57 protein-coding genes and 4 tRNA genes (2 of these 61 only partly in view) are annotated in these 55,159 nt (G+C 57.5%); 27 read left to right on the forward strand and 34 right to left on the reverse strand.

Features of this window, described 5'->3' with window-relative positions; translation table 11 throughout:
- Window positions 1-151 carry the final stretch of a DUF6476 family protein gene (locus ACR0I7_RS06140; RefSeq protein WP_480509343.1) on the forward strand. 152 nt of this gene lie to the left of the window's left edge, so 151 of the gene's 303 nt are visible here — the last part of the coding sequence; the start codon falls outside the window, past its left edge; its stop codon occupies window positions 149-151.
- A 9-nt stretch (window positions 152-160) separates the two neighbouring features.
- Here ACR0I7_RS06140 and ACR0I7_RS06145 read toward each other — a convergent pair whose 3' ends face one another.
- The 7 genes from ACR0I7_RS06145 to ACR0I7_RS06175 form a co-directional block, all read right to left on the reverse strand.
- Window positions 161-1,123, reverse strand: coding sequence for a hypothetical protein (locus ACR0I7_RS06145; RefSeq protein WP_480509344.1), 963 nt, complete (start codon window positions 1,121-1,123; stop codon window positions 161-163).
- A 57-nt stretch (window positions 1,124-1,180) separates the two neighbouring features.
- Window positions 1,181-2,173, reverse strand: coding sequence for a glycosyltransferase family 2 protein (locus ACR0I7_RS06150; protein WP_480509345.1), 993 nt, complete (start codon window positions 2,171-2,173; stop codon window positions 1,181-1,183).
- Window positions 2,174-2,345: 172 nt separating this feature from the next.
- Window positions 2,346-4,343 (reverse strand): tetratricopeptide repeat protein, encoded by a 1,998-nt coding sequence (locus tag ACR0I7_RS06155; RefSeq protein WP_480509346.1) that lies wholly within the window; start codon window positions 4,341-4,343, stop codon window positions 2,346-2,348.
- Window positions 4,340-5,281 (reverse strand): hypothetical protein, encoded by a 942-nt coding sequence (locus tag ACR0I7_RS06160; RefSeq protein WP_480509347.1) that lies wholly within the window; start codon window positions 5,279-5,281, stop codon window positions 4,340-4,342. The genes ACR0I7_RS06155 and ACR0I7_RS06160 overlap by 4 nt, the downstream gene beginning before the upstream one ends.
- A gap of 5 nt (window positions 5,282-5,286) precedes the next feature.
- Window positions 5,287-6,270 carry a glycosyltransferase family 2 protein gene (locus ACR0I7_RS06165; RefSeq protein ID WP_480509348.1) on the reverse strand — a complete coding sequence of 328 codons (984 nt, stop codon included), beginning with the start codon at window positions 6,268-6,270 and terminating at the stop codon, window positions 5,287-5,289.
- A gap of 231 nt (window positions 6,271-6,501) precedes the next feature.
- Window positions 6,502-6,578, reverse strand: a tRNA-His gene (locus ACR0I7_RS06170).
- Window positions 6,579-6,625: 47 nt separating this feature from the next.
- Entirely contained in the window at window positions 6,626-7,108 is a 483-nt protein-coding gene (locus ACR0I7_RS06175; RefSeq protein WP_480509349.1) for a GNAT family N-acetyltransferase, read from the reverse strand.
- 78 nt (window positions 7,109-7,186) lie between these two features.
- Between ACR0I7_RS06175 and ACR0I7_RS06180 the strand changes: the two genes are divergently transcribed.
- Entirely contained in the window at window positions 7,187-7,375 is a 189-nt protein-coding gene (locus tag ACR0I7_RS06180) for a DUF6324 family protein (RefSeq protein WP_480509350.1), read from the forward strand.
- A gap of 4 nt (window positions 7,376-7,379) precedes the next feature.
- Here the strand turns inward: ACR0I7_RS06180 and ACR0I7_RS06185 are convergent, their stop codons facing one another.
- Window positions 7,380-7,811: an MmcB family DNA repair protein gene (locus ACR0I7_RS06185; RefSeq protein WP_480509728.1), complete on the reverse strand. Its 432-nt coding sequence runs from the start codon at window positions 7,809-7,811 to the stop codon at window positions 7,380-7,382.
- Window positions 7,812-7,924: 113 nt separating this feature from the next.
- Between ACR0I7_RS06185 and ACR0I7_RS06190 the strand changes: the two genes are divergently transcribed.
- Both ACR0I7_RS06190 and ACR0I7_RS06195 read left to right on the forward strand, forming a co-directional pair.
- On the forward strand, window positions 7,925-8,248 hold the full coding sequence (locus ACR0I7_RS06190; RefSeq protein ID WP_480509351.1) for an ArsR/SmtB family transcription factor: 324 nt from the start codon (window positions 7,925-7,927) through the stop codon (window positions 8,246-8,248).
- Entirely contained in the window at window positions 8,241-8,666 is a 426-nt protein-coding gene (locus ACR0I7_RS06195) for an SRPBCC family protein (RefSeq protein WP_480509352.1), read from the forward strand. The genes ACR0I7_RS06190 and ACR0I7_RS06195 overlap by 8 nt, the downstream gene beginning before the upstream one ends.
- A gap of 225 nt (window positions 8,667-8,891) precedes the next feature.
- Here ACR0I7_RS06195 and ACR0I7_RS06200 read toward each other — a convergent pair whose 3' ends face one another.
- From ACR0I7_RS06200 to ACR0I7_RS06220, 5 genes are all read right to left on the reverse strand, one after another.
- The gene (locus ACR0I7_RS06200) at window positions 8,892-9,197 is read right to left on the reverse strand and encodes a hypothetical protein (protein WP_480509353.1); all 306 of its coding nucleotides are present in this window, start codon (window positions 9,195-9,197) and stop codon (window positions 8,892-8,894) included.
- A 59-nt stretch (window positions 9,198-9,256) separates the two neighbouring features.
- Window positions 9,257-9,739, reverse strand: a complete 483-nt coding sequence (gene nusB, locus ACR0I7_RS06205; RefSeq protein ID WP_480509354.1) for a transcription antitermination factor NusB — start codon at window positions 9,737-9,739, stop codon at window positions 9,257-9,259.
- Entirely contained in the window at window positions 9,736-10,287 is a 552-nt protein-coding gene (locus ACR0I7_RS06210) for a 6,7-dimethyl-8-ribityllumazine synthase (protein ID WP_480509355.1), read from the reverse strand. The genes nusB and ACR0I7_RS06210 overlap by 4 nt, the downstream gene beginning before the upstream one ends.
- A gap of 2 nt (window positions 10,288-10,289) precedes the next feature.
- Window positions 10,290-11,411, reverse strand: a complete 1,122-nt coding sequence (ribB, locus tag ACR0I7_RS06215) for a 3,4-dihydroxy-2-butanone-4-phosphate synthase (protein ID WP_480509356.1) — start codon at window positions 11,409-11,411, stop codon at window positions 10,290-10,292.
- Window positions 11,412-11,526: 115 nt separating this feature from the next.
- On the reverse strand, window positions 11,527-12,114 hold the full coding sequence (locus ACR0I7_RS06220) for a riboflavin synthase (protein WP_480509357.1): 588 nt from the start codon (window positions 12,112-12,114) through the stop codon (window positions 11,527-11,529).
- Between the two features lie 148 nt (window positions 12,115-12,262).
- On the opposite strand from ACR0I7_RS06220, the gene ACR0I7_RS06225 reads away from it, so the two are divergent.
- The 3 genes from ACR0I7_RS06225 to ACR0I7_RS06235 all read left to right on the forward strand — a co-directional run bounded on the left by ACR0I7_RS06225 (window position 12,263) and on the right by ACR0I7_RS06235 (window position 16,789).
- The gene (locus ACR0I7_RS06225) at window positions 12,263-13,561 is read left to right on the forward strand and encodes a capsule biosynthesis protein (protein WP_480509358.1); all 1,299 of its coding nucleotides are present in this window, start codon (window positions 12,263-12,265) and stop codon (window positions 13,559-13,561) included.
- A 105-nt stretch (window positions 13,562-13,666) separates the two neighbouring features.
- Entirely contained in the window at window positions 13,667-14,785 is a 1,119-nt protein-coding gene (locus ACR0I7_RS06230; protein WP_480509359.1) for a polysaccharide biosynthesis/export family protein, read from the forward strand.
- A gap of 3 nt (window positions 14,786-14,788) precedes the next feature.
- Window positions 14,789-16,789 carry a capsular polysaccharide biosynthesis protein gene (locus tag ACR0I7_RS06235; RefSeq protein WP_480509360.1) on the forward strand — a complete coding sequence of 667 codons (2,001 nt, stop codon included), beginning with the start codon at window positions 14,789-14,791 and terminating at the stop codon, window positions 16,787-16,789.
- Window position 16,790: 1 nt separating this feature from the next.
- On the opposite strand, the gene ribD is transcribed toward ACR0I7_RS06235, so the two are convergent.
- The 6 genes from ribD to ACR0I7_RS06265 form a co-directional block, all read right to left on the reverse strand.
- Entirely contained in the window at window positions 16,791-17,891 is a 1,101-nt protein-coding gene (gene ribD / locus ACR0I7_RS06240) for a bifunctional diaminohydroxyphosphoribosylaminopyrimidine deaminase/5-amino-6-(5-phosphoribosylamino)uracil reductase RibD (RefSeq protein ID WP_480509361.1), read from the reverse strand.
- The gene (gene nrdR, locus ACR0I7_RS06245) at window positions 17,888-18,358 is read right to left on the reverse strand and encodes a transcriptional regulator NrdR (protein ID WP_298381205.1); all 471 of its coding nucleotides are present in this window, start codon (window positions 18,356-18,358) and stop codon (window positions 17,888-17,890) included. Before nrdR ends, ribD begins: the two co-directional genes overlap by 4 nt.
- 121 nt (window positions 18,359-18,479) lie before the next feature.
- Window positions 18,480-18,893, reverse strand: coding sequence for a secondary thiamine-phosphate synthase enzyme YjbQ (locus tag ACR0I7_RS06250; protein WP_480509362.1), 414 nt, complete (start codon window positions 18,891-18,893; stop codon window positions 18,480-18,482).
- Window positions 18,894-18,912: 19 nt separating this feature from the next.
- Window positions 18,913-19,317: a hypothetical protein gene (locus tag ACR0I7_RS06255; RefSeq protein ID WP_480509363.1), complete on the reverse strand. Its 405-nt coding sequence runs from the start codon at window positions 19,315-19,317 to the stop codon at window positions 18,913-18,915.
- Window positions 19,318-19,400: 83 nt separating this feature from the next.
- On the reverse strand, window positions 19,401-19,943 hold the full coding sequence (locus ACR0I7_RS06260) for a DUF4166 domain-containing protein (protein ID WP_480509364.1): 543 nt from the start codon (window positions 19,941-19,943) through the stop codon (window positions 19,401-19,403).
- Window positions 19,944-20,378, reverse strand: coding sequence for a thiol-disulfide oxidoreductase DCC family protein (locus ACR0I7_RS06265; RefSeq protein WP_480509365.1), 435 nt, complete (start codon window positions 20,376-20,378; stop codon window positions 19,944-19,946).
- A 449-nt stretch (window positions 20,379-20,827) separates the two neighbouring features.
- Between ACR0I7_RS06265 and ACR0I7_RS06270 the strand changes: the two genes are divergently transcribed.
- On the forward strand, window positions 20,828-21,169 hold the full coding sequence (locus ACR0I7_RS06270; protein ID WP_480509366.1) for an AraC family transcriptional regulator ligand-binding domain-containing protein: 342 nt from the start codon (window positions 20,828-20,830) through the stop codon (window positions 21,167-21,169).
- Window positions 21,121-21,834, forward strand: a complete 714-nt coding sequence (locus tag ACR0I7_RS06275; protein WP_480509367.1) for a helix-turn-helix transcriptional regulator — start codon at window positions 21,121-21,123, stop codon at window positions 21,832-21,834. The genes ACR0I7_RS06270 and ACR0I7_RS06275 overlap by 49 nt, the downstream gene beginning before the upstream one ends.
- A 115-nt stretch (window positions 21,835-21,949) precedes the next feature.
- Here the strand turns inward: ACR0I7_RS06275 and rpoD are convergent, their stop codons facing one another.
- From rpoD to ACR0I7_RS06315, 8 genes are all read right to left on the reverse strand, one after another.
- Window positions 21,950-23,938: an RNA polymerase sigma factor RpoD gene (rpoD, locus tag ACR0I7_RS06280; RefSeq protein ID WP_480509368.1), complete on the reverse strand. Its 1,989-nt coding sequence runs from the start codon at window positions 23,936-23,938 to the stop codon at window positions 21,950-21,952.
- A 114-nt stretch (window positions 23,939-24,052) separates the two neighbouring features.
- Window positions 24,053-25,999: a DNA primase gene (gene dnaG, locus ACR0I7_RS06285; RefSeq protein ID WP_480509369.1), complete on the reverse strand. Its 1,947-nt coding sequence runs from the start codon at window positions 25,997-25,999 to the stop codon at window positions 24,053-24,055.
- Window positions 26,000-26,079: 80 nt separating this feature from the next.
- Window positions 26,080-26,376 carry a hypothetical protein gene (locus ACR0I7_RS06290; RefSeq protein WP_480509370.1) on the reverse strand — a complete coding sequence of 99 codons (297 nt, stop codon included), beginning with the start codon at window positions 26,374-26,376 and terminating at the stop codon, window positions 26,080-26,082.
- 33 nt (window positions 26,377-26,409) lie between these two features.
- Window positions 26,410-26,955, reverse strand: a complete 546-nt coding sequence (locus ACR0I7_RS06295; RefSeq protein ID WP_480509371.1) for a sarcosine oxidase subunit gamma — start codon at window positions 26,953-26,955, stop codon at window positions 26,410-26,412.
- Complete coding sequence (locus ACR0I7_RS06300; RefSeq protein WP_480509372.1) at window positions 26,948-29,881, reverse strand: sarcosine oxidase subunit alpha family protein; 2,934 nt, start codon at window positions 29,879-29,881, stop codon at window positions 26,948-26,950. The genes ACR0I7_RS06295 and ACR0I7_RS06300 overlap by 8 nt, the downstream gene beginning before the upstream one ends.
- On the reverse strand, window positions 29,878-30,141 hold the full coding sequence (locus ACR0I7_RS06305) for a sarcosine oxidase subunit delta (protein ID WP_480509373.1): 264 nt from the start codon (window positions 30,139-30,141) through the stop codon (window positions 29,878-29,880). Before ACR0I7_RS06305 ends, ACR0I7_RS06300 begins: the two co-directional genes overlap by 4 nt.
- A gap of 48 nt (window positions 30,142-30,189) precedes the next feature.
- On the reverse strand, window positions 30,190-31,443 hold the full coding sequence (locus tag ACR0I7_RS06310; RefSeq protein ID WP_480509374.1) for a sarcosine oxidase subunit beta family protein: 1,254 nt from the start codon (window positions 31,441-31,443) through the stop codon (window positions 30,190-30,192).
- 255 nt (window positions 31,444-31,698) lie between these two features.
- Complete coding sequence (locus ACR0I7_RS06315; RefSeq protein ID WP_480509375.1) at window positions 31,699-33,129, reverse strand: Glu/Leu/Phe/Val family dehydrogenase; 1,431 nt, start codon at window positions 33,127-33,129, stop codon at window positions 31,699-31,701.
- 319 nt (window positions 33,130-33,448) lie between these two features.
- Between ACR0I7_RS06315 and ACR0I7_RS06320 the strand changes: the two genes are divergently transcribed.
- From ACR0I7_RS06320 to ACR0I7_RS06330, 3 genes are read left to right on the forward strand one after another with little or no spacing between them, the layout of a single operon-like run.
- Entirely contained in the window at window positions 33,449-35,269 is a 1,821-nt protein-coding gene (locus ACR0I7_RS06320; RefSeq protein WP_480509376.1) for a Tad domain-containing protein, read from the forward strand.
- Window positions 35,266-35,841 carry a TadE/TadG family type IV pilus assembly protein gene (locus ACR0I7_RS06325; protein WP_480509377.1) on the forward strand — a complete coding sequence of 192 codons (576 nt, stop codon included), beginning with the start codon at window positions 35,266-35,268 and terminating at the stop codon, window positions 35,839-35,841. Before ACR0I7_RS06320 ends, ACR0I7_RS06325 begins: the two co-directional genes overlap by 4 nt.
- Window positions 35,828-36,418: a TadE/TadG family type IV pilus assembly protein gene (locus ACR0I7_RS06330; RefSeq protein WP_480509378.1), complete on the forward strand. Its 591-nt coding sequence runs from the start codon at window positions 35,828-35,830 to the stop codon at window positions 36,416-36,418. Before ACR0I7_RS06325 ends, ACR0I7_RS06330 begins: the two co-directional genes overlap by 14 nt.
- Before the next feature lie 181 nt (window positions 36,419-36,599).
- Here the strand turns inward: ACR0I7_RS06330 and ACR0I7_RS06335 are convergent, their stop codons facing one another.
- Window positions 36,600-36,953: a VOC family protein gene (locus tag ACR0I7_RS06335; protein ID WP_480509379.1), complete on the reverse strand. Its 354-nt coding sequence runs from the start codon at window positions 36,951-36,953 to the stop codon at window positions 36,600-36,602.
- Between the two features lie 182 nt (window positions 36,954-37,135).
- Entirely contained in the window at window positions 37,136-37,606 is a 471-nt protein-coding gene (locus ACR0I7_RS06340; protein WP_480509380.1) for a hypothetical protein, read from the reverse strand.
- Window positions 37,607-37,754: 148 nt separating this feature from the next.
- Between ACR0I7_RS06340 and ACR0I7_RS06345 the strand changes: the two genes are divergently transcribed.
- Window positions 37,755-38,666 (forward strand): pirin family protein, encoded by a 912-nt coding sequence (locus tag ACR0I7_RS06345; RefSeq protein ID WP_480509381.1) that lies wholly within the window; start codon window positions 37,755-37,757, stop codon window positions 38,664-38,666.
- Window positions 38,667-38,695: 29 nt separating this feature from the next.
- Here the strand turns inward: ACR0I7_RS06345 and ACR0I7_RS06350 are convergent, their stop codons facing one another.
- On the reverse strand, window positions 38,696-39,283 hold the full coding sequence (locus ACR0I7_RS06350; protein ID WP_480509382.1) for a TetR/AcrR family transcriptional regulator: 588 nt from the start codon (window positions 39,281-39,283) through the stop codon (window positions 38,696-38,698).
- A 102-nt stretch (window positions 39,284-39,385) separates the two neighbouring features.
- Between ACR0I7_RS06350 and ACR0I7_RS06355 the strand changes: the two genes are divergently transcribed.
- The 6 genes from ACR0I7_RS06355 (at window position 39,386) to ACR0I7_RS06380 (ending at window position 44,262) form a co-directional block, all read left to right on the forward strand.
- Window positions 39,386-39,634 carry a hypothetical protein gene (locus ACR0I7_RS06355; RefSeq protein WP_480509383.1) on the forward strand — a complete coding sequence of 83 codons (249 nt, stop codon included), beginning with the start codon at window positions 39,386-39,388 and terminating at the stop codon, window positions 39,632-39,634.
- A 126-nt stretch (window positions 39,635-39,760) separates the two neighbouring features.
- Window positions 39,761-41,047, forward strand: a complete 1,287-nt coding sequence (locus ACR0I7_RS06360; RefSeq protein ID WP_480509384.1) for a homoserine dehydrogenase — start codon at window positions 39,761-39,763, stop codon at window positions 41,045-41,047.
- 71 nt (window positions 41,048-41,118) lie between these two features.
- On the forward strand, window positions 41,119-42,102 hold the full coding sequence (gene glpX / locus ACR0I7_RS06365) for a class II fructose-bisphosphatase (protein WP_480509385.1): 984 nt from the start codon (window positions 41,119-41,121) through the stop codon (window positions 42,100-42,102).
- Window positions 42,103-42,189: 87 nt separating this feature from the next.
- Window positions 42,190-43,932, forward strand: a complete 1,743-nt coding sequence (gene recJ / locus ACR0I7_RS06370) for a single-stranded-DNA-specific exonuclease RecJ (RefSeq protein ID WP_480509386.1) — start codon at window positions 42,190-42,192, stop codon at window positions 43,930-43,932.
- Between the two features lie 110 nt (window positions 43,933-44,042).
- Window positions 44,043-44,117, forward strand: a tRNA-Glu gene (locus tag ACR0I7_RS06375).
- A 70-nt stretch (window positions 44,118-44,187) separates the two neighbouring features.
- Window positions 44,188-44,262, forward strand: a tRNA-Glu gene (locus ACR0I7_RS06380).
- 231 nt (window positions 44,263-44,493) lie between these two features.
- On the opposite strand, the gene ACR0I7_RS06385 is transcribed toward ACR0I7_RS06380, so the two are convergent.
- Window positions 44,494-44,583 (reverse strand) — tRNA-Ser (locus ACR0I7_RS06385).
- A gap of 202 nt (window positions 44,584-44,785) precedes the next feature.
- Between ACR0I7_RS06385 and ACR0I7_RS06390 the strand changes: the two genes are divergently transcribed.
- From ACR0I7_RS06390 to ACR0I7_RS06425, 8 genes are all read left to right on the forward strand, one after another.
- On the forward strand, window positions 44,786-45,937 hold the full coding sequence (locus ACR0I7_RS06390) for an SPOR domain-containing protein (RefSeq protein WP_480509387.1): 1,152 nt from the start codon (window positions 44,786-44,788) through the stop codon (window positions 45,935-45,937).
- A gap of 13 nt (window positions 45,938-45,950) precedes the next feature.
- Complete coding sequence (locus ACR0I7_RS06395) at window positions 45,951-47,117, forward strand: D-alanyl-D-alanine carboxypeptidase family protein (protein ID WP_480509388.1); 1,167 nt, start codon at window positions 45,951-45,953, stop codon at window positions 47,115-47,117.
- On the forward strand, window positions 47,114-47,740 hold the full coding sequence (gene tmk, locus ACR0I7_RS06400; protein WP_480509389.1) for a dTMP kinase: 627 nt from the start codon (window positions 47,114-47,116) through the stop codon (window positions 47,738-47,740). The genes ACR0I7_RS06395 and tmk overlap by 4 nt, the downstream gene beginning before the upstream one ends.
- Window positions 47,741-47,747: 7 nt before the next feature.
- A complete protein-coding gene (locus tag ACR0I7_RS06405) occupies window positions 47,748-48,866 on the forward strand; it encodes a DNA polymerase III subunit delta' (RefSeq protein ID WP_480509390.1) in 1,119 nt (372 codons plus the stop codon).
- On the forward strand, window positions 48,863-49,678 hold the full coding sequence (locus ACR0I7_RS06410) for a TatD family hydrolase (RefSeq protein WP_480509391.1): 816 nt from the start codon (window positions 48,863-48,865) through the stop codon (window positions 49,676-49,678). The genes ACR0I7_RS06405 and ACR0I7_RS06410 overlap by 4 nt, the downstream gene beginning before the upstream one ends.
- Window positions 49,675-50,472, forward strand: coding sequence for an MBL fold metallo-hydrolase (locus ACR0I7_RS06415; RefSeq protein WP_480509392.1), 798 nt, complete (start codon window positions 49,675-49,677; stop codon window positions 50,470-50,472). The genes ACR0I7_RS06410 and ACR0I7_RS06415 overlap by 4 nt, the downstream gene beginning before the upstream one ends.
- A 60-nt stretch (window positions 50,473-50,532) precedes the next feature.
- A complete protein-coding gene (locus ACR0I7_RS06420) occupies window positions 50,533-51,465 on the forward strand; it encodes an AEC family transporter (protein ID WP_480509393.1) in 933 nt (310 codons plus the stop codon).
- 68 nt (window positions 51,466-51,533) lie between these two features.
- On the forward strand, window positions 51,534-52,226 hold the full coding sequence (locus ACR0I7_RS06425) for a CbiX/SirB N-terminal domain-containing protein (protein WP_480509394.1): 693 nt from the start codon (window positions 51,534-51,536) through the stop codon (window positions 52,224-52,226).
- A gap of 81 nt (window positions 52,227-52,307) precedes the next feature.
- Here ACR0I7_RS06425 and ACR0I7_RS06430 read toward each other — a convergent pair whose 3' ends face one another.
- The 3 genes from ACR0I7_RS06430 to ACR0I7_RS06440 form a co-directional block, all read right to left on the reverse strand.
- Window positions 52,308-53,300 (reverse strand): diguanylate cyclase domain-containing protein, encoded by a 993-nt coding sequence (locus ACR0I7_RS06430; RefSeq protein WP_480509395.1) that lies wholly within the window; start codon window positions 53,298-53,300, stop codon window positions 52,308-52,310.
- Window positions 53,297-53,884: a heme NO-binding domain-containing protein gene (locus tag ACR0I7_RS06435; protein ID WP_480509396.1), complete on the reverse strand. Its 588-nt coding sequence runs from the start codon at window positions 53,882-53,884 to the stop codon at window positions 53,297-53,299. Before ACR0I7_RS06435 ends, ACR0I7_RS06430 begins: the two co-directional genes overlap by 4 nt.
- A gap of 99 nt (window positions 53,885-53,983) precedes the next feature.
- Window positions 53,984-55,159: the 3' portion of a trimethylamine methyltransferase family protein gene (locus tag ACR0I7_RS06440; RefSeq protein WP_480509397.1), read on the reverse strand. It continues 384 nt past the right edge of the window; only the last 1,176 of its 1,560 coding nucleotides appear in the window; its start codon lies off the right edge, out of view; the stop codon is at window positions 53,984-53,986.

The raw sequence follows: 55,159 nt of genomic DNA on the forward strand, positions 1-55,159 counted from the left end.
CCTGCCCGATCAGATCGAACTGCCCGATGGCGCGCGGGCGCAAGCCCTGACGATCGGCAATAACTGGTACGCCGTCGTCACCGACGACAACCGCATTCTGATTTTTGACAAAACCACCGGCCGCATGCGGCAGGAAATCGCGATCGACTGACACGTGGCATCAGCCCTCTAACGCCATGCGAAACACGATCTCGGATGCGCGTTGCAGCGCTTCATATTCCTCGGGCGTGTCCCGACGAAAGCTCTGGGCCTCATCACTCAGCTCAACGGGCGGAAACAGCTGGTCTTGGTCTGCAAAGAACTCTTTATGAAAACCGACATCAGCTTTGCCAAGGAAATTATCCAGCCAGACCCGCTCGTCTGGCTCAAGCACATCATGGCGCCGGATCATAACCGGATCCGTGACGGCTTGCCTGCGCAATTGGCGGCTCTGCTTACGGCCAATTGCGCGGGTAACGATCCCAAAGGCCTCGCTGCCCGCACGAGACAGAGACTGGTTTGACGCAGTTTGGGTTTGCGGATCAGACCGCACATCCAGCCCAACCCGAGACATGAAATCATCCACAACATTGCTGTTCACCATACGATGGCGATCATACATCAAAGGGAGAATCTGAACGCCGGGAAAAGCAGATCTTATACGGGATACAGCGCCGGAATACGTGAAACTTTCTGTATTACTTTCAATACTTTGGACCCGATCCCTGACGTATCTTGTGGCCCCCAGCGCGTAGCGTCCGTTTTTTACGCGCTGTTTATAGTCCGCCTCAAAATAATCGGAGTAACGACGACAATAAAAGACGATCCGCAGCTCATGCGCCGGGAAGTCAGCGAATATCTGGGCGAGCCTGGTCAGGTCCGCGGAATAGAACATCTCTGATGAGACAAGACACGCATTGCTGCCGTGCGCCTCATATTCGCGGCTCATCGCTTCTCGGTAGGCGTCCATGGGCGCGTCAGTCTGATTGATATGAAACGCAATCCGGTTGTGGCTGATCGTCAGGCGCCCCGTGCCATCCAGCTCTCTGCGGCCTGTTTCCATGTAACGCAGGCCGGATTCGGCCAGCTCACCGGCATTGCCGCGCACATAGGCCTGCAGCGCAGTTGTACCCGTCTTGGGCATTCCCAGATGCAACCAAAGCATTAATAAAACCGCGCAATAATCTGTAGATAAATCATTTTATACCCCAGAAACCGGCTCTTGAGTCATCTGCGCCATCAGGTCTTTGATGTCTTCTGTGCCAAGCAACTGTGTTATCTGCTGCTTATGCCGGTCGCATGCCATGTGATGCAATCGCGCCGTTTCGGCGTCCTCAAGCAGCGCTTCGTAGTTGGCGCGCTTGCGCACTGCAATCGCGTCAATCGAGGTATCGGTTTCCGCGTTCTGGTTCATCATGTTCCAGTAGTCCAGCCCCAGAGTTTCCCCCTTGTGATGCGCCCGACCGCGCATTTTTTTCACCAAATAGCTCTCGCAGGATTTCAGAGCATAGTGATTGATCTGAACCAGATCATACCCCACCGAGTCGCGGGCCGAACGCCAGCTGCCCGTAAAATAGCGCTCGGGCATCTTTTCACCAGAACCATTGTACCAGTGGCATTCTTCCATACTGTCCACGGTCGGGTGCTTGGGCCGATGGACCCCCAACGTGTCCCAAAGTGCGCGCTGGAACATGGTCTTGAACCCCCAGGCCTGATGCGGCTTGCGCGTCATCTCACGCGCGGCCTTGCGGAACTGATCTGAAAGAAAACGATCCTCGTATTCGACGATGCCAGCGTTTCCAAACAGCCGCCATGTCATCGAAATGGTTTTTGCGTCCGGGATCGCTCTGGTCAGTGCGCGCAGCGTGTTGTCACCCGTTTTGACGTTGATTTGTTCATCCGCATCAATGACGACGACCCAATCCTGCGGGCGCGCCACTTCCATTTTGAGGAATTTCTTATAGGCGCGTTTCTGCGGGCTGGTTGCACGGCGCGAGTTGTTGTCGACATGAGTCAACACCCCCCTTTCGTGCAGGCGCTGCAGCAATGCATCAGTCCCGTCGGTGCAGTCGTTGGTCATGACCACCATCTGATCAATGCCAATTGCCTGATTATGCGCAACCCATTCCAGAACAAAGGGGCCTTCGTTCTTCATCGGTGTCACGCTGACAAAGCGGGGGTCCTGTTCTGCCATCTCGTAGTGCCTCTTGTATCGCCGATGATAAGCCCCGTACGCGGGGCATCCCGACCATGATTTTGCGCCAGCCTAGGCCCTAACCGCTTATCAACCAAGCGCAACAGGCGAAATTCTGACGGATTGTTGCCCGGGGTTCAAAAACCTTCTTACCGGACGCATCGCGGCTGCATCAGTCCGACGCCCGCTTTAACTGGTTGGCGAACCGCTTGAACGGTGGGTACAGGTCATGCGCCTTTTGAAGATAAGCTCTGGCCTCTTGCTTGCGTCCACGCCGCAATTGGATCTGTCCCGCCATACCCTGAATCGCGGCGGTCGTGTCATCGAGATCAGCGGCCTGTATGACCTGGTTCTGGCCCTGTTCCTCATCCCCTGCACGTTCAAGAAAACGTCCCATAGCAAAGATCAAAAAGGGGTTTTCGGGATCACAGGCCAGCGCCTCGGCCATCGACAATCTCGCACGTGACCAGTCCGCATCCGCTTCATAAAGATCAGCCAATCGCTTGTGATGTATGGGATTGTCAGGTTGTTGCGCTGCTGCCTTACGCATCAGGTCAATGGATGCGGCGTTGGATGTCTGGCCCATATGCCTCTGCAAAAGGGCCTTGAAGCTCCGTACGCGGGGGTCATCCGGTGGTATCTCCGAGACGCGCTCGAGGCCGCGCGCCAGCATCTCAAGCCGCGCCGGATCGCTGAACAGCCGCCTTGCCTTCTGATCCAGCGCCAGATCTGACCAATCCATCAGCACCATATCAAAATTGCAGGGGCGCCGCCCGATGACTTTGCGCTGAGCCACATGGGTACTGTGCTCGAAGAGCGGTCGCTGGATCGATCTTTGCAACGCCCAATCGGTCGGAGGAAGCGCGCGCAGCGACAGCTGGTCTTGATACAACACCCGCGAGCCCAGAACCACAACGTCCGGGCGCAATGGTTTGGCCCAAAAGGCCCGACCAAAAGCCTGCGCAGCCCCCCACCGCTTCTTGAGCTTACCTAGGATGGCGCATTCCAGCGCGCATGCCACCGCATAGTCTTCGGGCCAGATATGAGGGTTTTGAAGCGCTTGCCGGGTCAACGCCAACGCCTCTTGCCAACGCTGGAGATAAAACAGGTTCATCGCCTGCAAAAGCGGCATAAAGGCGTTGTCAGCCCCGGCCTGCAACAACGCCTCACCGATCTGACAAGCCTCGTCCGAGCGATCTTCGGAGTTTAACCGAAACAGAAAAAACAATGCCTTGGAGTAGATATGCGAGGCCTCAGACGGGTTCAGGAACCCTGCCGCGCCGCGATGCAGCCGCTGAACGACATTTTCGCCTGCCTGCAACAACTCGTCCTGGGTCAGTACATCCCGAAACACTTTTCGCTGCTGTCCGGATATGCGCGCCGCAGCCATCGAAAAGGCCGAGATAATGGGCGCGATAACCTGTTCCGCACGGGACATGGTGTAGAGTTCCAGAAAATCACGCTTGGCACGGGTCATCCCGGACACATCTGCGATATCAGAAATTTGCAGCAGATTGGGGTAGCGCTCCTGAAACCCGGCGATCAGCTCCGGCTGATCAGAGAACATGATCGCCGTCCGATCGCGTGTCTTCTCCAGATGCGCTTCGTACAGCTCTTCCGGTTCGATCTTGGCAGGCCAGGTTGTGTGTTTCCACGGCAACCCGTTCAGGATATCGCCGCGCCGGATGTGATAGGCAGAGACCCCCTGCCCCGACAGCTTGTCATCGGCGCGCTGCATCACGGCGCGAATATCCTCGGTGAACCCGATCCGATGAATAAACTCGCGATACCTCGGGCGGATGGCTTCGATGTCCTCCCATGGAAAGGCTAGAACCTCAAACCCTTCTTCGATTAGCACAGACCGCCCCGAGGCCAGGTGCGCCAGCAGACGATCAGGCGTTTTGTCGTTCAGGAAACTCCAGATCGGCTTGGCATCCCGGGTGAGCGCCTCAAACGCGTCGGGCTCAAGGAAATGCGCATCCATCCAGTCCTGCGCGAACAATTCTTGAGGTTGATCCAGCTCGGGCGCGTCTGCCCCTTGCGGAAACCAATTGACCCGATAGTCGGCGTCAAAATCCTCGGCCAGACGGATACAGGTCAGCATCATCAACAGACGAGCGCCCATACGATCTTTGCGCTGACCTATAAATACGCCCCTCTCAGGCGTCATGATGCCCCCTCGGCCGCAGCTGCCTGCGCCTGCCTGCGCAGCGCGCGAAACCGCTGTCGCGCCTGATGGGTGAGTTTCGGGTGCCGCTCGGCCCCGACAGCTTCGATCCCGCGCATATACAATGGCAACCTCCGTCGCCTGCGCATCATGTCATAATACTCGCGCGTCTCGAGCGTGCCATCCATCGCCCCCAGCATGACGGGTTTGAGCATATCCAGCTTGCGCAACATCGGGGCCGCAAAATGGTTCGAGAACCAGGTTTTCAGCGGCGTCACATTCGCCCCCTGCAAACGCGCAACATGCTGCCGGTCGAGATCAAAGAACGGGTCATAAAAAACATAAGCCCTGCCCGCCGTTTTTACCGTTTCAGCGGCGTCGCTCAACGGCAGATCCCAGTCTTGAACACGACCAAAGCGGTAACGGGTCTCCCACGGGACCAGCCTTTCATCCAGTGTTGTTTGCGGGTTGAACGCTATGACGGTCGACCCTGGCACGAGCCCTGAAAAAGTCAGCGCCCCGAACCCGCCCATCGAGGCCCCGGCAAACACGACCCGGTCAAACTGACCAAAGAAACCTTCATCGGCTTTGGTCTGCATATACGAAAGGATTTCGGGATCGCGAAACCACGCTTTGGTGCGCGCCAGAACGCCCATATGCGACCAACCTTCGTCACGGTAGAACTTCCAGCCCCACGGCTCGCGCGCAAAAGACAGGTCATTGACGTTGGCGATATTGTCAAAGCTTACAACAAGATTACGACTGCGCTGATGGAACAATATCGCATGGCGCTCAAGCTTTTGCAGGAAACCGGTGCCATCGCCGCCTGGATAGAGCTCGACAAACCATGGCGGCGCCGGATCAGTCAAAATACGCTCATACCCGGTCTTGCGATCGGGATGCTCAGGCTTCAACTGCTCTTTGCTCAGGTCATCTTCCATCGTGGTCAAACAAGATTATCCGCCAGCCAGCTGCGAAACTCCACCCAGTCCGGGCGCATCTTAATGTCGGACACCTTGGCGCGATGCCACTCGCACGCCTGCGCGTGCAACTCTGCCAATTCGTCATCCGCCTTCAGCTCGGCCAGCATCGGGGCGGCACGCTGCGCGGTCATCTGAATGGACTGATCCTTTTCCTTGTTTGCGTTCATATCCATCCAATAGGACTGACCCTGATCGACACGGATATGATTTGTACGCCCCCTGTCCCGCTTGACCAGGAACCCATCAAGCGACCGGACCGAGTAGTGATGCAGCCGCCCGAACGAATGGTCGAACCCCTTCCAGGCGCGCCAGCCCACATTTTCGGCTGGAAACAATTTGCCACCTGCGTCCGACCAGGCAACCTCGGCTTCTTTGCCTTCTTCGACTCCCTTGGGGCGATGAGGTCCGAAGCGGGTAAATTTTCCATTATTGCGGAACAACGTCTTCAACCCCGAAGCGCGCCCGGAATGGTATGGAAACTCTTGGTCCGCCATCTGGAAAACCTCGGTCACGGGTTTGTCCTCAAAGCTGATATTGCCCGACGATCCAAACAGCTTCCACGCAAATGAAATCGCATCGACCTGCTGGCCCGCCGTGCGCTCAACCTCTTCGATGAGCGCACCAAAGCTGTTGTCGCCACAGCGGATATTCCAGAACTCATCCACGTCCAGGCACATAAGCCAGTCGGCTTCTTTGACCTTGGGATGGCGGCGCGCGCGGCGCAACATCTGATGCTGCGGATTGCCGCCCTCTTTTACTTCGTTTGAGATGTGCGTGGCACAGCCCAATTGCTGCAACCGGCGCGCAATCTCATCGGTGCCGTCGTCGCAATCATTGGTAAAGATTACAAAGTGATCAACGCCAAGCATCCGATGAAAGGCCACCCATTCCAGCATATAAGGGCCTTCGTTTTTCATCGTAGTGAATACGGTAATAGTCTGTGACATTTAGACGGTTCCCGAAAGGTCTTTGATCCCCTTCTTACACAACCGATACTGCGGCGGCGAGAACCGAAATGATGTCGCGCGCATTGCGGAATGCAGGTGAGGTAACTTGACTACAAAGCCAGCGGCCGCGAGGCATCGCCTGCAGGGCTGGCAAGCGCATAATTCCACCTCAGACCAAGCCACTATGGGCCACAGTCAATTGGTCTCACACTGTTTTTCAGATTGGGAGGATGGTACCGCCTCCCTGGCTTGAACAGGGGACCTCTGGATCCACAATCCAGCGCTCTAACCAACTGAGCTAAGGCGGCACTCGTGAGGGGCGATTTACCGAACGCGTCACGGGATTGCAAGGGTGTTAAAGCTGAATTCTCCAGCTTTGTTCAACAAGGTCGACCCCAAAAGAATGCACCGGCTTGCTATTGATCAACTGCCATCCTGTAGCCCGGTACAGACCGCACGCAGCCCGGTGGCTTTCATGAGTCCACAACACCATTTCATGATACCCGGTTTCACGCGCGAAGCTCATACAGGTGCGTAGCAAGCGCCTCCCCAACCCCAGCCCCCTAGCCTCGGGCAACAGAAGAAACAGTCGCAATTTGGCGGTATTCTGGTCCAGCGATACACAGAAAATGCTACCCAACCTCTCGCCTGCCCGTTCGGCAATCCAACCCCTCTCACGTTTGGGATCATGGTCCCGCAGGAACTCGTCTAGTATCTTTGCCACCAGCGGACCAAACGTCTCGTCAAACCCTTCATCGCGGGAATAGAAAGCGTTGTGCTGCTCAACCAGCCAAGAGGCATCTTCGGCGCGAAACTCTCTGAGAACTACATCGTCCATGCTCTATCTGACCTCATAGGCCGCTTGATTCTCAACCCTTTGCGCGATAGCACGAACCCTCAGTCCCCGGAGGCGCAAATGGGCATCAACACCGAACGTGATATCGAAGCAAATCTGCAAATAGGTCCGACAGACACGGGCATGGTGCGCCTGTTCATTGAGGCGGACACTCTTGAGATCCCGATGGATTTTGATCCCGAAGAAGCAGAAGAGATTGCCGATGAAATCCGCGCAGCTGCCCAGGCTGCACGCGCGGTAAAGGGCTGAGCCCTCAAACACGCGGATCGCGCAGCGTTTGTAGCCTGCGCGCAGCGTCTGTTGCAAATTTCTGAATCATCTTCTTACGTCGCGCCGGGGCTATTTTGGTTTCAGGCCCCATCCGTATGATTTCAGCGTCATATGCGTCTGCAATGATCAACCCTGTTTCAGGCGGTAACAAATCCACCGGAAATTCGGTATCGACCGCCCAAAAGAATCGATCGCACCAGTCTAGATAGCCCTGCCACTTGGCATCCGACTGATAATCCGCCCGGCTGGATTTGCACTCGATCACCCACAGTTCTCCCTTGGGCCCCAACCCCATCACGTCAACGCGCAGCCCGCGCGAAGGAACGAATTCCTCAATAGAAACATAACCATGGCTCACAAGATGTCGTGAAACACCCCGCGCCAGTTTCTGTCCGGGTTGTAGATCCAGTGTCATGCCTGGAATGTGAACAATTCGTGAACAAAAATCAAGTTTCAGATTTAGATTGACATGATACCGTTTGGTATCCCATAAATATGACACCAAATGGTATTATAATGGGGTTGCCCATGAACACACAAACACAAAACGCGTTTCGCGCATTGGCTGATCCAACCCGCCGGGACATCGTACAGATGCTTGCATCAGAAGAGATGACAATCGCGCAGCTGACGGATCGTTTCGACATGACCCGCGCTGCCGTCAAAAAACACCTGACCGTGTTGTCAGATGGCGGCCTGATCTCGGTCGAGGCCCGTGGCCGTGAACGTATCAACCGACTTGAACCCAAGGGGATGGCCCCCGTTCTGGACTGGCTCAGTTATTTCGACCGGTTCTGGGATGACCGTCTCGCCAAACTGAAAGACGCTATTGAAAGGAAAAAGCATGACTGAAACTGTACTGCAGAAATCCATCTTCCTGCGTGCTGACCCGGAAACGGTCTGGGACTACCTGACCGAGCCTGACCGCCTGGCGGAGTGGTTTCACAAACCAGAACGTCGTCTTAAAACGGGTCAAAAACTTGAAATGTTCGGAACAACCAGCGGCGACCTGCTAATCTGGGGCGAGGTTCGCGCCGCGCGGCGTCCAGAATATCTGGAGTATTCCTTTACCGTGAAACCCATGGGGGATGCTATCAGTATCGTCAAATGGACGTTGGAACCGGTTGCCGGAGGCACGCGCCTTGGCTTGCAACACGAAGGTCTGCCGCAAAGTGCAGAAGCCTTTGGCCTGATCCTGTCCCTGGACAACGGCTGGGACGAACATTTCGGCAAGATGCGCAAAGTGCTGCACGAAACCGTCGACGCCTGATCGACAACGAAACCCCTTGTACGAACCCGCCTGACGCCCTACTTAAGCGCGTGGCGGGTTCTGCCCTTCTAGTGACTGGTAGCATTCTGGTGGCCTTAAGCAATTCCGAGGGGGCTGGCTCTGTTCAGGTCCTGGCCTGATTACCTGGCGCCCACCTGTACATACAGGTCCTCGGGAATCAAACCACACGGTTGACTGGTGGTCCCGCCACATTTCCCTTTACTATCAGCGCTTTGCGACCGCTTCCTGAGGTGCCAATGCCGGTTTGAAAGTGTCGACAACCGGCGTACCCCGGCGCGGGCCTTGCGGTTTTTCTGCCATGCTCATGATCTTGTAGGCAAATTGCACGCCCGCAAAGACAATGCCGTTCATGAACCAGATCATCGCCAGCGCGATCAGGCCGATGTCTGAATTGGTGATCAGATGGCGCAGATTTCCAACATTCAGCGCCAGCAACACCCCGACAAACACAGCCGAGATGATAAAACCCATGGCAACTTGAGTGATGTATAGGCGGATCAGTTTGGGCATGGCGAACCTCATAACGCTCTGTCTGTCAGGCTAGCGCATATCCGGTTCGAGTAAAGGCGTCAGAATGCCTCGGGCTGCGCCTCTCGTGCCATATGATCCAGCACGGCGTTGACGAATTTCGGTTCTTTCCCTTCGGGGAAAAACGCGCGCGCGACGTCAACGAATTCAGTGATGACGACCTTGGGCGGTGTATCGCTTTGGGTCAGTTCGGCGCCCGCAGCGCGAAACAGCGCGCGCAAGGTGGGGTCGATGCGAGCGATGGGCCATTTGGCCACCAGTGCGCGATCGGTCATCTGATCAATTGGCGCCTGATAGTTCACCGCGTTATCGACCAGCGAGCGGAAGACCGAGATATCGCCGTCCAGCATTTCCTCACCCTCGTAAACAGCGCCAAAACGGTGATCCAGAAACTCGTTCACGACCGCTTCGGTCGTTTGGGCCGATTGTTCCATCTGGAACAACGCCTGCACGGCATATAGCCGGGCGGCGGATTTCATCAGGCGTTTCTGTTTGGCCGGTTTGGGCGCGTCTGTCTGGGTCATGCTGTCGTGGATCCGCTGCTGTCGCCCGCCACAAGGATGGACTCGGACGGCGGCTTGAAGCCCACGCCCTTTTTGGAAGAGCCCCACTTACGGCTGAGCGCGATCAGATGCAAGGCCGCAGCGGCCGCTCCGCCGCCTTTATTCATCTTTTTCGGGTTGGCGCGCACTTCGGCCTGCTCGTCATTCTCAACCGTCAGGATACCGTTGCCGATGCACAGGCCCTGCAGGCCCATCAACTGGATCGCCCGGCTGGAGTCGTTGCAGACCGTCTCATAATGCGTGGTCTCGCCGCGAATGACGCAGCCCAGCGCGACGTAACCGTCGAAATTGCATTGACGGTCAGCCATCGCGATTGCGGTCGGGATTTCCAACGCGCCGGGAACCTCGACAACTTCGCAGGTGCCGCCTGCGGCCTCGATCTCAACCTTAGCACCGGCGATCAGGTCATCCGCAATCGCGCGATAAAACGGAGCTGACACGATCAGCAGTTTCACCGGTTTATCGAAACTCGGCGTTGGCAGAATACCATGTTTGTCTTGTTCAGCCATAATCAGTCTTCCTTCAGGATCGAACGGGTGCCAACGATGGACAGGCCAAACGCGTCGAGCCCCAGATACACGGTTTCGGGCGAGTCCGTCAGCAGCACCAGTTCCTGAATGCCCATCTTGGACAGGATTTGCGCGCCCAGACCGGTTTGTTTGATCGTGCGCGGGCCCTCATCTTCGGCCGCATAGAGCGAATTGCGCGGCTGGCGGAACAGACAGACCACGCCGCGCCCCTCTTCCGCGATCTTCTCCATCGCGCGGGGCAATTCGCGCGAGGATTTGGGGCCAAGACCCAGAATGTCCGGCGCTTCGTGCAGGGCATGGGTGCGCGTCAGAACCGGCTCGGGAGTGGTGATGTCGCCTTTGATCATGACCACATGTTCGATGCCATGGGTCTGATCGGTAAACAGGCGCATTTCCCAATCACCGCCATATTCCGAGGTCACCGTTTCACGAGACGTCTCCACCACCAGATTGTCATTGCGCGACCGGTACGCGATCAGATCGCTGATCGTCCCGATCTTCATATCATGCTGCTTGGCGAACTCGACCAGATCAGGCAGCCGCGCCATGGTGCCGTCCGGGTTCATGATCTCACAGATCACACCCGACGGGTTCAGCCCGGCCAGGCGCGAGATGTCAACGGCAGCTTCGGTATGACCGGCACGTACCAGCACCCCACCCCGTTTGGCCCGTAGCGGGAAGACATGGCCCGGCGTCGCGATCTGCGCCATCGTGTTTTGTTCGTTGATCGCGGTTGCCACGGTCAACGCCCGGTCCGCAGCCGAGATCCCGGTCGACACCCCTTCGCGCGCTTCGATCGAAACGGTAAACGCGGTTTCATGGCGCGACGAGTTATTCACCGCCATCATGGGCAAACCCAGATTGTCGACCCGCTCTGCGGTCATAGGCAGGCAAATCAGGCCGCGGCCATGGGTTGCCATAAAGTTGATTGCCTCTGCATCGGCAAATTCGGCCGCGATGACCAGATCACCTTCGTTCTCGCGATCTTCGTGATCCACCAGGATATACATCCGGCCTCTGCGAGCCTCTTCTATGATCTCTTCGATCGGACTGATCGCATCGCGCAGCTGGGCCTCGACCGGTCCGGGGGTTTCAAAGCTCATGGGGCAGCCTTTCGCAGTGCAGGTTTGCTGCGCGGGATAGACCAGTCAGGCCACAAAAGCCAGACCGCAAACGTCATGTATCACGCGCAACACGACGATGTCGCGGCACATCCCGTCAGGACATCTCTGCCAGACGCGCAACATACCTTGCCAGCGTGTCGATCTCGAGATTGACACGATTGCCAACGGCCACGTCGCCCCAGGTTGTGACTTCCTTGGTGTGGGGGATGAAATTGATGCCGAAATCGCACGCATAAACGTCATTGACCGTCAACGAGGTACCGTTCAGCGCCACCGAGCCTTTTGGCGCGATGAAACGGGCCAGTTCTTTCGGCGCCCGCAGGGTCACGCGGGTACTGTCGCCCTCATCCTTTAGCGCGACCACCTCTGCCACACCGTCCACATGGCCCGAGACGATGTGACCGCCAAGCTCATCACCAACTTTCAGAGCACGTTCCAGATTAACGCGCTTACCGACCTGCCAGCTGTCCAGATTGGTTTTCGAAACGGTCTCGGCGCTGATTTGCACATCGTACCAGTCTTTGCCCAACGCAATGACGGTCAGGCAGACGCCGTCACTGGCAATGGATGCGCCGATATCGATGGTCGCAGGGTCATAAGCGGTTTTGATCCGTGCCCGAAGATCACCTTGCTGTTCCAGCTCGACGATAGTCCCCACATCGGTGACGATCCCTGTAAACATTTCGTTAACCCTCTGCGCCTAGCATTTTTCATCTCAGTGCCGACGTAAGGCCCCGGCCCGGCCTGAGCAACCCCCGGCTTGCCTGCACGGCCTCAAACAGGCATATTTTATTTAATAACGCGATAAGATCAGATTTCGAGCAGCAGCAATGGCCCTTTCGCAAGTCAATCCTGAAGACCGCGTGTTTCTGTTTTTACAGGGACCACATGGCCCGTTCTTCAATCGACTTGGGCGAATGTTACGCTCCGCCGGTGCGCAGGTCTGGCGTGTTGGGTTCAATGCCGGCGATCAGGCCTTCTGGTCCAACCGGAAGAGTTATATCCCCTATTATGACAGCTCTGAGAGCTGGCCCGCAACGCTTACAGACCTGATCCTGCGCAAGGGAGTGACGGATATCGTGCTGTATGGCGATACGCGGCCGGTCCACGCACGAGCAGTTGAAATAGCCAAATCACGTGGCATCGCCGTTCATGTGTTTGAAGAAGGGTACCTGCGTCCATGGTGGGTCACTTATGAGCGGAATGGATCAAACGGCCATTCCCGGCTGATGGATATGAGCCTTGGACAGATGCAACAGGCTCTGGCAGAGGCAGATACACAAAGCCCACCGCCGCCCTGTCACTGGGGGGATATGCGGCAGCACATCTTCTACGGCGCGCTTTATCATGGCTTCATCCTTTTTCTGAACCGTCGCTACAGGAATTTTCGCACGCATCGGGAACTGTCTGTCGCCAGAGAATTCAAGTTATATTTCAAACGTCTGGCCCTGATGCCTTTCCATCGTCTGCAGCGCGGCTGGGCAACGGCGCGTGTGCGACGGCAGGGCTTCCCGTATCATCTGGTGCTGCTGCAGCTTGGGCATGACAGTTCCGTTCAGGCCCACTCGGACTACAATCGCATGAGCGATTTTCTGGCGCAGATCATCGCAGGTTTCGCCAAAGGCGCGCCAATGCATCATCGGCTTGTGATCAAAGAACATCCGCTGGAAAACCACCGCGAACCCTTGCGCAAACTCGCCGTCCAGATGGCGCATGAGCATGGCGTCGCTGATCGCGTTCACTATGTGCCGGGGGGCAAGCTGGCCAAACTGCTGGATGAGGCCAATTCTGCCGTAACCATCAATTCGACCGCCGGGCAGCAGGTCCTTTGGCGCGGCATCCCTCTGCGGATTTTTGGCCGGTCAGTCTATGACAAACCGGAATTTGTCTCTCAACAACCGGTCGAGGAGTTCTACGCCTCTCCCACCACGCCCGATAGCGAGGCGTACCGGAGGTATAGGCAGTTCCTGCTTAGAACCTGCCAGATCCCGGGCGGGTTTTATTCGCGGCGCGGACGCCGTCAGCTTCTGCTGCGGATGTCCGACATGATGCTGCGCGTGAACGGCCCGTATCGCTCGGCGCTAAACAATACAGAGGCCATGACGCCACAGTTGAAAATCGTTGAGTGACGATGCGCGACCTGCCGCTGGAAGTTCAGCGGCGAACCGGGTAGCCTGCGCGATAGAATAAGACAAAACAAGACTTGAGGAAGATCGGCAGTGCAGCGCTTTCCTATGCGATGGATTCGGAGCGTATCCTTTGTGGCCGCTTGCGGTCTGCTGGCGGCATGTCAGCTTCCGAAATCCGGACCGAACAAGAATGAAATCCTTGCCGGCTCGACTGCAAATGGCGGCAATGCCTTTGTTATCGAAGTGGATGACCGGGTGTCAAAAGCCACCGCTGCGATCCCGCAATTCGGGTTCTCGTCGTCATTCACAAGCGCCCAAAATCTGACCGCGGATACGGTTCGTCCCGGGGACATTTTGGGATTGTCGATTTGGGAAAACGTCGATGACGGCCTTCTGACAAGTGATCTGGGCGGGGCTACCCTTTTGGAACAGGTTCAGGTTGATAGCGACGGATTTATCTTTGTGCCCTATGCGGGTCGGCTGCGCGCGGCCGGGAACACTCCTGAACAGCTGCGCGAATTGATCTCAACAAAATTGAACGAACAGACGCCGGACCCTCAGGTACAAGTACGACGCGTAGCGGGCGATGGCTCGACCGTTTCGCTGGCCGGCACCGTCGGCGCGCCGGGCATCTATCCGATCGAACGTCCCACCCGCACGTTGTCAGGAATGCTGGCCAAAGCTGGCGGTGTTGGGGTCGCCTCGGATATTGCTCTGGTCACCGTCATTCGCGGGGATCAGCGTGGCACGATCTGGTATGATGATCTGTTCCGAAACCCCAAAACCGACATCGCCCTGCGCGGTGGAGATCGTATTCTGGTTGAACAGGACAGCCGCTCTTACATCGCGCTGGGGGCAACCGGCGGGCAATCCCGCGTTGCGTTCGAAAGCCAGGACCTGTCCGCGCTTGAGGCTTTGGCACAGGTGGGCGGCCTGCAATCCCTATCATCTGATCCGACCGGCATCTTCGTTTTGCGTAATGAGCGGCAAGAGATTGCACGCCAGGTGATGGGACGCAGCGACCTGCAGGGTGAGCAACGGATGATCTATCTGCTCAACCTGACGGCCCCGAACGGCCTGTTCATCGCGCGCGATTTCGTCATTCGCGACGACGATACAATTTATGTCACCGAAGCGCCCTATGCCCAGTGGACCAAATCCATTTCTCTGATCGCCGGGGGCCTGACGCCTGTTGCAAATGTTGCAACTCTGACCGGTAATTGATGGATGCATCCCCCGCCTGAGGAGCCCGCTGGAGACGAACGCACTCGGCTGTTTGTCTATAACGGTGGCTTTCTGACAAACCGGCGCATACGGCGTATTCTGTCTTTGGCTGGGTATAACATTCGTCTGGGTCTGCCGCGGGATGATGATCTGGTCGGCATCTGGGGAAACAGTCCAACTGCGCATCGTGGCCTGAGGGTGGCGGAAAAACACAGCTCAGCCATTTTGCGTGTCGAAGATGCTTTTCTGAGGTCAGTGCGTCCGGGGCGGACCGGCGACGCCCCGCTTGGCCTTTTGCTCGACCGAAAGGGTGTCCATTTTGACGCGAGCGTCCGATCTGAGCTGGAACAGTTGCTGGCGACGCATCCGCTGGATGACACGGCCCTGCTGAACCGGGCGCGCAGCGCGATGGAACGGCTGCGTGACCTGCAACTGACAAAGTATTCCGCCTCTGATCCAAACGCGGATATCCCCGAGCCGGGATATGTTCTGGTTGTAGACCAGATCCAAGGGGACGCCGCCGTCCGGGCTAGCGGTGGGGGCCACGCCCTGTTTCGCGAGATGCTGGTCATCGCGCAGGAAGAAAACCCCGGCGCGCGGGTGATCATCAAAACGCACCCCGAAACTCTGGCGGGGTATCGTACGGGCTATTTCTCGGATCAGGATCGGTCTGACCGCGTCACGATCCTGAGCACCCCGATCAGCCCATGGCCGCTGCTGGAGGGGGCGGTTGGCGTCTACACCCTCTCCTCACAGCTCGGTTTCGAGGCGATTTTGGCAGGCCATAAACCGCGCGTGTTCGGGCGACCCTTTTATGCGGGCTGGGGCCTGACGCAGGATCAGGACGCCCCCCCCAACCGGCAGCGCAACCTGACCAGAGCGCAGCTTTTCGCTTCCGCCATGATCTTGTACCCCACATGGTATGATCCGTATCGCGATCAGCTGTGCGAGATTGAAATGGTGCTGGACACGCTTGAGGCACAAACGCGTTGCTGGCAGCAGGATCACAACGGGTGGACAGCATCGGGGATGCGGTTGTGGAAACGCAAGCACCTGCAGCGCATGTTTGGCCAATATCAAAAGGTTCGGTTCTCTGAGACCCGACAGGTAACGGACAACAAACCTCATATGGTTTGGGCTAGTCAGGAGCGTGAGACAGAGAATGTTGTACGCGTCGAGGATGGTTTTCTGCGGTCCCGAGGACTGGGTGCCAACCTTGTGCCTCCGCACTCGTTGGTGACCGACGATCTTGGCATCTATTATGACCCGACACGCCCGAGCCGTCTGGAAGAGCTGATATCTGCCCGTGAAACCCTGCGCCCCGATCAGGAACAGCGGGCGGAGCGGCTGGTCGCAGGGCTGGTTTCCGAGGGGCTCAGCAAATACAACACGGGCGGCGCGGCGCCTGTGCTGCCTGCTGGTCACCGTATCCTCGTGCCGGGTCAGGTCGAGGATGACGCCTCAATCCTGTTGGGGACAAATCAGATACGCACCAATCTGGACCTTCTGAAAGCCACCCGCGAGGCGAATCCAAGCGCCATAGTGATTTACAAACCTCACCCGGACGTTGAGGCCGGCCTGCGCGATGGCGCAATCGAGGCAGAAGATTGGGCCGATATCATTGCGCGCAACGTCGATCCCGCCGCGTTGCTGTCTGACGTGCAAGAGGTATGGACCATGACATCCCTCCTCGGCTTCGAGGCTTTGTTGCGAGGCGTTTCTGTGACCACCTTAGGCGCCCCCTTCTATGCAGGTTGGGGATTGACCACGGATCTGGGTGCAGTCCCCGCACGCCGAGGCGCGCGCCCTTCCCTAATGGGATTGGTTCACGCCGCCCTCATCGACTATCCGCGCTATTTTGATCCGGTCACCAAACAGGCCTGCCCGGTCGAAATTGCTCTGGAGCGTATTGCCAGCGGGGATACCATAAAATCAGGGTTGCTGAATCGCCTTCTGTCAAAGTTGCAGGGGGCGCTGGCGACCCATGCACATATCTGGCGTTAACTCAGCGAGATGAGCGACGCCAGCGGTGCAGCACATCGCCACCGACGCTCTTGGTTTCCATCAACTCAAAACGTGGTGCATCGTCCAGCGTTTCCAAGCCGAGTGTTCCTATAGCCGGCAATCCTTCTGCACCAATTGTCACCCCGGCAGAAAAACCTACGAGCTCATCAACCAGATCATCCGCCAGAAGCGAGGCGGCCAAAGCCGAGCCGCCCTCACAAAACAGTCGTGTTAAACCTGCTTGCCCCAGCTGTTGCAACAGGTCCACCGCATCAATCTGATGATCGCGCAGGGAACATGGTAGCAGACGTGCGCCCAGACTTTGCCAGGCGCGCGCGCGTTCAGCATCTGGCGTTGGACCGTGACATAGCCACACCGGGATATCGGCTGCTGTTCGGGCAAGCTGTCCCATCAGTGGCAGGTCCAGATGACGCGACACCACCACCCGAACCGGTTGTCGTGAACCCCCCATGTCACGCACCGTCAGCGCAGGATCATCCGCCCGCGCTGTCCCCGCGCCCACCATCACTGCGTCATGGCGCGCACGCATCGCGTGAACTGCGCGCCTTGCCTGAGGTCCGGTGATCCACTGGCTGTGGCCGGTGGCCGTTGCGATCCTGCCGTCGAAACTGTTTGCAAGCTTCAGCGTCACAAACGGGCGCCCCTGTTCAGTCTTGAGCAGGAACCCGGCCAGATCCCACGCGGCCTGCTCTGTCAGCACACCGGTGGTTACTTTAATGCCCGCCTCGCGCAGCATTTCAAAGCCCTGCCCGGCCACGCGTGGATCACTATCCTCAATTGCGGAGACAACCCGCGCCACCCCTGCATCAATCAGGGCTTGCGCGCATGGGGGGGTCTGGCCGTGATGAGAGCACGGCTCCAGAGACACATACGCCGTTGCGCCGTTGGCGGCCTCTCCGGCTTGCGCCAGCGCTTCGGTTTCGGCATGCGGTCGACCGCCCGGCTGCGTCCAGCCGCGCCCGACAACCCTGCCCTTACGCACAATAACGCACCCGACCGCAGGGTTGGGCCAGCACATGCCTTGTCCGCGCCGCCCCAGTGACAAGGCCAGCGCCATATATCGCTTATCTGTTTCGCTCACTCGTCGGTTGTTGGCTGCGGCGGGCGCAACTCGTGGACGAATTCCTCGAAGTCATCGGCCGCCTGGAAATTCTTGTAGACGCTTGCGAACCGAACATAGGCGACCGTGTCGATCCGAGCCAGCGCTTCCATGACGATTTCACCGATTTTATTAGATGGAATATCCGTCTCACCCATGCTCTCAAGACGGCGCACGATGCCCGAGATCATCTGGTCGATACGCTCTGGATCAATCGGCCGTTTCTGCATCGAGATACGGATGGATCTCTCCAGCTTGTCACGATCAAAATCCTCACGTTTCCCGTTGGTCTTGATCACAACTAGATCGCGTAGCTGAACGCGTTCGTAGGTTGTGAAACGGCCGCCGCATGCAGGGCAGAACCTGCGCCTGCGGATCGCGACGTGATCCTCTGCGGGGCGCGAATCCTTGACCTGAGTATCGATATTTCCGCAAAACGGGCAGCGCATCCGCCGTCTCCTCGTCCCTTGTTACGCTTCTTTTTGTAAGCACGTCGGCTGACTTATCCACAACTATAGGCGAGCCGCTAGAGTTTGGGTAGCCGGAAATTTGCACCGCAAGATAAAGGGGTCAGGCAAAATGCGCCGCGACCCGGCGGGTATGTGGCGCATTGCGGTGTTCAAACAAATAAATACCTTGCCAGGTTCCCAATACGGGCAAACCACTAGAAACCGGTATCGATAACGATACCGGCATCATCGCCGCCTTGATATGTGCGGGCATATCATCAGGGCCTTCATAAGTGTGTCGCAAGTAGGACATCGAAGGATGGTCAGAGGACGGCACAAGCCGGTCGAAAAAGGCTCGAAGGTCGATCTGCACTTCGGGGTCTGCATTTTCCTGTATCAGCAACGAACAGGACGTGTGGCGTACGAATAGCGTCAGCAAGCCGTCGCCACCAACCGGGTTCAACCAAATTCGAACATCGGATGTAAACTCATAAAGCCCGGCTCCGCGGGTCTGGACGGTGAACTCGGTCTGCATACCCCTCTTTACAGCAGCGTTATCCGTTAATGAAAGGCCGCTGATTACATCTGCCGTTTGCGCCTTGCACCGACATACTATCACCAGCATGAAACCCTGAGGAAATGAAACTACCCTTCTGAGGCGTCGTACCCGATGGCTGATTCAGCGAAAACTGCACTGCGGTTCTGCGCCCGGTTGTCACGCTGGGGCCGTAACCGCGCAGCACATAAATGCGCTGCTGCCAGCCAGCTTGCAGTGTGCGCCGTGCAAAATCAGCTGCCGCACACCAATAGCCATCGACATCACGTCGTGCTCTGGGGATGACCTCAAAATCGGTGCTGTTTATAGGCTCGGTTTGATATCCGTTCCGTGCGGCGCTTGCCTCGACAGGAGCCTGGATGGCTATCGCAGCCAGCGCTACACTCATCATAATCTGCTTCATAACAAATTCTTCCCTGATTGCTTCTCGGGTATATTTTAGGTCTTAAACTGGCAGAGACAGGAGGTCTCACAAACAATTCAGATTTAGCCCGGCTCTTCGTGAGGAAGCGTCAGCCATCCCGTATAGCGGATCAATCGCCCCAAGCCCGGCACGGCCGCAGATACGTCAAAGCAAAAGCGGCCCTCCTCGTCTTGCCATTCAATCGTCGCAGATTGCGGCAACAGGAAACGGGGGCAACCAACACCAAACACCGACAGTCGCAAAATCTCGATCGACAGTGTTGCGTCCGACAAAAACGGACGCAACCAAATGGATAGCGGACCAAATCGCTCTTGCACGCAGCCCTTTTGACCATCAAAGGTCAGCGCAGACTGCATGACGTGGCCGCCAAAATCCCTCTGCCAAATCCAGGTCTCTCCCTCCGCCGTGACCGTGAGGCATACGGGTATGTCCTGCCCGTCGGACGGGAACCCACCCAACCGAAGCAATCGTGAGACCAGCCAGCCTTTGCCACGCTCGACACTGCAGTGTCCGCGATAGCGGCCGGGCTGACTGTGCAACACTCTCAACGCAGCAGGCAAAGTGTCGTCCCCGTCGAGCGATTGCAAAAACGGGTCTAAGCGCACCTAGAATCCCCCGGTAGCAAAGCGGGATTTCAGTGTGCCGTCCGGCACAAGGCATGTCGTCCGGCGACCGAGAACTCGATAGCGGTTGCGCGCGATCCAGTCATAGAGACGGTTCTTAACAACCGTCGGAAGAAACCGGCAAAGCGATAAAATGCGCCATCCACCGGGCAAAGCCCGCATCGCCGCTGCAAATGCATCCAGCTTTTGATAGACAACGCCGCCCACGACAACCAGATTGGTATCAAAATCATCGATGCGTAGACCCAATGACGCATAAAGTTCTTGCCCCAACCGAGACTGCGCGGTCGCGAAATGGAAACGGCGCTTTCGATCATGGCACAGCATAAACTGAAAGAAGCCCGAGCATAGAACGCACTCACCATCAAAAACAATAAGGTCTTCCAGGTAACCTGTTGTGTTTGTTGAATGGTTCATTTTTCCGCCCCGAAAAAACAGCTTGGCTTCAGCCAAGCCTGACACGCCGAGCAACACGCTACAAGGTGACAAATTTACCTATGCATGAGGAACGTGTCGGGGAGCCTTAGATTGCCCGAAAACAAACCGGCAACAGGCTCTGCCCTATCCCCATAAGGAGCCAACCCGACACATCAACTAGATAGGTTCAGATGACGGGAATATCTTGTGCGAACCAGCCAAGTTTAGTTGAGAAAAAGTCAAAACAAGGTGATCTTCTCAGGATGGGGAGCAAACAGCCCGGCACTAGCACTCCACATCGCGCGCTATTCAAAAGCCTTGGGATTGAAACAATCAGAGGCACTTATGCAAGTTCAGGCTTATTTGTGGACGTTGATATTTCCAGACTTCAACTGTTGATTGACACGCTTGGGCGGCGGGGAAGCAACCAGGACGTCGTTAGCTAGGTTTTGCAAGACAGTGGTCTGCAGCGGGACGAAATCAGCCCTCGTGCCAAGACCAACAGTGCGCATAGCGAAGCGTTGTTTGTGCGCTATGCCTGCGGCGCGCTTGACGACATCACATTTGGCGCGCAGGCGGGGTTACGACTTACCTCGTCGTCAAGCTTGACGGCCTACATCGGAGAATACTCGGGCGATCTGCGACAGGCGATGGAAAATGCAGCGCGTTTTCGCAAATTCATTGATGCCGCCATTGCCTTTGACCTGCGCATATCCGGCAACTTTGCGCCTTTTGAGGCTGAATGGACCGATCCCAGTTTGCTCGGTATCACCGGCGCACCGAATTTCTGATGTTTGCCGCGCTGGCTCGGATGCGCGCCCTGACGCAGACCATGCTTTATCCAATTGAGATACGCTTTCAGCATGAAGTTAGGCATCATCAGACCGCTTATAAGAAAATAGACGGAACCCCATTTGTCTTTGGGGTGGAAAAGCTTGAAATCGTCGTTCCCTTGTCTACGCTTGAACTGGATATTCCAAACTATGATACCCAACTGCGCGAGCATCTGCTGGGATATGGCGAGCGTTTGCTGGCCGACTGTCGTGCAACCCGACAAATGGTTCGCGTCCAGGTCGAAGGCCTTATCACAAGTTCAATGCCTGGCACGATTATTCAGATAGACGAAATTGCAGATCGTCTGGGGTTGAGCCCGCGCACCCTGACGCGAGGGCTCAGCGATAAGGGCACCAGCTATCACGAGATCGTCGAGGATTTGCGGTGTTATCTGGCCCAGGCCTTTATCAAGAACGGGATGGTCCTGTCCGAGATTTCCTACTCGCTTGGATATTCAGATCAGGCCGCTTTTTCCAATGCCTTCAAACGCTGGACGGGTCGGGCTCAAGCGCGTTCAGGAAACGTGTCGAACATCCTATCGGAACGGCGCGCGATTAACCGGGGGTCATCAGCGCAAGCGCCTCGCCCCGGCCAGTCCCATGAGTGGACACACCCTAGTTAAGCGGCGGAACCTGCGATGCATTGTGAGATCGCGCCAAATTTATGCTCTGGCGTGCCATTGCACAAAGCATCCCGAAGATGCGGCAAAGAAAAAGGCGCCCCGAGGCGCCTTTGACTTATTGATCCAGGAATGACCGCAGCTTTCGCGATCGGCTGGGATGTTTCAGCTTTCTCAGCGCTTTCGCCTCGATCTGACGGATACGTTCGCGGGTCACGCTGAACTGCTGGCCCACCTCTTCCAGCGTGTGGTCGGTGTTCATGCCGATGCCAAAGCGCATCCGCAGAACGCGTTCCTCACGTGGCGTAAGCGAAGCCAGAACCCGAGTGGTCGTTTCCTTGAGGTTTTCCTGAATGGCGCTGTCCAGCGGAAGCACGGCATTCTTGTCCTCGATGAAATCGCCCAGCTGGCTGTCTTCCTCGTCGCCAATCGGTGTTTCGAGTGAGATCGGCTCTTTGGCGATTTTCATCACCTTTCGCACCTTCTCGAGCGGCATCTGCAGCTTTTCGGCCAGTTCCTCCGGCGTCGGCTCGCGGCCGATTTCGTGCAGCATCTGGCGACCGGTCCGGACCAACTTGTTGATTGTCTCGATCATGTGGACCGGAATACGGATGGTCCGCGCCTGATCCGCAATCGACCGTGTGATTGCCTGACGGATCCACCAGGTCGCATAGGTCGAGAACTTATACCCGCGGCGGTATTCGAACTTGTCCACCGCTTTCATCAGGCCGATGTTACCTTCCTGAATAAGATCAAGGAATTGCAGGCCGCGGTTTGTGTATTTTTTGGCAATCGAGATCACTAGCCGCAGGTTGGCTTCGACCATTTCTTTCTTGGCCTGCCGCGCTTCTTTCTCACCCTTCTGAACCTGCTGCACGATGCGGCGGAATTCAGGGATATCCAGGCCGACATATTGCCCGACCTGCGCCATGTCATTGCGCAGCTCTTCGACCTTGGCGGTCGAGCGCTCGATGAACATCTGCCAGCCTCGGCCCGGCTTTTCGGCCATCTCGGACAGCCAGTTCGGATCAAGCTCGCGTCCGCGATACGCGTCAATGAATTCACGCCGGTTGATGCGGGCCTGGTCGGCCAGTTTCACCATCGAGCTGTCCAGCGACATGATACGGCGGTTGATGCCATAAAGCTGGTCAATCAGCGCTTCGATACGGTTGTTGTGCAGGTGAAGCCCATTCACAAGCTCGACAATCTCGGCGCGCAGTTTCTGATAGGTTTCTTCGTCCTTTGCACTGAACGAGCCATCCTCGTTCAGTGTCGCCGAAATCCGGCTATCCTGCATCTCAGACAGCATCGCAAAGTCTGTCGAAATCCGTTCCAGCGTGGTCAGAACTTGATCCTTCAGCGCGGCTTCCATCGCGGCTAGCGACATGTTGGCCTGATCGTCGTCGTCATCATCGTCGTCGTTGTTCAGCGGATTGCCGTCTGCGTCCAGTTCAGGCCCGGTGTCTTTGGCAGGCTTCGCCGCCTCTACCGCCGAGGTATCAACCACTGGTTCTTCGACGTCGCCGTCCTCGTCCATCTGATTGCCGAATGTGGCCTCAAGATCGATAACGTCGCGTAGCAGAATGTCTTCGGACAGCAATTCGTCATGCCAGATGGTGATCGCCTGGAAGGTCAGCGGGCTTTCGCACAGGCCCGCAATCATGGTGTTGCGCCCTGCCTCAATCCGCTTGGCAATGGCGATCTCGCCCTCACGGCTCAGCAGTTCGACGCTGCCCATTTCACGCAGATACATGCGAACCGGATCGTCAGTACGGTCCAGCTTTTCAGTTGCCGCACCGGCAAGAGCAACCTCGCGGTTGCTATCGGTCGTAGTCAGTTCGGTCGAGCCCTTGTTCTCTTCTTCTTCGGCCTCTTCATCTTCGATGATGTTGATGCCCATCTCGGACAGCATCGACATAACGTCTTCGATCTGTTCCGAGCTGACTTGATCAGGCGGCAGAACCTGATTGAGCTGGTCGTAGGTGATATAACCTTTCTCGCGGGCCTCGGCGATCATCTTCTTGACCTGGGCCTGGCTCATGTCCAGCGAGATTTCCTGTTCCTGCTCGTCGGATTTGCGGTCTTCGTTCGTATCCTTGGCGGCCATTCAATGCTCCTGCAGGGATGGGTGATTCGTTTCAGCCGAATCATTAGCGCGTAGAAGTGATTCGGCCACCCGTTTACCTGTTTTTCTTTTCCAGTGCCTTATGAAAACACCACTTTAGCGGCGTTTACGTTCAAAATTGATGCCGGACATGATCGCCGCAAAGGCGTCTTTCTCGTCCCGGTTGATTCGTGCACCGTTGTCGGCAATGTCGAAAACGGCCCTGTCCTCGTTCTGGCTGCGACTTGTGCGGTTGCGCTCTTCGGCGGCTTGCGCCAGCCGGTATGTCAACGCCTCATCGGCCAGATCGGACAACTCCTCTTCCGCTTCTGCAATCTCGGCATCCAACCCCCGGAGCGCTTTGATCTTTGCGAGTTCCTCGGCCAGCGTCATCTGGGCCTTTTCAACGTCGCCTGGTTTGAACACACAGGGGATCACAGCGACATGGCGAAGGGCCAGCAGGTTTTCAAGAGGCTCGGGCCCCAAAGTTTGAACAATGTGGTCCTTGAGGTTCTCCGGATCGTCAACGGCATGCCGCAGAATGGTCGCGCGCAGAGCTGCATGGTCGGGGTCATGGCAGTCCATCTCTTCCAGCTGTGTCTCAAACTGCACGACCACGTCGGGGTTCAGGATCGCGATGGCCAGAATGGCCGCTTCGCGCAGCTGGATATCGGCATTCTCGGACGAGGCTAGAAACGAGGCCCGCGCACCCGCCGTTGCCGCTGGCTGAGGCTGCCATTTCCCGCGCGGTCGCCATTGCCGGTTTTGTGACTGTCTTTGTGGTCGGAACAATTGCCACCGCAAATCCTTGATCTCTTGCCCGTAATGCGAACGGATGGAGGGGTCACGGATCAATTTGATCTTGTCGCGCAAGACCTTATCCAGTGCGGCCTTACGCTCGGGGCTGTCAAAAACCTTACCTTCGGTCTCGCGCTGCCACAGCAGTTTCACCATGGGGATCGCCCCATCCAGCACCGCCTGAACCGCGCCCCGCCCTTCGGCGCGCAGAAGGTCATCGGGATCTTTCCCCTCGGGCATCAATGCAAAGCGCAGCGATTTTCCCGCCTCGATCAAGGGCAGCGCCAGATCTACAGCGCGCATCGCGGCGCGCAGACCAGCAGTATCCCCATCCAGCGCGATGATCGGTTCATCCGAGACGCGCCAGAGCAATTGCAGCTGATGTTCGGTAATAGCGGTCCCCAAGGGCGCAACCGACGCACCGAACCCGGCCTCGGCCAATGCAATCACATCCATATAGCCTTCGGCCACGATCAAAGGCTGCCCCCTTCCCGCCGCTTGACGCGCGGGGCCATGGTTGTAGAGGCTGCGGCCTTTGTCGAACAGCTCAGTCTCAGGCGAGTTCAGGTATTTCGCATTGTCGTTTGGATCCATGGCGCGACCACCAAACGCAATGCAGCGCCCGCGCGGATCGCGGATCGGATACATGATCCGGTTGCGGAACGTATCATAGGGTTTTTTACCCTTGTTCGACGGCTTGGCCAGCCCTGCGCCAAGGATCAGATCCTCTGCCACGCTTTTGCCCGTCAGATGATCCCACAGCGCTTGCCAACCGTCAGGTGCAAAGCCGATCTCCCACCGGTCCAACGCCTGTCCATCCAAACCACGCCGCGCCAGATAATCGCGCGCCGCCGTCCCTGCCCCGGTCTTAAGCTGCAGCCGAAAGAACTGCACCGCCTGCTCCATCACCTCAGCCAGTTGCGAACGCCGGTCTTGTTTTTCCTGCGCTTTTGGGTCGCGCGCGGGCATGGGCATCCCGGCCTCGCGCGCCAGAATCTCAACCGCTTCGATGAACGAGACATTCTCGGTCTCTTTTACAAAGCTGATCGCGTCCCCTTTGGCGTGGCAGCCAAAGCAGTAGTAAAACCCTTTTTGGTCATCGACGTGAAACGACGCTGTCTTTTCGTGGTGAAACGGGCACGGCGCCCACATGTCACCCTTACCCTGATTGGACTTGCGCTGATCCCACATAACTTTGCGCCCGACGACCTGAGACAGGCTCAGCCGGGTGCGCAGTTCATCGAGGAATCCGGGTGGCAGCGACATCATTCAAACCTGACAGAAACAGAAACGCTCGCCAAGAGACAGGCGAGCGTTTGTCCACAGCGAAATGCAGACCCTGTGGATTATTGCTGCAAACACAGCTCCAGCCATGCCGCGCCAAGGTCCTTTTTACGTACGTCACGCATCTTTTGCTGATAGACCCAAGGCGTGATCAGTGGGATCGCCGCGTTGTAGTTATCGGGCCATACAGGGTTGGTTGCGGCGACAGCCTCGGGTACCTCGCGCTCTTTGACCTTGTCCAGTCGGGCCTTCTGGACCGCGGCCACGACATCTGCCTGATATTGACAGCTTTCTTCTTTAGTCTCGGCAGCGGCCAAGGGTGTAGCCAGCAATGCAGCGGCAACGGCGATACGCAACATGGGGGTCTCCCGGAATCGTTTCTTTGCGACAGCTTACCCGCGTGCGGCCACACCTTCCATCGCCCATTTTAAATCGTGAACCAGTGTCTGGGCCATCGACCGAAACACCATGATTTGGAATGTGTTTTCGCCAATCCGTGTGATTGACGCCGTCATATGAAACAACAAGCTGCGCGCCGTGTGCCCCCGTTTGAACTGCGCGGGTCTCAGGTCAATCGGAACAAGACGCGCCAGAACATCCTCTGCGCCCGCGCCCTCTAGCCGGACAACCGCCCAAGCGTCTGACTGATCGACCACAGCGGCATGGGCGCTAAGCGCTGCGTCAGGCTTGGGCCCGATCAACATCATATGCGCGCACCCGAACCAGACCGCCCGCGCGCCCGCTTTACCGGTGGCCCGATTGGCCGCCGGATACGCTATCCCATGACACGCTTTGAGTGCCTCGGACAGGGCCTTTTGCTTCCCCTTGAAGGCAGAGATTGAATGGATTGCCCCCACATCCTCTTCACTGATTGTGACTGCCCCAATGGTCAGGGGCAATAGTCCGGCACAGGGGGATTGGGCTGTCAGCTTATCCACGAACGCGCCCTCCTTCGGGGTCGAAGAACACCGGGCTGACCACCTCGCACAGCGTTGTCACGCCGCGCAGATGGTCGACCATCTTCACAACCTCACCGTAACGGTCAGGCCCGTCCGCCAAAAACGCCAACCCAAGCGCGCTGTCCAGCGTCGGCGAATAACAGGCCGAGGTCACATAGCCCTGATCATTGGTGCGTATGGGTTCGACTTCTTTGTTATAGAGATGCGCACCAGCCAGCAGCTGTTTGCTCTCACCGACTGGTCTGAGCCCCACCAGCCGCTCGCGCCCTGGTTCCTCAAGGCCCGGACGTTCCGACATGGTCTTGCCGATACATTCTTTCTTTTGTGACACCATGCGCCACATTCCGATGTCATAAGCGGTGGTGCGGCCATGAATTTCTGCGTGGGTGATAAAGCCCTTTTCGATCCGCAACACGTTCAGCGCCTCCATACCATAAAGGCCACCGCCCAGCGCCTGCGCGCGCTCATCCAGCAGCTCGAACAAGCTTGCGCCATACCGGGCCGGCACAGCGATTTCATAGGCATGCTCGCCTGAGAAAGAGATGCGGAACAAACGCCCTTTGACGCCGAGGATCTCTGTCTCGCCACACGCCATGAAGGGCCAGCACTCGTCGTCCAGCGGTTGCTCCAAAAGGCTGTTCAACAGATCTCGTGACTTGGGCCCGGCGAGGGCAAACTGAGCCCACTGTTCGGTCACGGATGTGAATGACACATCCAGTTCCGGGCGCAGACCCTGATGCACAAACTCCAGATGTTTCATCACATCCCCCGCCGCCGCGGTTGTTGTTGTCATCAGATAATGGTTTTCGCCAAGGCGCGCTGTTGTGCCGTCATCCATCACATGCCCATCTTCGCGCAGCATCAGGCCATAGCGCACGCGGCCGGTTTTGAGTGTCGAAAACATGTTGGTGTAGACAAAATCCAGAAAGGCAGCCGCATCCGGCCCCTGAATGTCGATCTTGCCCAAGGTCGAGACATCGCAGACGCCAACGGTGTTTCGCACCATCTTGACCTCGCGATCACACGCCTCGCGCCATGTGGCTTCCCCGGCCTGCGGGAAATAGCTGGGGCGATACCATAAACCCGCCTCGATCATCGGCGCACCGCGCGCGACAGAGGCTTGGTGGGATGTGGTGAAACGCTGCGGCTTGAACCCCGCGCCTTCGGCCCCGGCGCCCAGCGCGCCAATCGCAATAGGCGTGTACGGGGGGCGAAAGGTGGTTGTGCCGGTTTCCGGGATGCCCCGCCCGGTGGCATCCGCCAACACAGCCAGCGCGGCTACATTCGAATTCTTGCCCTGATCTGTCGCCATACCTTGCGTGGTATAGCGTTTCATATGCTCGACCGAGCGAAAGTTCTCGGTCGCGGCCTGTTTCACGTCCTTGACCGTCACATCGTTCTGAAAATCCAGCCAGGCGCGGCCTTTGCCCGGCACGGCCCAAAGCGGCGCGATCTGATATGGGTCTTCCTCGGCCTCAGGCGTGGCCACAACCGGCGCCTTTCGCCCCAACGCAGTCAAAGCTTCCTCTGCTGCAGCAACGCCCTCGCGCAGGCAGGCCGCCGTTGAGAAAGAGCCGTTGCATGCCCCGGCCACCAACATCCCGGGGACTGCGCCCGGTTTGGGAACAAAGGCTTCGATATCGCGGTGCCATTCGGGCCGCCCGTTCATGTGGCAGGTCAGATGCACCGACGGGTTCCAACCCCCTGTCACCGCAAGGCAATCGGTGTGAATACGCTCTTCTCCGCTGGCACGGCGCACGGTGATGGACTCAAGCCCCTTGCGGCCCGCGCTGCCACAAACCTGTGCTCCCCGCAGAACCTGATAGTCATCCGATAGCGGCGCGTCGTGGCGGCTGTCGATCACGGCTGCGACATGCACCCCGGCGGCCAAGAGATCGCGCGCGGTTCGGTGAATGTCATTAGTATTCCCAAATATCGTGATATTCCGGCCTGTGCTGACCCCCCAACGGTTCAGATAGGCACGCACCGCACCAGCGGTCATGATGCCCGGACGGTCGTTGTCACGAAAGGCAACCGGGCGCTCCAGCGCCCCGGCGGCCAGAACCGAGCGTTTGGCCACGATCCGCCAATACGTCTCAAGCGGCGCGCCCTCTGGTCGATGCGCCGTGTGATACAAGACACGCTCCAACGCAGCGAACGTGCCCTGATCGTAGACACCAGCGACCGTGGTCCGGTTCATCAGGCGAACGTTGTCCATCGACCGCAGTTCGGCCAGAACCTCATCGACCCATTCGGGGCCGGGCTTGCCGCCAACCTCATAGGTTTCGGCCAGCAGACGCCCCCCCACCCGGCTGTTTTCATCCGCCAGAATAACATCGGCACCAGCGCGCCCAGCCGTCAGAGCGGCCATCAGCCCGGCGGGGCCACCGCCAATCACCAACACGTCGCAAAAGGCATATGCGCTTTCATATTTGTCGGTATTGTCCTGCCCTGACAAAGCGCCCAGGCCAGCTGCGCGCCGAATGACGGGCTCATAGAGTTTTTCCCAAAAGCTTTTGGGCCACATGAAGGTCTTGTAATAAAAGCCCGCGCCAAGAAACGGGGCCGCCAGATCGTTGACCGCCATGAGGTCGACATTCAGGCTGGGCCAGCGGTTTTGGCTGCGCGCCTCCAATCCCGAATAGATCTCTTGCATTGTGGCGCGCACATTGGGGTCCTGTGCAGCGCCGTGCCCGATAGTCATCAGCGCATTCGGCTCTTCGCTGCCCGCGGTCAGAACGCCGCGTGGGCGGTGATACTTGAAGGACCGCCCCATCAGACGCTGGCCATTTGCCAGCAGAGCCGAAGCCAGCGTATCGCCCTCGAAACCGGAATAGCTGATCCCATCAAAGGTGAATGAGACCGTTTGGGAGCGGTCAATCAGCCCCTTACTCGCGATCCTCATGATGCGACCTCCGACGCCAGTTCGGTCTTGAGCAGATCATGCGTGACGGTATCACGGGTTGCCACAATCCATGCCCCACACCCGCCTTCGTGGTACCAAAGTTCGCGTGTCACACCGGCCGGGTTTTCCCGCAGATAGACGAATTCGTCCCATGCCTCTTCCCCGGCATCGGGGGCGGGACGGTTCAAGTCTGTCGCTGCACCACGATAGTAGAACTCGCGTCGATCCCGCTCACCGCAATGGGGGCATGTGATCCTCATGGCTGTACCCCCGGCTTGGTTTTGCTGATACATCGCATCTGGACGACCTCAATGCAGGTTATGCTGAGAGCCTGTGCCCTCTTCATCGATGATCCCGCGACCGGTGCGGAAACGATCCAGGCGGAACCCGGTGGCGTTTTCATGGAATCGACCGGTGGCGATCAGATGCGCAAAGACATTGCCCGACCCCGGCACCGCCTTGAAGCCCCCATAATTCCAACCGCAATTCAGATAGAGCCCATCGATATGCGTTGTATCGATGATCGGAGACCCATCAGGCGACATATCCATAATCCCGCCCCAGGATCGCAGAATCTTGGCCTTTGAAATCATGGGCATCAGGGTCACCCCAGCCTCCATAACACTTTCAACCGTGGGAAGATTACCCCGGGCGGCATAAGACGCGTAGAAATCCAGATCGCCACCAAAAACCAGGCCACCCTTGTCGGACTGGCTGATGTAAAAATGTCCCATCCCAAAGGTTACAACATGATCCATGCAGGGTTTCAGGCCCTCGGTTACAAAGGCTTGCAGCACATGGCTTTCGATTGGCAGGCGCATCCCGGCCATAGCGGCCACCTGGCTTGATCGGCCTGCAACCACCATGGCAACCTTTTTGGCCCTGATGGGACCGCGCGAAGTCTGGACCCCGCGCACTTTGCCATCTTCAATATCAATACCAGTGACCTCGCAATTCTGGATCAGGTCAACGCCCCGCTGATCGGCCCCCCGAGCATAGCCCCAAGCAACCGCATCATGGCGCGCCGTTCCACCCCGCGCGTGATACAGCCCGCCATAGATCGGAAACCGCAAGTTTTCATAGTTGAGATAGGGCAGCATGTTGCGCACCGCATCGCGCCCCAGCAATTCGGCATCATCACCCTGAGAGATCATCATGTTGCCGCGCCGCGCGGCGGCGTCACGCTGCCCGTCAGAATGGAACAGGTTGATGATCCCGCGTTGCGAGTGCATCACGTTGTAGTTCAGGTCTTGCTCTAGCCCCTCCCACAATTTCAACGAATGTGAGTAGAACTCGGAATTGCCCTGTAAGAAGTAATTGGCTCGAACAATGGTGGTATTGCGCCCCACATTGCCGCCGCCGATATAGCCCTTTTCCAGAACCGCCACATTGGTCAGGCCATGCTCTTTCGCAAGGTAATACGCGGTGCTTAAACCATGACCGCCACCGCCAATAATAACGATGTCATAGGCAGGCTTGGGTTCCGGATCGCGCCAGTGCGGGGTCCATCCTTTGTTACCGGTTAAGCCTTCTTTGAGGACGCGCAAGCCGGAAAAACGCATTCAGATCTCCCTGCGGGTGTGTTGATATCAAACCAACTCTGACCAGCAGTAGCAATGCAATACCGCGGCTCCGCCTCTATTTTCGACACGAACTTGTCAACGGGCGACCAAAGTCCTCACGACGATCACAATCGTTGGTACTCAGATCTGGATTTGCGTTTCGAAAACAAAAAAACGCCGCACCCAGGGATGCGGCGTGACAAAGGCCAATTTGCGGTGGAGTACAACCCTTAAAGGGTCGTACCCCGTCTGTGGCTAAAGCCCCTTGGCGCGATAGCTTTTTGAAACCCGGTCAATCGCAACGATGTATGCCGCTGTGCGCAGGTCATCGACATCGGCCCGGTCATGCCAGACCTCGCTCATCGATTGATAGGCGATACGCATTGTGTCATCGAGCCCTGAACGTACTAGTTCCAACTCGTCAGCGCCCTTAAGATACTTAGACTTAAAGTCGGGTGACATAGACCAGGCATCCCCAAGATACCGATCCAGCCGTTCAAGCTCGCTCACGATCAATTCGTGGCGCGCTTCTTCCTGACGACGCTGCATCCGGCCGAACCGGATATGGCTCAGGTTCTTGACCCATTCAAAATATGACACCGTAACACCGCCCGCATTGGCATACATGTCCGGGATAATGACAGTACCTTTCTTACGCAGAATTTCATCCGCGCCCGCGGTCACCGGCCCATTGGCCGCTTCGATGATCAGCGGTGCTTTGATGTTATCGGCGTTCGACAGGTTGATGACCCCTTCCAGCGCCGCCGGGATCAGGATATCGCAGTCCTGCTCAAGAACATCGCCACCTTCTGCCGTATGCGTGGCGTCGGGGTAGTCCTTGACGCCGCCGTGTTTGACGATCCACTGGCGTACCGCTTCGACGTCAATACCCTCGGGATTATACAGAGCGCCATCCCATTCAATTACGCCGACAATACGTGAGCCGTCTTCTTCACTCAGAAACTTAGCGGCATGGTATCCCACATTGCCCAGCCCCTGCACGATCACCCGCTTTCCATCAAGCTTGCCGGACATACCGGCCTTTTTGACATCCTCCGGATGACGGAAGAACTCGCGCAGGGCATATTGAATGCCGCGCCCGGTCGCCTCAACCCGACCTGCAATACCACCGGCATTGAGGGGCTTGCCCGTCACGCACGCGCGCGCATTGATGTCCGTGGTGTTCATGCGGGCATACTGATCCGCCATCCAAGCCATCTCTCGTTCACTCGTCCCCATATCGGGGGCCGGCACGTTCTGGGAAGGATTGATCAGGTCACGCTTCGCAAGCTCATAGGCAAAGCGGCGGGTGATCTGCTCCAGCTCATGTTCTTCGTATTTGCGGGGGTCAATGCAAAGCCCTCCTTTCGAGCCGCCAAATGGCGCTTCAACCAGCGCGCATTTGTAAGTCATCAGCGCTGCCAGCGCTTCGACTTCGTCCTGATTAACGGCAGTGGCATAACGAATGCCGCCTTTAACCGGCTCCATATGTTCGGAGTGAACCGAGCGGTATCCGGTGAAGGTATGTATCTGCCCACGCAACCGGACCCCAAAACGCACAGTATAGGTTGCGTTGCAAACACGGATTTTTTCTTCGAGCCCCGGCGGCAAATCCATCAGGGACGCAGCCCTGTTAAACATCAAATCAACGCTCTCACGAAAACTGGGTTCTTTGATGGCCGCCATAAAATCCTCCGTATTGGTAGATGACATGCGTCATGACGTTTTGTCGCACCGCTGACAGGTCACTGCAATCGCCAACTGCATTTTTTTTCATCAAAGTATGAAGACAAGGTTTCCCGCCAGATACTGAGTCGCTTTGACCGCTACTCTCCCTCAAATTGTTCCCAGCACAGAAACAAACACTCCGCTCAAATGGCAACTAAAGCCAATTTCCATTCAATAATAGCGGCATAGTGGCAGCTCTGCCCAAATCTCGCCACGATCAAATTTTAACTTATTAAAGTTGCGAAGAACTGGCTTATGGCCGGCAGAGGGATTCGTTATGCGAAATTTTGTTTGGAAGTCTAAATTCAATCGTGCGCGTCAATCGCTTGACTACTCGCGCCATCTGCAGGCCTTTGCTGCCTCGGAAAGTGGTGTCATGACGATCATGACGCTGTTCTTCATTATGATCGTGTTCATAACCGCCGGGTTCGCCGTGGATGTAATGCGCTTCGACCGGGAACGCGCGAAACTGCAATACGCGCTTGACCGCGCGGTGCTCGCCGCGGCTGACCTTGATCAGGAACTCTGCCCAAGAGACGTTATTAATGACTACCTTTCCAAAGAAGGGCTGGATGAGTTTCTGGTCGGAGAACCGAAGGTAGAGCCGGATATTTGCGGGTCAGAGGCTGTTGTCCTCGAAGGGTACCGCCGAGTCGAGGCAAGCGCCCAGATGGACGTCGAGATGCACTTCATGAAATGGAGTAATGTCGATACGATCGCTAGCACAGCAACCAGCGCCGCAGAAGAGTCCATCGGTAACGTTGAGATTTCGCTGGTCCTCGATGTATCTGGCTCTATGCGGGGCTCGAAGCTGTCTAACCTCAAAACCGCCGCAAACAATTTCATCGACGAGATGACCGCAAAATCCGAAGATGGGAAACTGTCGATCTCGATCGTTCCTTATTCCGAACAGGTGTCCGTGCCGGACCCGCTGATGGACTTGCTTAAGACCGAGGGTTCGAACCAGTTCGCAAATTGTATTGATTTTCAGGCCGCTGCCTTCAACACGACCACCTTCGATCATTTCGATGTTGTGGACCCCGACACAGGTGTTGTGCTTGTACACGGAACGCCTGTTCCGCAAACGCTACATTTCACCGACGAAGGAAACTCTGACTTCCGCCAAAGCAACGGCTTCATCAACAGCAATACTTGCCTGCGCGAAACCGCCACAAGCCAACGCCAAATGACGGTCATGCAGAAAGATGCTAAGACTCTGAAAGATCAGATCAATCTTCTTCAGGCGAGTGGCTGGACGTCGATCGACGTTGGCCTGAAATGGGGACTCACGTTGCTCGACGAAAGCTTCCTCTACCTGAACTCGAGGCTGATCGCTGCCAACGAAGTGCCGGCCGAATTCATTTCGCGCCCTTCCCCCAACGTTAATTCAGATACGCTCAAGGTTGTCGTTTTGATGACGGACGGAGCGAACACCAAACAACACATGGTTCTTCCGCCCTATCATCAGGGTGAGTCGGACATCTGGTGGTACGATGAAGACAACGTCTATTCATTCTATGACAATGAGCGGAATGACTACTACTGGTTCAATGTCCCGATGACAGAATGGGATTCGAGTAGAGGGTGGTATTGGGCGCGCGAACGGCGTCAGGATCACGCTTATGCAGCGAACGCGGGCAGCCAATATACCCAGTACCGTTGTTCCTCATATAGCGACGGCCGATGCCTCAGCTTCGACTACAGCAGAAGCAGAGAAAAATCTGAATACGATTCAGGTGCTGAAACAGCACGTAACATGGAATGGCCGGAAGTTTGGGAAAGCACAACTAAATACCGTATCTATAGCATGATGCGCAGCGCATATAGCTCGAGCCGCGCTTACGACTGGTACTACGCTGCGTCAACCGAGCTTGACCAGCCAGACAAGGACCCGCGCGTAAGATCTCTGTGCGACCGTGCGAAGGAAGAGAATGTCATTACTTTCTCCATCGCATTTGACGCACCCACATCGGCGAAGAACCTGCTGAAGTACTGCGTCAGTGATGATGGTGCCTACTATGAGGCGTCAGGCGACGAGATCATCGACGTGTTCGCGTCAATTGGATCGACAATCCAGAACCTGAGGCTGACACAATGATACGGCGCCTAAGAAACCATTTGCGTCGGTTCAGGCGCAAAGAAGACGGCGCAGCAACGATTGAGTTGCTGTTCTGGTTCCCATTTTTCGTCATCATCACCTATTCGGGTGTCGATATGGGGTTCCATGCGTTTTATCACGCGAACCTTGAGCGCGCATTGGACGAAACCATTCGCGACGTGCGCCTCAACAATATCGCAAAATACGATGCCTCAGAGGGTGCTCAATGGAAACACGACATGCTCAAAGAGATCATCTGCGATAAGGCCCAGTACATTCCTAAATGCCTGGACAACATGGCCTTGGAGATGAAGTCGATCGATCCCTACAGTGCATTTGCAGACGAGCAGTTGAATCCCAACCCCTTCTGCGTCGACACGCCCGAAGAAATCCGAAAGCCCGAAGATCAGGTCTTTGAGGCTGGTGCCTCAAACGAGCTTATGATCGTTCGCGCCTGCGTCGAAGTAAGTCCGCATTGGGTGGGCACGATGCTGGGTCGTCTGACTGAACGCAACCGCGACGGGCAGTATGAGCTGCATGCAACGACGGTATTTGTCCATGAACCTGTTTAACTCGATAAATATCGCCGCCTTGGCCAAGTTCTTTGGACGTTTCAAACGCAAAGAAGACGGGCTGATAACAGTCGAAGCTGTGCTGATGGTGCCCCTGCTATTCTGGTCTCTATGGGCATCCTTCTCATTTTTTGACAGTTATCGCCAAAGCTCGCGCAACTTGAAGGCGGCGTATGCCGTTGCTGACGTTATCTCGCGTGAACGCAGCACTGTTAACGTGACCTATTTCAACTCGTTGTTTTCGCTCATGGAGACCATGGTCGCAGAACGTTCTGATATGTCTATGAGAGTCTCGTTCCTGAGGTTCGACCAGCCTGACGATCGTCACTATGTCTTGTGGTCATGCGTTCGCGGCGCGAAGTATACGAAGTGGAACGATGGAAACATCGACCAGATCAGAGCCGCGTTGCCGCAAATGCCGAACGATGGGAAAATGATTGTTGTTGAAACCAGCAACACATACCGGCGCCCTTACAAGATCGGCTTCGGAAGCCCTGAGTATCCGATGGATAACTTCGTATTCACCCACCCAAGGGTATTCGACAATATCAACATCGAAGACCCTGACAACTGCTAGGCATAACACGTTACTGGACCTTGACGTGCCCGCTGCAGTTGGCTGACATAAAGCGTACGTTCGTCATCAGGTCAGACACCTGATCAAGTATTCCTGTTTTTGAGGTGACATGTGCTCCTGCGCGGGGGCAGCAAAATGACCCGCGGCAAGGATTGTACGCTCTTCGCTGCGACTGAACGCGCTACGCTTTGTGGGAGAGAACGTTCAACAGCTTACCGGTGGGGTCGAGTAAAAAGAAACGGCGCACGCCCCAAGGTTCATTGGTGAGGTCGTATTTGATGTCGCAGCCCATCGACACAGCACGCTGATAGACCTCATCTACATCATCAACCTCTATTGAGGCGTTCGGTACGGACGTTCCCGACCCTCCCTCAGACGCGATACTGATTTGAACTCTGGACGAAAGTTCCGAAGCGAGGGTGACGATCCATCCCTGATCCATAATGGGCTCAAGGTCAAAAAGCTCAGAGTAGAACTTCTGAACCTCGGCAACGGTATCGGTCGCTATGTCCAGTACGATGCGCCTAACAACCATCACGTCTTCTCCCTCTAGAAGGCAGTTTAGCCCGCGCGGTCGTGAAAGTCAGTTTCGTCGCGCACAAAGGGCTCAGGGTCAGAAATGCTTTAGATTTGAGCTGCTAACACACGATGCGGCGCACTGATCAGGGTCAGCAAAGCGCGCGTCAACCATCAAGACATCATCACACCCAAACCAAGCTATCCCCTTTCAGCCAACAATGCTGAAAGCATTTCCGACATGAATTTGGTTTCGGCGGCGGCGGTCATGCCGCCGATACCAACACGGCGCCCAAGACGCCACCACAGGCCCGGCGCCCATCTGTTCTTGTCCGACCGAGCGAGGCGCAGCAGAAAGCCATTGGAGGGTTTGAAGGCAAAGACGCCGCGATCCACTGCTTCGATATCCTGCACGTCAGCGATCTTGTCCCCTGCCCCGGTTCTCAGCTCGGTGCGCGTCAGCTCAATCCGGTCAGCGGTTGCGAACCACATGCGATGCGCCATCCAGAACGCCGCCCCACCAACGGCAAACAGAAACACCTGCCAAACCAGTTCGGGCGGGGCCATTACTGCAACGTAAAGCACAAGAACACCAACTGTTGTCAGCATCCCGACCCCGACCCAACGTCGGGGCTGTGACGTTTCCACCGTTGCCAAAACCTCGTCCTGCATACGCATCTCCAATTCATTTCGCCTCGGTGTATCCAGATTCATTTGTGAAATATAGACATACAAATATGCACACAGACGGTGCTGAAGCACAAATTGACGCGTTAGACGCACAGCCCACATAGTGTGCAAAGCTACAGGAGTGCTACCAATGTCTCTGAGACCGATCCTTGAAACGCGCACCGCGACCCCGACCCTGGAAGGCGCAGGTGTGAAACTGCATCGTGCGTTCGGGTTTCAGGACCCGTCCGAGCTTGATCCCTTCCTGCTGTTCGACGATTTCAGAAACGAACGGCCTGAGGATTATCAGGCCGGTTTCCCTTGGCATCCGCATCGTGGGATCGAAACCATCACATATGTGCTGTCGGGTACGGTTGATCACAGCGACTCGCTCGGCAACAGCGGCACGTTGGGTGCAGGTGACGTGCAATGGATGACAGCCGGGTCCGGTATACTGCATCAGGAGATGCCGACAGGAAACGCAGCAGGTCAGATGCACGGATTTCAACTGTGGGGCAATCTGCCGTCCGGGCAAAAGATGACAGCGCCGCGTTATCAGGATGTCAGCCGTCAGGAGATACCGGAAATCACCGACGATGACGGCACAACCGTTCGTGTCATCGTAGGTGAATTCTGGGGGCGTACCGGGCCGATCGACGGGATTGCGGCAGACCCGCAATATCTGGATATCTCGATCCCAAAGGGCGTCAAAAAGACATTCAAAATAGATACTTACCGCCGCGCGTTTGCTTATGTGTTTGAAGGCAACGCCGCCTTTGCAGACGCATCTCAGCCACAGGGCGTTCTGCTGGAAAAAGAGGTGGCGGGTCACGAGGTCAACATTCGCGACATGTCGGGGGACCGTACGCTGATCCGTTTTGGAACCGGCGATGAGATCACCGTTCAGGCAGGACCCGAGGGGGTGCGATTTCTGCTGATCTCGGGCGCGCCGATCAACGAACCTGTTGCTTGGCACGGCCCGATTGTCATGAACACCAGATCCGAGCTTGAGCAAGCCTTTCTCGAACTGCGGAATGGTACCTTTATCCGCCCAGCGCATTGAGGCCGGAAATCCACGACCGTCAGACGCGTTCAGGGAGCGACAGCTTTTGAGACCATATCCCAGTAGATCTGTTCAACCTCATCCAGCGACAAGCGGCCGCCGGACCGATACCACGTCATGACCCCGTTCAGCATTGCGATCACGGCCAGCGTCGCGATTTTGGTATCGGCGATGGAAAACTGCCCCTTTTCCTGCCCAGAGCGCAGGATGCCTTCCAGGGAATCCTCATAGGCGCGGCGCAGCGCTTCGATCTCAGCGAAATTCTCCCCGGTCAGGTTGCGCAACTCCATATACGCGATGAACACTTCGTCCGGGCGCTGCAGATGGAACCGGATGTGGAACCCCACAAACTGGCGCAAAGCCTCGCGGTCGTTTGCTGAAGCACCCAAGGCACCATATGCTGACAGCAGGTCCTGCATATGCTCCTGCATCAGGCGAAACAGCAGACTTTGCTTGTCTGGCGTATAGTTATACAGCGCCCCGGCCTGCACCCCGACCTCACCCGCGATCTGCCGCATCGACACCGCAGCATAGCCATGCCGGGCAAACAGCCGCAACGCTGCCTCGCGGATGCGCGGGCCGGTGATATCGGAATGTGAACCCTGAGTACGTGCCATAGGCGCACCGTATCTGAACAATTGTTCAGATAGAACCCCGCTTGAACCGACACCGCAAAACGGGCATCACCGGTGGGCAGTTGCGTCCTCGAAAGGCCTGTCATGAAAAAAATCTCGGTCCTGACCCTGTTGCTGGCCTGCGCCGGATGCACCGATATCCCGGAATTGGAAGGCCGCGAGGCGCCATCGCTCCGCAACGCCGCCTACCCCAAGCTGATCCCGCTGGACGAAACGCTTGGTCCGCCGGCCGATCCCGTCAGCGAAGCCGCAATCGTCGAAGAAGAGCTGACCAAGCGCAGCGAGGCACTGGCGCGGAAAGCCGAAGCGCTGCAAAACGCGGCGACCAATTGAACCAGACCGGTTTCGCGGGCACGGCTGACCTCTGACGGATTGCACCTGTGCCTCTAACCCGCTAATGCAGCCTGCAAATGAATATCTTGGCCGAACCCGGCACATCGAGCGGAAAGGACCCACCACATGACAAAGGCGCTGCGGCTTGGAGTTGCTGGATTGGGAACCGTCGGCGTCGGCGTGGTTCGGATCGTGCGTCGCCATGCCGATCTGCTTGAGGCCCGCACCGGCCGCCGGATCGAAATCGTTGCCGTCTCCGCGCGCGACCCTGACAAAGATCGCGGCATCAGCCTGTCGGACTATGCCTGGGAAACTGACCCCGTCGCGCTGGCAAAACGGGATGATATCGACGTCTTTGTCGAACTGATGGGCGGTGAAAACGGCCCGGCCAAAGCCTCGGTCGAGGCCGCGCTGGCCAGCGGTAAGGATGTTGTCACCGCCAACAAGGCGTTGTTGGCAATTCATGGTCAGGCGCTGGCCGAAACCGCTGAGGCCGCAGGCCGGATCGTCCGTTTCGAAGCGGCGGTTGCCGGGGGCATACCGGTCATCAAATCGCTGACCGAAGGTCTGGCCGGCAATGATATCACCCGCGTCATGGGCGTGATGAACGGCACCTGCAACTATATCCTGACCCGGATGCAATCGCAGGAACTGGGCTATAACGCCCTGTTCGAGGAATGCGCGCAGCTGGGGTATCTCGAGGCTGATCCGAACCTTGATGTCGGCGGCATCGATGCGGCGCACAAGCTGGCCTTGCTGTCATCAATCGCCTTTGGGACAAAACCGAATTTCGACGGGATCGAGATCGAGGGTATTCAACATATCAGCCTGGATGACATCCATCAGGCCGCCGATATGGGGTATCGCATCAAGCTGCTGGGTGTCGCCCAGCGTTCGGCCCGTGGGCTGGAACAGCGGATGCAGCCCTGTCTTGTGCCCAGCGACTCGCCGCTTGGCCAGTTGGAAGGCGGAACCAATATGGTGGTGATCGAGGGCGACTCGGTTGACCAGATCGTTCTGCGTGGCCCCGGTGCGGGTGAAGGCCCCACCGCAAGCGCGGTGATGGGCGATGTATGTGATCTGGCGCGCGGCCTGCGCATTTCGACTTTCGGACGCCCAGCCACCTCTCTGCAAGAGGCCGTGCCCGCGCGCACCGGCCTGCCTGCCCCCTATTACCTGCGCCTCGCGCTGCTGGACAAACCCGGCGCTTTGGCCAAAGTGGCCGCCATTTTGGGAGATGCGGGCGTGTCCATCGACCGGATGCGCCAATACGCCCATTCCGAAAGCACCGCCCCCGTTTTGATTGTCACCCACAAGACCACGCGCGCTGCGCTGGATGTGGCGCTTGAGGCGCTCGGCGGCACCGATGTCGTTTCGGGCACGCCTATCGCGCTGCGCATCGAACAGGTCTGACCCCTTGCGGCCCGCGCCATCTGCGGGCTATGCCGATTATGACGTCTTCACTGACCAAAGGATTACAGAGAATGAACGCTGCCAAAACCGACTTTAACGACCGTTTGCTGTCACTTGGCCTTGCACGGGTTGCCGAACAGGCTGCCCTGGCCTCGGCCTCGCTGGTTGGGCGCGGCGACGAGAAAGCCGCCGATCAGGCAGCCGTGAACGCCATGCGCGAGCAGCTGAACCTGCTGGATATCTCGGGCGTGGTTGTCATTGGTGAAGGCGAGCGGGACGAAGCCCCGATGCTGTATATCGGCGAAGAGGTCGGCACAGGCAGCGGCCCCGGCGTGGACATCGCCCTTGATCCGCTGGAGGGGACGACCCTGACCGCCAAGGATATGCCCAATGCATTGACCGTCATCGCAATGGGTCCGCGCGGCTCGATGTTGCATGCGCCTGACGTCTATATGGACAAGCTGGCCGTTGGCCCCGGGTTCGACGAAGGCGTCGTCAATCTGGATATGAGCCCGCGCGAACGCGTTGAGGCGCTGGCCAAGGCAAAAGGCTGTGAACCAGCTGACATCACTGTGTGTATTCTTGAACGTCCCCGTCACGAAGCGATGATAGCCGAAGTGCGCGAAACCGGCGCTTCGATCCGTCTGATAACAGATGGTGACGTGGCAGGTGTCATGCACTGCGCCGAAAGCGAAGTGACCGGCATCGACATGTATATGGGCCAGGGTGGCGCGCCCGAAGGTGTTCTCGCTGCTGCTGCGTTGAAATGCATGGGCGGGCAGATTTTCGGTCGTCTCCTGTTCCGCAATGACGACGAACGTGGCCGCGCGGCCAAGGCGGGCATCACCGATCTGGATCGCGTATACAGCCGGGATGAGATGGTGACCGCTGACGTTATCTTTGCAGCGACCGGGGTTACCGGCGGCTCGCTTCTGCCGCGCATCAAGCGCGAGCCGGGCTGGGTTGAAACAACAACCCTGCTGATGCGGTCCAAAACCGGCTCCGTTCGGCGGATGTCCTACCGCACGCCGATGTGGTCGCACGACGAGGTTTGAAAGAATACGCCGCCATTTCGCGCGCGTATGTGTCATAAGACGAAGGCCGGGTCCGCAAGGGCCCGGCCTTGGCATATGAGGTAAGACGTGGCTTTTCTGGGTGTTGAACAATCTCTGACAGGGCGGCGTTGGGTTGGCCCCGCTTCCGAGATCGAGCGCGCGGCCGAGATGCTGGCCCAGCAGGCCGATCTGCCCCGCGCTGTGTGCCAGGTTCTGGCCCGGCGCGGCGTGCCCCCGATGGAGGCCCGCGCCTTTCTGGAGCCCAAGCTGAAAGAGCTACTGCCTGACCCGCGCACGATTCTGGATATGGAGGTCGCCGCCTCTCGGTTTCTTGAGGCGGTCTATAACCGGCAGCGCATCGCGGTGTTTGCTGACTATGACGTCGACGGCGGAAGCTCAGCCGCATTGCTGCTCGTCTGGCTCAGGCAGATGGGACTGCAGTCCACACTTTATGTGCCCGACCGGATCGATGAGGGATACGGGCCCAACGTGCCAGCGATGCAGGAACTTGCAGCGACCCATGATCTGATTATCTGTGTGGATTGCGGAACGCTCAGTCACGACCCCATCGCAGCGGCAAAAGCCGCGGATGTCATTGTTCTGGATCACCATCTGGGCGCCGAAACGCTGCCGGACTGCGTCGCCGTCGTGAACCCCAACCGTCAGGATGAAAGCGGCGATCTGGGCTATCTCTGCGCCGCAGCGGTTGTGTTCCTGATGCTGGTCGAGGCTGGCCGTCAGATGCGCGAGGCGGGACGCAAGGGGCCTGATCTGATCTCGCTGCTGGATCTTGTGGCGCTGGCGACGGTCGCAGATGTGGCCCCTCTGATTGACGCCAACCGCGCGCTGGTCCGTCAGGGGCTGAAAGTGATGGCGGCCCGACAAAGGCCCGGTCTGGTGGCTCTGTCTGATATCGCGCGCATGGATTCTGCCCCAACCAGCTATCATCTGGGATTTCTGCTGGGGCCGCGCGTCAATGCAGGTGGGCGCATCGGTCAGGCCGATCTGGGTGCCCGATTGCTGAGTACCGAGTCCGCAACCGAAGCACAGGCTTTGTCGCAGCGACTGGACGAATTGAACACCGAACGCCGTGATATTGAAAACGCCGTACGCGCTGCTGCGCTGGATCAGGCCGAAGAGCGCGGGCTTGAGGCACCACTGGTTTGGGCCGCTGGCGAGGGGTGGCACCCCGGCGTTGTCGGAATTGTTGCCTCGCGGCTGAAAGAGGCCGCGAACCGCCCTGCCATCGTCATCGGCTTTGACGGGGACGAAGGTAAAGGGTCGGGTCGGTCGGTGTCAGGCGTTGATCTGGGCGCGTCGATCCAACGACTTGCCGCCGAGGGCCTGTTGGTCAAAGGCGGGGGTCACAAGATGGCCGCGGGGCTGACCGTGATGCGCGATCAGTTGGAGCCCGCGATGGCCCGGCTTAGCGAATTGCTGGCCAAACAAGGCGCCGGACAAGGCGGTCCTGTGGACCTGAAGCTGGACGGTGCTCTGATGCCCGGTGCCGCCAGCGTTGATCTGATCGAACAAATCGAACAAGCTGGTCCCTTTGGCGCCGGGGCCCCTGCCCCGCGCTATGCGTTGCCCGACCTGCAGATACGCTTTGCCAAACGAGTGGGAGAGTCGCACCTCAAACTGTCACTGTCTGATGGGATGAGCGGCGGTCTGGACGCGATCGCCTTTGGCGCTTTTGATGGCCCGCTGGGCGAGCGCCTGTCAAATCACGGCGGCGCGCGCTTTCATTTCGCCGGGCGGCTTGAAGTCAATTCATGGGGTGGACGCCAGAACGTGCAGCTTCGGCTAGAAGACGCCGCCGAGGCGAACTGATCCCCATTTCGACACCAGAAATCGGGCGCGTAAAAAAGTTTCACATCCCTGCATTTTTCGGCTTGCGGGGGTCCAAGGTAAACCGTAAAAGGCCCTCCACAAGCCAGCGTGGCCCGTTCGTCTATCGGTTAGGACGCCAGGTTTTCAACCTGGAAAGAGGGGTTCGATTCCCCTACGGGCTACCAGCTTGGCTTTGTACACATGGCCAGACAGGCAGTTGGAACACGGTTCCACATCATGTCAATTGGTCACAGTGGCCCGTTCGTCTATCGGTTAGGACGCCAGGTTTTCAACCTGGAAAGAGGGGTTCGATTCCCCTACGGGCTACCAGTTTCCTTTGATAACAATAGCTTACAGAAGCCTTTGTACAGCACACCTGCGCGCAGTATCCGCCGCAGAACCTCTGCACGCGCCAGACCGCCAACCCGTCACAATCCGCAAATGCCGACAAGTCACTGGCAATACATGAGATGGCAAAATCCGCTGATCAATGGCGCGCCGTAAATGTCCTGTCGGCGATGGAAATCATCCAAATCCAAGGTCGTACTTATGAGTGCTGAGTGGCGGGGAGACAGGGATTCGAACCCTGGGAACGCTCTCACGTTCAACGGTTTTCAAGACCGCCGCATTCGACCACTCTGCCACCTCCCCGCGTGCAGCCGGGTCTAAGGCCAAGTTGAAACAGGTGCAAGCCAAAAGAGGGAAATATCGCCGAAGCCAATGCAGCGGTCTTTCCATGCTACAGCACCCGCGTTATGATCCGCCTGAAAGACCGCAAGAGAGTGGCAACAGAACCATTCGATCAGCGGTTGGGGCTCGGTGAACGCGGCCCCTTCAGGCAAGGGATGACGACATGAAGCGAGCGACAGAGACACGCTTTGGGCGGCTGGCAGTATTGGCAGTGGCTTTGACAGCTTTAACCGCATGTGACGAGGCATTGACCTCTGGTGAAGCGCCCACAGAGGCCACAGACGAAGCCCTGGATGGCGACACCCCAAAAGAAATTTTCCCAACAGCCGGTGGGAAGCAGCGTGATGTTGAGGCCCCCGAAGTTTTTCAGACGACCGAAGCAGGTCTTTGGGATGGACGCCCGTCGCTGGGCGGCATCTGGGTCGCACATCCCGACGTGAATGAGCCCGAACGAGTTCTGATCAAAAACACCGCAAACAACAAATCCATAACCGGCGCCCTGTTCCGCCGTGAACGCAACCTGCCCGGACCGCTGCTTCAGGTATCCTCCTCGGCAGCCGCACAATTGGGCATGCTTGCGGGGTCCCCAACACGTCTGCAGGTCGTGGCGCTGCGCCGGGAAGAGGTTGAACCCACGCCGCCCCCCGCTCCGGTCGAAAAAGAAGAGGAAAAACCGGCTGACGACAGCGATGCGACCGTCACCGCCGAGGCCGAGACAGAAGCCGCCGAAAAACCGGCCAAACGGAAATGGTGGCAGAAGAAAGAGCCCGATAACAACGCCGTAGCCGTTGCTGCGGGCGCCGCAACAGCCGGTGCTGCAGCTGCCGCGTCATCGTCAGATGACGTTGCTGAGGCGGCGGAAGCCGCAGTTGAAGCGGCACCCTCGACAAGTGCTCTGTCGGACCCACAGGTGACGCCACCGGCAGAACAACCGGCCAAACGGAAATGGTGGCAGAAAAAGACAACCGACGAGATCACCGAAACACCGCTGGACCCCATTGCAGGTGCAGCCGCAGCAATCGAAGCCTCCGAGGCAACACCGGCTGAAACACAAGTGGCCAGTGCCGCGGCGACCTCTCCTTTGACAAAGCCCTATGTCCAGATCGGAACCTTTGAGGTTCAGGACAATGCCAATGTCGCCGCCGAGAAAATCCGCAAGAATGGGATGTCCGCCGCAGTAAGCGAAGTGAAATCGGGCGAGAAAACCGTTTGGCGCGTGCTTGTTGGCCCTGCGATGACACGGGCCGAACGCAAGGCTATTCTGAGCGATGCAAAAGATCTCGGATTTACAGACGCCTTTACAGCAAAGAACTAATAAGGAGGACCACATGCTTTCCTCTCTGCGATCAACAACCTGGGCTTTTGGCCTAGCCCTGCTGGCCCTTCCGGCCCACGCCTTTGATACAACGGCGCGCGCGGCTTATGTCATGGATCAGAAAACCGGCACCGTTTTGCTGTCAAAGGAAGCGGATCAGCCTCTTCCGCCTGCGTCGATGTCAAAGCTCATGACGCTTTATGTTGCATTCGAAGCCTTGCGTGACGGCAGGTTAACCCTGGACGAAACGCTTCCGGTTTCGGAGCACGCGATGAGCTATGGTGGCTCGACCATGTTCCTGAACACGCAGGACCGGGTCCGGGTCGAGGATTTGCTGCGAGGAATCATTGTGCTGTCTGGCAACGACGCCTGTGTCGTCATCGCCGAAGCGCTCAGCCCGGACGGGACTGAATCGGGTTTTGCACGCTATATGACCCAACGCGCCAAGCAAATGGGCATGGACAATTCGAACTTCGCCAATTCAAACGGCTGGCCCGCTGCCGGACATATGATGTCGGTGCATGATCTGGCCGTTCTGGCGGACCGTCTGATTGCTGACTTCCCGGAATACTATCCTTTGTTCGCCGAAGAGGTTTTTGAATTTGATGGCCGTGCGCCATCAAACGCGCGAAACCGGAATCCATTGCTGAAGCTGGATATCGGCGCGGATGGTCTGAAAACCGGTCACACACAGGAGGCAGGGTATGGCCTGGTCGGGTCTGCCAAACAGGGCGACCGCAGAGTCGTCTTTGTTCTGTCCGGTCTCGATAGCACCGCCCGCCGCGCAGAGGAGGCTGAGGCCGTGGTTAACTGGTCGTTTCGAAATTTTGTCGAGAGGACAGTTGCCGACGCCGAAACGCCGATAGCCGAAGCAAAGCTTTGGATGGGCGCACAAAAAACCGTTGGTTTGGTTCCCGAGCAGGATCTGAGCGTCCTATTCCCCGTGCTGACCGATCAGAATGTCGAGGCCGAAGTTGTCTACGAAGGCCCCATCAACGCGCCAGTGACCAAAGGCGAACAACTGGCCGAACTGGTGATCAAGCCCGAAGGTCTGCCTGAAATCCGCCACCCACTGGTGGCCGCTGAGGATGTGGCCCTGGGGGGCTTCATGGTGCGCATGATGACCGTGGGCAATATCGTTCTGAAAGATGTGATCAATACGCCTCTGGAGTCGATGTGACGCGGCGTGGCGTGTTCCTGACATTCGAGGGCATCGACGGATCAGGCAAGTCCACACAGGCGCGCCTGCTGGCAGAGCGGCTGCGCGACGCAGGACGGGATGTTGTTCTGACCCGCGAACCCGGCGGCTCCCCCGGAGCCGAGGAAATACGCCGGCTGGTGCTGGAAGGCGACCCTGACCGCTGGTCAGCCGAGACGGAAATCCTGCTGTTTACAGCGGCGCGGCGCGATCATCTGGAACGCACGATCGAACCGGCACTGGCCGACGGAAAGGTTGTGATTTGTGACCGTTTTGCGGACAGCACCCGGATGTATCAGGGTCTGTCGCGCGGCGATCTGCGTGAAATTGTTGACCGGTTGCACAGCCTCATGATCGGGCGCGAACCGGATATGACGCTGCTGATCGACATGGACCCCGAAACCGGTCTGTCCCGCGCCAAAGGGCGGCAGGGCACCGAAGAACGGTTCGAAGATTTCGGCCCCGAGTTGCAACGGCAGATGCGTGCCGGATTTCTCGCGCTGGCGCAGGAGTTTTCGGATCGTTTTCGGATCGTCGACGGCAATCGGGACATGGACAGCGTTGCAAAAGATGTGACAGACATCGTGTTGCAGGCCATGCGATAGACAACGGATGAGCGACGAAACCCCAGCCCCGGATCAGGCGCCCGGCGCCCCGCACCCGCGCGAGACCGAACAGCTGTTCGGGCAAGACGCGGCAGAACAGGCGTTCCTGGATGCATTCAATTCGGACCGTTTGCACCACGGCTGGCTGCTGACCGGGCCAAAGGGGGTGGGTAAAGCAACACTGGCATGGCGCATCGCGCGCTTCCTGCTTGCCACACCGCCGGCAGAGGATGGCCTGTTTGGCGCGCCGCCCCCCGCGACCTCGCTGAACATCGCCCCGGACCACCCCGTCTCACATCGCATTCTGGCAGGGGCCGAACCGGGGCTTGCATCCATCACGCGTTCGCTCAACGATCAGAAAAAGCTGCGCAACGAAATCGTCGTCGATGATGTTCGCAAGCTCAGCCGGTTTTTTGGTTTGTCCTCTGCGGATGGCGGTCGGCGGGTTGTCATCGTGGATTCAGCGGATGAAATGAACATCAGCGCGGCAAATGCCTTGCTGAAAATGCTCGAAGAGCCGCCCGCACGCACCACCTTGCTGTTGATCAGCCACCAGCCGTCGCGCCTGTTGCCGACCATACGTTCACGTTGCCGAACTCTGCGCCTGCACCCACTGTCCACGCAGGACACGCAGCGCGCACTGGCGCAAACCCGGGTCGACGTTCCGCAACAAGCCGAACATCTGGCCGCGCTTGCGGCAGGTTCAGTCGGGGACGCGGTGCGGTTGATCAATCTGAATGGGCTCGAGGCATATGCGGAACTGATCGCCATACTTGGCACCCTGCCTCGCCTGGATCGCCAACGCGCCCTGAGACTGGCGGAAACAGCGGCCCAGCGCGGTGCAACGGAACGTTTGGACCTGCTGCTGAACCTGATTGACATCGCCCTGTCCCGGCTGGCGCTCACCGGGGCCACCGGCCATCCGCCCGCACCAGAGGCTGCCCCCGATGAGGCAGAGATTCTGTCGCGGCTGTCGGCCTCGCCGCAACAGGCGCAGCACTGGGCCGAGGTTGCGGCCTTGATCACCGCGCGCGCGCGCCATGGTCAGGCGGTGAACCTTGACCCTGCCGCTCTGGTCCTAGATACGGTGTTCAAGATACAGGAAACCGCCGGCCAGAGCAGATGAACGACAGCACAATTCCCCCGGAAATCACAGATAGCCACTGCCATCTGGATTTTCCCGATTTTGACGGCCAGCTGGATGAGATCATCGCACGCGCGGCCGAGGCTGGCGTGACCCGGATGGTGACAATCTGCACCCGATTGCGCAATGAACCATCGGTCAGGGCAATTGCCGAACAACACGCACCGGTGTTCTACGCCGCTGGCACCCACCCGATGAGCGCGGCCGAGGAGCCCTTGGCAACCGTGGATGAGCTGCTCACTCTGGCGCGGCACCCTAAATTCGTCGGCATCGGCGAAACCGGTCTGGATTACCACTACACAGCCGACAGCGCGGAGGTGCAAAAAACATCTCTGCGCATTCATATCGAGGCCGCCCAGCGCAGCGGTCTGCCCCTGATCATCCATGCCCGCGCAGCGGATGAGGATATGGCGCGCATCCTGACCGACGCGTATCGCGATGCACCGTATTCCTGTGTCATGCACTGCTTCTCATCCTCAGCCGAGCTGGCCAAAGCGGCGCTGGAGCTGGGCTTTTATCTGTCGATGTCGGGCATCGCTGCCTTTCCCAAAAGCCAAGAACTGCGCGACATCTTTACTCTGGCACCTGTGGATCGGATTCTGGTGGAAACCGATGCACCCTATCTGGCGCCGCCGCCCTATCGCGGCAAACGCAATGAGCCCGCCTACAGCGCCCATACGGCCCGCAAAGGGGCCGAGGTCTTTGGCATGGACTATGCGGCATTTGCTGCCCAGACACAGGCCAATTTCGACAGGCTGTTTGCCAAGGCAGCCGCTTACAAGGCTGCGGCATGAGCACGCTACGCTGCACAATTTTGGGCTGCGGGTCGTCAGGTGGCGTGCCCCGCCTCGGCGGACATTGGGGGGAGTGTGATCCGCAGAACCCCAAAAACATCCGCCGCCGCTGTTCGATGCTGGTCGAGCGCGACGGGCCAGAGGGAACAACCTCGGTCCTGATCGATACGACACCGGACATGCGCAGCCAGTTGCTGGATACAGGCACCGGGCGCTTGGATGGGGTGATCTATACCCACTCACACGCCGATCATGTGCATGGCATTGATGATCTGCGCATGGTTGTGTTCAACATGAAGACACGGGTTCCCGTTTGGGCCGATGGCGACACGCAAAACGCGCTGCTCAGCCGGTTTGGTTATGCCTTTATCCAACCCGAAGGCTCACCTTATCCCCCGATCCTGGACCTCAAGACCATTGACGGATCCTTTGAAATCGACGGCCCCGGCGGCCCAATTCCGTTTCAGCCGTTCAAGGTCAGCCACGGATCGATAGACTCGCTGGGCTTCAGGATGAAAAACCTGGCTTATCTCCCTGATGTCTCGGAAATTTACGATGATGCCTGGCCCGTTTTGCAGGGATTGGACTGCCTTGTGATTGATGCACTGCGCAGAGCTCCACACCCCACACATGCCCATCTGGACAAAACTCTGGGCTGGATCGAGCGCCTGCACCCCACCCAAGCGGTGCTGACCAACATGCATATCGATCTTGATTATGCGACGGTCGATGCGGAAACACCGGATCACATCACGCCTGCGTTTGACGGGATGGTGATCCACCAGCAGCTATAGGCGCAGCGCTGTTAGTGGTGTGCATATCTTCATACCCTCTGCTGCGGTCGGACCTATAACATGCTGCAGAGCCTGATTGATGTCATTCTGCCGGTCTTTCTTGTGATCGGCGCCGGCTATGCATCGACACGACTGGGTTACTTCACCGAAACCCATGTCGACGGGTTGATGAAGTTCACACAAGGCTTTGCCATCCCGTGCCTGCTGTTTTTGGCCATCGCCAATCTGGATCTGAGCGCCAGCTTCAATCCCAGCCTGCTTGTAAGCTTTTATTCAGCAGCAGGACTGTGTTTCTGCGCGGGCCTGTTTGGCGCGCGCCTGATCTTTGGACGAGAATGGGAAGATTGCGTTGCCATTGGCTTCTGCTGCCTGTTTTCCAATTCGGTTCTGCTGGGACTGCCGATCACCGAACGCGCCTACGGCCCTGAAAACCTGACCGGGAACTACGCAATTATCGCGTTCCATTCCCCGTTCTGCTACGGCGTTGGCATCACGGTGATGGAAATTATCCGGAACCGCGGTCACAAGCGCCTGCACATGGCAAGATCCGTGCTGACCGCCATGTTCAAGAACGCGCTAATCCTAGCCATTTTGCTGGGCTTCGTCGTTAACCTTTCTGGCGTATACATCCCCGTCGTAGTCGACGAAGCACTGCGCCTTGTGACACGCGCAGCCCTGCCGAGCGCCTTGTTTGCACTCGGCGGGATATTGGTGAAATACAAACCCGAGGGCGATCTGCGCGCCATTGGCTTCGTCTGCTGTGTGTCGCTGATCCTGCACCCCAGCCTTGTCTGGCTGTTCGGGACCGTGACCGCCCTGCCGCAGGACTTGTTCCGTTCAGGCGTGTTGAATGCCGCCATGGCACCCGGCTTCAATGCTTATATCTTTGCCAATATGTATGGCCGCGCCAAACGCGTTGCGGCTTCGTCCGTTCTGATCGGCACCGGAGTTTCCATTCTTTCGGTATGGATGTGGCTGACGTTATTGGGATAAATCGGACACCAGCGGTTGACACCTGCCACCAGCGCGCCACCTATCGCTCAACCGTCAGGAACTCGAATATGACAAACGCTGTAATTGTTGCCCATGGCCAACCTTCTGATCCCATGCCCGCCGAAGCCGCACTGGCAGAATTTGCCGCCTCTGTGGACAGGCTGACCGAACGGGCCAAAGTGTGCTCTGCAACGCTGGCGGCCCCTAACGCGCTGGAGACGACGCTGGATCGTCTGACCAGTGAGACGGTGATCTATCCGCTTTTCATGGCCAAAGGTTGGTTCGTGACAAGCGCATTACCGAAACGACTGGGACACAGAGACATCCGGATACTGGACCCTCTTGGTGTTGAGCCCGAACTTCCCGCTCTCGCAGCAGTCGGTCTGCAAAAACAGCTAGCGGAGCGCGGCTGGGCGTCAGAGCAAACGGATTTGGTTGTAGCCGCGCATGGATCGGGACGCAGCCGGAATCCATCCGCCGTGGTCGCCGACTTCGTTTCGAAACTGACACAGCATATTACCTTTCAAAACACATCGATCGGATTTGTCGAAGAACGCCCCTCCATCTCCGACGCCGCATCGGGAACCGGTAGCCGGGCACTCTGCCTGCCATTTTTTGCATGCGAAGGCGGCCATGTGCTGGAAGACGTGCCAGAGGAACTGTCTAAGGCTGAGTTCGCGGGCGACACCCTGCCGGTGATCGGGAACTTCCCGGCAATCAAGCAGCATATCGCGACCAAGCTGGACCTTGTGTTCGGATAGCCGCGGGAAGTGGCCGACTCAGCTGGATAGGGCCTCGTGCCGCCCGCCAGACCTCCATTCATCTGAGACCTGAGCCCGCGCTCACTGTGGCATTCTGGAATGACCTGAGAAAAAGCAGCTGCAGGAGCGCCCTTTTCTCTTGGCCTCATACAACGCGAGATCGGCCGCCTGCAAAACATCCGAAACATGTGGCGCCTGAAACTGAGAGGACAGAGCGGTGCCAATGCTTGCCGAAATCTTGCAGGCCACGTTGTTGAACATCACCGGCTCCTGAAGTCTTGTGATCAGTCGGTCGGCGATCCTGCCCAGCTTTTCCTTGTTCAGAAGATCACGGAAGATCAGAACAAATTCATCCCCCCCAACCCGGGCTACAGTGTCGTTCGGACGTGTTTCGTCCAGCATGATCTGCGCCGCCTGCTTGAGCACATGGTCACCAGCAGCATGTCCGAACCGGTCATTTACCAGTTTGAAGAAATCCAGATCCAGATGCATCAGCGCAAAGGAAGAGTTCGACGAAATGAGGTGTTCCAGAATCTGATCCATCGCACGCCGGTTTTTCAGACCGGTCAGCGTGTCGGTAAAAGCCTGCTCTTCTGCGGCCAGCCGCGCGCCCTGCAAACGCAGATTGAGGGATCGGGAGGCCTCCATCGCGGCAGACTTGGCTTCGACCAGATACAGCAGTTCAATGGCCAGGTCGGTGCCCGAAAAATCAGAGCTTGTCAGAGCATAGTCGCGAACCGCGTCCAGTATCGAAATGCCGAATGACAGGTTGATGACCGCGCCTTTATTTTCAGGTAACGGCGCAACCAACCCCTTGAGCGCGGTCGTAGGGGCATCCCGAAACTTAATCTGAACCTTTGCGCCGGCGGTCGATATCAACTCGGGCACCGACGTAATGGTACGCGGGCGTACCAGTTCAAAGAACTCGAGAAAATCGCGCCCGATCATGGGGCGGTCGGGGCGCAGTTTTTGCAGGGTCGGTCCGGCCTGCCGTATGCACCCATTGTTGTCGAGCAACATAAACATCGGACACAGCGTTTTCAGCAACGCCACCAGGTCCTGATTGCCAATCATAGCTTGCGCGCCCCCAGATCAAACTGACGGCCTTCGGCAAACGCGCTTTCGACTAACGAGACTGAGATCACTTCGACACCATCGCGGACCCCATCATGAGACAGCATCACAAGCGCGCCATAGTCGTCCGCCATTGCCCGCAGAATCCCGACCATCACGCTGGAGAAACCTGTCAATCCCGGATGGCATTTCAGCTGGTATTCCATGGAGGTTTTCTCACACAGTTCAAGTGTGGGCAATTCCAGGTCCGAAACAGCCAGTCGAACTCTGTCCGACAAATCATCCAAGGAATGCAGAAACTCGACATAAGTGACCCCGCCAAAGCGCAACAGGCGACGCAGATCCTCCATGTTGGGATGTGAGACCAGATATGTTCCTAGATCCTCCAGAAACTCGGGCTGTGATCGCTTGAGATCAGCGCAAAGCGCGTCCAGAACACGGGTCGACGCATCACGCTCATACACCAGCATGGCCTCAAACTCGGCAAAGCCCAGTTCAGCCGCTTCGGTCGCGCGCAGCCAGCAGGCCTGCCCGTAAGTCGCGCAGACAAACGACTGTATCGCGCTGTTGATCAACCCGTGCATGAATCGCCTCACTCGACTGCTTGAAACATATTCAATCGACAAAGCTTAACAATTTGCCAAAGAGCTCATGACGGTTGTCGTTGTCTGCTACCGCCTCACTCAGAAATCGGTGGGCGCCCCGCCTTCGGCTTTGCGGCGGGCAACGAAATCGGCGAGCTCCTCCCGGATCGCGTCTTCCATAGGTGGTGCCTCAAAACTTGCGACGATCTCTTTGAACATGTGATGCGCACGTTCAGCTGTCCAAATCCCACCCGCGACTTCCCATCCTTCATAGTTTTTCCAGTCGCTGAGAAACGGCTGATAGAACGCCGTCGTATAGCGATCCTGCGTATGCTGGATGCCAAAAAAATGACCGTCATTTCCCACAGATCTGATCGCATCAAGCGCGACTTCCTCGGGACCAAACGCATTGAGCTGAGGATTCATATACCGCTGTATTTGCTGAAGAACTTCGCAATCCATGACGAATTTCTCCGGGCTGGCGATCAACCCGCCTTCAAGCCAGCCAGCGGCGTGATACACCATGTTCGTGCCCGACTGAACCGCCGCCCACAGCGAGTTTGATGTTTCCCACATTGACTGACCATCCGGCACGTTCGCCGTACAGACCCCTGACGAGCGCATCGGCAATCCATAAAACCGCGCCATCTGCCCGGTCATCTGTGTTGAACGCATGTATTCCGGTGTCCCAAAGGCAGGCGCACCAGACTTCATATCCACATTTGACGTGAACGTCCCGATTGCGCAGGGAATGCCTGGCTGCACATATTGGAACAGAGCGATTGCACAAAGCGCTTCGGCCAACGATTGTGCGACGGCACCTGCCATGGTCACCGGGGCCATGGCTCCGGCCAGGGTAAACGGTGTCACCACAATGGCCTGACCGCGCCGCGCCAACCGCAAACACCCATCGATCATCGGGTGATCATGCTTGAGTGGCGACGTCGAATTGATGTTCGTATACATACGCGGCGTGGCCTCGAACTCTTTGTGGCTCAGGCCGCCTGCGATGCGCACCATCTCCATCACATCTTCAACCCGCTCTTTGCCCAGCGAATAGGCATGCATCACCTTGTCGGTCAGGGTCAGCTTGTCATATAGAACATCCAGATGGCGCACGCTTGCGTGGATATCGACCGGTTCGACCGGGTAACCGCCGGCAAAGTGGATACAGTTAAAATACTGCGTCAATTTAAGCAGATTTCGGCACATCTCGCGATTTCCCGGAACCTTTTTACCAATCTCCATATCCCAGTAATTCGGCGGAGAAGACAC

The organism is Ruegeria sp. AM1 (assembly GCF_056540745.1).

What these genes read in the sequence shown, in the direction of transcription:
- ACR0I7_RS06180 (WP_480509350.1), top strand. Translation starts at nt 7,187, where the DNA reads ATGGGCATCAACACCGAACGTGATATCGAAGCAAATCTGCAAATAGGT.
- ACR0I7_RS06190 (WP_480509351.1), top strand. Translation starts at nt 7,925, where the DNA reads ATGAACACACAAACACAAAACGCGTTTCGCGCATTGGCTGATCCAACC.
- ACR0I7_RS06415 (WP_480509392.1), top strand. Translation starts at nt 49,675, where the DNA reads ATGAGCACGCTACGCTGCACAATTTTGGGCTGCGGGTCGTCAGGTGGC.
- ACR0I7_RS06185 (WP_480509728.1), bottom strand. Translation starts at nt 7,811, where the DNA reads ATGACACTGGATCTACAACCCGGACAGAAACTGGCGCGGGGTGTTTCA.
- ACR0I7_RS06250 (WP_480509362.1), bottom strand. Translation starts at nt 18,893, where the DNA reads ATGCAGACCGAGTTCACCGTCCAGACCCGCGGAGCCGGGCTTTATGAG.
- ACR0I7_RS06300 (WP_480509372.1), bottom strand. Translation starts at nt 29,881, where the DNA reads ATGAGGATCGCGAGTAAGGGGCTGATTGACCGCTCCCAAACGGTCTCA.
- rpoD (WP_480509368.1), bottom strand. Translation starts at nt 23,938, where the DNA reads ATGGCCGCCAAGGATACGAACGAAGACCGCAAATCCGACGAGCAGGAA.
- ACR0I7_RS06165 (WP_480509348.1), bottom strand. Translation starts at nt 6,270, where the DNA reads ATGTCACAGACTATTACCGTATTCACTACGATGAAAAACGAAGGCCCT.
- ACR0I7_RS06150 (WP_480509345.1), bottom strand. Translation starts at nt 2,173, where the DNA reads ATGGCAGAACAGGACCCCCGCTTTGTCAGCGTGACACCGATGAAGAAC.
- ACR0I7_RS06145 (WP_480509344.1), bottom strand. Translation starts at nt 1,123, where the DNA reads ATGCCCAAGACGGGTACAACTGCGCTGCAGGCCTATGTGCGCGGCAAT.
- ACR0I7_RS06325 (WP_480509377.1), top strand. Translation starts at nt 35,266, where the DNA reads ATGATACGGCGCCTAAGAAACCATTTGCGTCGGTTCAGGCGCAAAGAA.
- ACR0I7_RS06220 (WP_480509357.1), bottom strand. Translation starts at nt 12,114, where the DNA reads ATGTTTACAGGGATCGTCACCGATGTGGGGACTATCGTCGAGCTGGAA.
- ACR0I7_RS06410 (WP_480509391.1), top strand. Translation starts at nt 48,863, where the DNA reads ATGAACGACAGCACAATTCCCCCGGAAATCACAGATAGCCACTGCCAT.
- ACR0I7_RS06225 (WP_480509358.1), top strand. Translation starts at nt 12,263, where the DNA reads ATGGCCCTTTCGCAAGTCAATCCTGAAGACCGCGTGTTTCTGTTTTTA.
- dnaG (WP_480509369.1), bottom strand. Translation starts at nt 25,999, where the DNA reads ATGTCGCTGCCACCCGGATTCCTCGATGAACTGCGCACCCGGCTGAGC.
- ACR0I7_RS06420 (WP_480509393.1), top strand. Translation starts at nt 50,533, where the DNA reads ATGCTGCAGAGCCTGATTGATGTCATTCTGCCGGTCTTTCTTGTGATC.
- ACR0I7_RS06395 (WP_480509388.1), top strand. Translation starts at nt 45,951, where the DNA reads ATGCTTTCCTCTCTGCGATCAACAACCTGGGCTTTTGGCCTAGCCCTG.
- ACR0I7_RS06275 (WP_480509367.1), top strand. Translation starts at nt 21,121, where the DNA reads ATGGACCGATCCCAGTTTGCTCGGTATCACCGGCGCACCGAATTTCTG.
- ACR0I7_RS06390 (WP_480509387.1), top strand. Translation starts at nt 44,786, where the DNA reads ATGAAGCGAGCGACAGAGACACGCTTTGGGCGGCTGGCAGTATTGGCA.
- ribB (WP_480509356.1), bottom strand. Translation starts at nt 11,411, where the DNA reads ATGAGCTTTGAAACCCCCGGACCGGTCGAGGCCCAGCTGCGCGATGCG.
- ACR0I7_RS06175 (WP_480509349.1), bottom strand. Translation starts at nt 7,108, where the DNA reads ATGGACGATGTAGTTCTCAGAGAGTTTCGCGCCGAAGATGCCTCTTGG.
- ACR0I7_RS06305 (WP_480509373.1), bottom strand. Translation starts at nt 30,141, where the DNA reads ATGAGGATCACATGCCCCCATTGCGGTGAGCGGGATCGACGCGAGTTC.
- ACR0I7_RS06155 (WP_480509346.1), bottom strand. Translation starts at nt 4,343, where the DNA reads ATGACGCCTGAGAGGGGCGTATTTATAGGTCAGCGCAAAGATCGTATG.
- ACR0I7_RS06430 (WP_480509395.1), bottom strand. Translation starts at nt 53,300, where the DNA reads ATGATTGGCAATCAGGACCTGGTGGCGTTGCTGAAAACGCTGTGTCCG.
- ACR0I7_RS06360 (WP_480509384.1), top strand. Translation starts at nt 39,761, where the DNA reads ATGACAAAGGCGCTGCGGCTTGGAGTTGCTGGATTGGGAACCGTCGGC.
- glpX (WP_480509385.1), top strand. Translation starts at nt 41,119, where the DNA reads ATGAACGCTGCCAAAACCGACTTTAACGACCGTTTGCTGTCACTTGGC.
- ACR0I7_RS06290 (WP_480509370.1), bottom strand. Translation starts at nt 26,376, where the DNA reads ATGTTGCGTATCGCCGTTGCCGCTGCATTGCTGGCTACACCCTTGGCC.
- ACR0I7_RS06345 (WP_480509381.1), top strand. Translation starts at nt 37,755, where the DNA reads ATGTCTCTGAGACCGATCCTTGAAACGCGCACCGCGACCCCGACCCTG.
- nrdR (WP_298381205.1), bottom strand. Translation starts at nt 18,358, where the DNA reads ATGCGCTGCCCGTTTTGCGGAAATATCGATACTCAGGTCAAGGATTCG.
- ACR0I7_RS06355 (WP_480509383.1), top strand. Translation starts at nt 39,386, where the DNA reads ATGAAAAAAATCTCGGTCCTGACCCTGTTGCTGGCCTGCGCCGGATGC.
- ACR0I7_RS06310 (WP_480509374.1), bottom strand. Translation starts at nt 31,443, where the DNA reads ATGCGTTTTTCCGGCTTGCGCGTCCTCAAAGAAGGCTTAACCGGTAAC.
- ACR0I7_RS06425 (WP_480509394.1), top strand. Translation starts at nt 51,534, where the DNA reads ATGACAAACGCTGTAATTGTTGCCCATGGCCAACCTTCTGATCCCATG.
- ACR0I7_RS06235 (WP_480509360.1), top strand. Translation starts at nt 14,789, where the DNA reads ATGCATCCCCCGCCTGAGGAGCCCGCTGGAGACGAACGCACTCGGCTG.
- ACR0I7_RS06210 (WP_480509355.1), bottom strand. Translation starts at nt 10,287, where the DNA reads ATGGCTGAACAAGACAAACATGGTATTCTGCCAACGCCGAGTTTCGAT.
- ACR0I7_RS06350 (WP_480509382.1), bottom strand. Translation starts at nt 39,283, where the DNA reads ATGGCACGTACTCAGGGTTCACATTCCGATATCACCGGCCCGCGCATC.
- ACR0I7_RS06230 (WP_480509359.1), top strand. Translation starts at nt 13,667, where the DNA reads ATGCGATGGATTCGGAGCGTATCCTTTGTGGCCGCTTGCGGTCTGCTG.
- ACR0I7_RS06265 (WP_480509365.1), bottom strand. Translation starts at nt 20,378, where the DNA reads ATGAACCATTCAACAAACACAACAGGTTACCTGGAAGACCTTATTGTT.
- ACR0I7_RS06255 (WP_480509363.1), bottom strand. Translation starts at nt 19,317, where the DNA reads ATGAAGCAGATTATGATGAGTGTAGCGCTGGCTGCGATAGCCATCCAG.
- ACR0I7_RS06340 (WP_480509380.1), bottom strand. Translation starts at nt 37,606, where the DNA reads ATGCAGGACGAGGTTTTGGCAACGGTGGAAACGTCACAGCCCCGACGT.
- ACR0I7_RS06315 (WP_480509375.1), bottom strand. Translation starts at nt 33,129, where the DNA reads ATGGCGGCCATCAAAGAACCCAGTTTTCGTGAGAGCGTTGATTTGATG.
- ACR0I7_RS06320 (WP_480509376.1), top strand. Translation starts at nt 33,449, where the DNA reads ATGCGAAATTTTGTTTGGAAGTCTAAATTCAATCGTGCGCGTCAATCG.
- ACR0I7_RS06435 (WP_480509396.1), bottom strand. Translation starts at nt 53,884, where the DNA reads ATGCACGGGTTGATCAACAGCGCGATACAGTCGTTTGTCTGCGCGACT.
- ACR0I7_RS06160 (WP_480509347.1), bottom strand. Translation starts at nt 5,281, where the DNA reads ATGGAAGATGACCTGAGCAAAGAGCAGTTGAAGCCTGAGCATCCCGAT.
- ACR0I7_RS06405 (WP_480509390.1), top strand. Translation starts at nt 47,748, where the DNA reads ATGAGCGACGAAACCCCAGCCCCGGATCAGGCGCCCGGCGCCCCGCAC.
- ACR0I7_RS06335 (WP_480509379.1), bottom strand. Translation starts at nt 36,953, where the DNA reads ATGGTTGTTAGGCGCATCGTACTGGACATAGCGACCGATACCGTTGCC.
- ACR0I7_RS06330 (WP_480509378.1), top strand. Translation starts at nt 35,828, where the DNA reads ATGAACCTGTTTAACTCGATAAATATCGCCGCCTTGGCCAAGTTCTTT.
- ACR0I7_RS06195 (WP_480509352.1), top strand. Translation starts at nt 8,241, where the DNA reads ATGACTGAAACTGTACTGCAGAAATCCATCTTCCTGCGTGCTGACCCG.
- ACR0I7_RS06200 (WP_480509353.1), bottom strand. Translation starts at nt 9,197, where the DNA reads ATGCCCAAACTGATCCGCCTATACATCACTCAAGTTGCCATGGGTTTT.
- nusB (WP_480509354.1), bottom strand. Translation starts at nt 9,739, where the DNA reads ATGACCCAGACAGACGCGCCCAAACCGGCCAAACAGAAACGCCTGATG.